66 protein-coding genes (2 of these 66 only partly in view) are annotated in these 53,256 nt (G+C 69.0%); 34 read left to right on the top strand and 32 right to left on the bottom strand.

All coding sequences use genetic code 11. The features are described from left to right. Both AC1RRF_RS10940 and AC1RRF_RS10945 read right to left on the bottom strand, forming a co-directional pair. On the bottom strand, positions 1-85 hold the start of the coding sequence (locus AC1RRF_RS10940; protein WP_492834467.1) for a DUF4287 domain-containing protein. It extends 134 nt beyond the left edge of the window; 85 of the gene's 219 nt are visible here — the first part of the coding sequence; its start codon is at positions 83-85; its stop codon lies off the left edge, out of view. Between the two features lies 1 nt (position 86). Next, complete coding sequence (locus tag AC1RRF_RS10945; protein ID WP_291832927.1) at positions 87-437, bottom strand: hypothetical protein; 351 nt, start codon at positions 435-437, stop codon at positions 87-89. A gap of 107 nt (positions 438-544) precedes the next feature. Between AC1RRF_RS10945 and AC1RRF_RS10950 the strand changes: the two genes are divergently transcribed. The 9 genes from AC1RRF_RS10950 (at position 545) to AC1RRF_RS10990 (ending at position 7,628) form a co-directional block, all read left to right on the top strand. After that, entirely contained in the window at positions 545-1,309 is a 765-nt protein-coding gene (locus AC1RRF_RS10950) for an electron transfer flavoprotein subunit beta/FixA family protein (protein WP_492311964.1), read from the top strand. Beyond that, positions 1,309-2,238, top strand: coding sequence for an electron transfer flavoprotein subunit alpha/FixB family protein (locus AC1RRF_RS10955; RefSeq protein WP_492834468.1), 930 nt, complete (start codon positions 1,309-1,311; stop codon positions 2,236-2,238). Before AC1RRF_RS10950 ends, AC1RRF_RS10955 begins: the two co-directional genes overlap by 1 nt. A 128-nt stretch (positions 2,239-2,366) precedes the next feature. Further along, positions 2,367-2,747: a hypothetical protein gene (locus AC1RRF_RS10960; RefSeq protein WP_492834469.1), complete on the top strand. Its 381-nt coding sequence runs from the start codon at positions 2,367-2,369 to the stop codon at positions 2,745-2,747. Then, positions 2,726-3,022: a DUF167 family protein gene (locus tag AC1RRF_RS10965; protein WP_492834470.1), complete on the top strand. Its 297-nt coding sequence runs from the start codon at positions 2,726-2,728 to the stop codon at positions 3,020-3,022. The genes AC1RRF_RS10960 and AC1RRF_RS10965 overlap by 22 nt, the downstream gene beginning before the upstream one ends. A 96-nt stretch (positions 3,023-3,118) precedes the next feature. After that, positions 3,119-4,600 carry an amidohydrolase gene (locus tag AC1RRF_RS10970; protein WP_492834471.1) on the top strand — a complete coding sequence of 494 codons (1,482 nt, stop codon included), beginning with the start codon at positions 3,119-3,121 and terminating at the stop codon, positions 4,598-4,600. Beyond that, on the top strand, positions 4,600-5,952 hold the full coding sequence (locus AC1RRF_RS10975) for an amidohydrolase family protein (RefSeq protein WP_492834472.1): 1,353 nt from the start codon (positions 4,600-4,602) through the stop codon (positions 5,950-5,952). The genes AC1RRF_RS10970 and AC1RRF_RS10975 overlap by 1 nt, the downstream gene beginning before the upstream one ends. A gap of 161 nt (positions 5,953-6,113) precedes the next feature. Then, complete coding sequence (locus AC1RRF_RS10980; RefSeq protein WP_492834473.1) at positions 6,114-6,578, top strand: YaiI/YqxD family protein; 465 nt, start codon at positions 6,114-6,116, stop codon at positions 6,576-6,578. Further along, entirely contained in the window at positions 6,575-6,982 is a 408-nt protein-coding gene (gene arfB, locus AC1RRF_RS10985) for an alternative ribosome rescue aminoacyl-tRNA hydrolase ArfB (protein WP_291836427.1), read from the top strand. The genes AC1RRF_RS10980 and arfB overlap by 4 nt, the downstream gene beginning before the upstream one ends. Before the next feature lie 88 nt (positions 6,983-7,070). Beyond that, positions 7,071-7,628 carry a hypothetical protein gene (locus AC1RRF_RS10990; RefSeq protein ID WP_492834474.1) on the top strand — a complete coding sequence of 186 codons (558 nt, stop codon included), beginning with the start codon at positions 7,071-7,073 and terminating at the stop codon, positions 7,626-7,628. Between the two features lie 19 nt (positions 7,629-7,647). On the opposite strand, the gene AC1RRF_RS10995 is transcribed toward AC1RRF_RS10990, so the two are convergent. The 5 genes from AC1RRF_RS10995 to AC1RRF_RS11015 form a co-directional block, all read right to left on the bottom strand. Continuing rightward, positions 7,648-8,376 (bottom strand): hypothetical protein, encoded by a 729-nt coding sequence (locus AC1RRF_RS10995; RefSeq protein WP_492834475.1) that lies wholly within the window; start codon positions 8,374-8,376, stop codon positions 7,648-7,650. Positions 8,377-8,401: 25 nt separating this feature from the next. Next, the gene (locus AC1RRF_RS11000) at positions 8,402-8,839 is read right to left on the bottom strand and encodes a hypothetical protein (RefSeq protein WP_492834476.1); all 438 of its coding nucleotides are present in this window, start codon (positions 8,837-8,839) and stop codon (positions 8,402-8,404) included. Positions 8,840-8,861: 22 nt separating this feature from the next. Further along, positions 8,862-10,463: a 2-polyprenylphenol 6-hydroxylase gene (gene ubiB / locus AC1RRF_RS11005; RefSeq protein ID WP_492834477.1), complete on the bottom strand. Its 1,602-nt coding sequence runs from the start codon at positions 10,461-10,463 to the stop codon at positions 8,862-8,864. Next, positions 10,451-11,230: a class I SAM-dependent methyltransferase gene (locus AC1RRF_RS11010; protein ID WP_492834478.1), complete on the bottom strand. Its 780-nt coding sequence runs from the start codon at positions 11,228-11,230 to the stop codon at positions 10,451-10,453. Before AC1RRF_RS11010 ends, ubiB begins: the two co-directional genes overlap by 13 nt. 62 nt (positions 11,231-11,292) lie before the next feature. Continuing rightward, positions 11,293-12,039: a Crp/Fnr family transcriptional regulator gene (locus AC1RRF_RS11015; RefSeq protein ID WP_492834479.1), complete on the bottom strand. Its 747-nt coding sequence runs from the start codon at positions 12,037-12,039 to the stop codon at positions 11,293-11,295. Positions 12,040-12,117: 78 nt separating this feature from the next. On the opposite strand from AC1RRF_RS11015, the gene AC1RRF_RS11020 reads away from it, so the two are divergent. Further along, positions 12,118-12,417, top strand: a complete 300-nt coding sequence (locus tag AC1RRF_RS11020; RefSeq protein ID WP_492834480.1) for a 4a-hydroxytetrahydrobiopterin dehydratase — start codon at positions 12,118-12,120, stop codon at positions 12,415-12,417. After that, positions 12,417-13,199, top strand: a complete 783-nt coding sequence (locus AC1RRF_RS11025) for an SDR family oxidoreductase (RefSeq protein WP_492834481.1) — start codon at positions 12,417-12,419, stop codon at positions 13,197-13,199. The genes AC1RRF_RS11020 and AC1RRF_RS11025 overlap by 1 nt, the downstream gene beginning before the upstream one ends. Before the next feature lie 8 nt (positions 13,200-13,207). Here the strand turns inward: AC1RRF_RS11025 and greA are convergent, their stop codons facing one another. The 4 genes from greA to AC1RRF_RS11045 form a co-directional block, all read right to left on the bottom strand. Next, positions 13,208-13,684 carry a transcription elongation factor GreA gene (gene greA, locus AC1RRF_RS11030; RefSeq protein WP_492834482.1) on the bottom strand — a complete coding sequence of 159 codons (477 nt, stop codon included), beginning with the start codon at positions 13,682-13,684 and terminating at the stop codon, positions 13,208-13,210. Between the two features lie 103 nt (positions 13,685-13,787). Then, positions 13,788-13,952 (bottom strand): DUF1328 family protein, encoded by a 165-nt coding sequence (locus AC1RRF_RS11035; RefSeq protein ID WP_492834483.1) that lies wholly within the window; start codon positions 13,950-13,952, stop codon positions 13,788-13,790. Between the two features lie 89 nt (positions 13,953-14,041). Further along, positions 14,042-14,416 (bottom strand): hypothetical protein, encoded by a 375-nt coding sequence (locus tag AC1RRF_RS11040; protein ID WP_492834484.1) that lies wholly within the window; start codon positions 14,414-14,416, stop codon positions 14,042-14,044. A 29-nt stretch (positions 14,417-14,445) separates the two neighbouring features. Then, complete coding sequence (locus tag AC1RRF_RS11045) at positions 14,446-14,826, bottom strand: glycine zipper domain-containing protein (protein WP_492834485.1); 381 nt, start codon at positions 14,824-14,826, stop codon at positions 14,446-14,448. Between the two features lie 137 nt (positions 14,827-14,963). Between AC1RRF_RS11045 and AC1RRF_RS11050 the strand changes: the two genes are divergently transcribed. Together AC1RRF_RS11050 and maiA are read left to right on the top strand one after the other, a co-directional pair. Then, positions 14,964-15,614, top strand: a complete 651-nt coding sequence (locus AC1RRF_RS11050; RefSeq protein ID WP_492834486.1) for a fumarylacetoacetate hydrolase family protein — start codon at positions 14,964-14,966, stop codon at positions 15,612-15,614. Further along, a complete protein-coding gene (gene maiA / locus AC1RRF_RS11055) occupies positions 15,611-16,255 on the top strand; it encodes a maleylacetoacetate isomerase (protein WP_492834487.1) in 645 nt (214 codons plus the stop codon). Before AC1RRF_RS11050 ends, maiA begins: the two co-directional genes overlap by 4 nt. Before the next feature lie 71 nt (positions 16,256-16,326). Here the strand turns inward: maiA and AC1RRF_RS11060 are convergent, their stop codons facing one another. The 3 genes from AC1RRF_RS11060 to AC1RRF_RS11070 all read right to left on the bottom strand — a co-directional run bounded on the left by AC1RRF_RS11060 (position 16,327) and on the right by AC1RRF_RS11070 (position 18,949). Next, a complete protein-coding gene (locus AC1RRF_RS11060) occupies positions 16,327-16,527 on the bottom strand; it encodes a hypothetical protein (protein WP_492834488.1) in 201 nt (66 codons plus the stop codon). Between the two features lie 84 nt (positions 16,528-16,611). Further along, the gene (locus AC1RRF_RS11065) at positions 16,612-17,502 is read right to left on the bottom strand and encodes an alpha/beta fold hydrolase (protein WP_492834489.1); all 891 of its coding nucleotides are present in this window, start codon (positions 17,500-17,502) and stop codon (positions 16,612-16,614) included. A gap of 94 nt (positions 17,503-17,596) precedes the next feature. Next, positions 17,597-18,949, bottom strand: coding sequence for a M23 family metallopeptidase (locus AC1RRF_RS11070; RefSeq protein ID WP_492834490.1), 1,353 nt, complete (start codon positions 18,947-18,949; stop codon positions 17,597-17,599). A gap of 408 nt (positions 18,950-19,357) precedes the next feature. Here AC1RRF_RS11070 and AC1RRF_RS11075 point away from each other — a divergent pair, with 408 nt between their 5' ends. The 6 genes from AC1RRF_RS11075 (at position 19,358) to AC1RRF_RS11100 (ending at position 24,923) form a co-directional block, all read left to right on the top strand. Then, positions 19,358-22,576, top strand: coding sequence for an intermembrane phospholipid transport protein YdbH family protein (locus AC1RRF_RS11075; protein ID WP_492834491.1), 3,219 nt, complete (start codon positions 19,358-19,360; stop codon positions 22,574-22,576). A 76-nt stretch (positions 22,577-22,652) separates the two neighbouring features. Then, on the top strand, positions 22,653-22,850 hold the full coding sequence (locus tag AC1RRF_RS11080; protein ID WP_291834103.1) for a YnbE family lipoprotein: 198 nt from the start codon (positions 22,653-22,655) through the stop codon (positions 22,848-22,850). Between the two features lie 17 nt (positions 22,851-22,867). Continuing rightward, positions 22,868-23,236: a DUF1318 domain-containing protein gene (locus tag AC1RRF_RS11085; protein ID WP_492834492.1), complete on the top strand. Its 369-nt coding sequence runs from the start codon at positions 22,868-22,870 to the stop codon at positions 23,234-23,236. A 14-nt stretch (positions 23,237-23,250) separates the two neighbouring features. After that, positions 23,251-23,499: a hypothetical protein gene (locus AC1RRF_RS11090; RefSeq protein WP_492834493.1), complete on the top strand. Its 249-nt coding sequence runs from the start codon at positions 23,251-23,253 to the stop codon at positions 23,497-23,499. 31 nt (positions 23,500-23,530) lie between these two features. After that, the gene (locus tag AC1RRF_RS11095; RefSeq protein WP_492834494.1) at positions 23,531-24,349 is read left to right on the top strand and encodes a tryptophan 2,3-dioxygenase; all 819 of its coding nucleotides are present in this window, start codon (positions 23,531-23,533) and stop codon (positions 24,347-24,349) included. Between the two features lie 88 nt (positions 24,350-24,437). Beyond that, positions 24,438-24,923 (top strand): PA2169 family four-helix-bundle protein, encoded by a 486-nt coding sequence (locus tag AC1RRF_RS11100; protein ID WP_492834495.1) that lies wholly within the window; start codon positions 24,438-24,440, stop codon positions 24,921-24,923. A 243-nt stretch (positions 24,924-25,166) separates the two neighbouring features. On the opposite strand, the gene rplS is transcribed toward AC1RRF_RS11100, so the two are convergent. The 9 genes from rplS to polA all read right to left on the bottom strand — a co-directional run bounded on the left by rplS (position 25,167) and on the right by polA (position 34,553). Beyond that, positions 25,167-25,589, bottom strand: coding sequence for a 50S ribosomal protein L19 (gene rplS, locus AC1RRF_RS11105; RefSeq protein ID WP_291834086.1), 423 nt, complete (start codon positions 25,587-25,589; stop codon positions 25,167-25,169). A 65-nt stretch (positions 25,590-25,654) separates the two neighbouring features. Continuing rightward, positions 25,655-26,362 (bottom strand): tRNA (guanosine(37)-N1)-methyltransferase TrmD, encoded by a 708-nt coding sequence (gene trmD / locus AC1RRF_RS11110; RefSeq protein ID WP_492311983.1) that lies wholly within the window; start codon positions 26,360-26,362, stop codon positions 25,655-25,657. Between the two features lie 160 nt (positions 26,363-26,522). Continuing rightward, positions 26,523-27,746 carry a BaiN/RdsA family NAD(P)/FAD-dependent oxidoreductase gene (locus AC1RRF_RS11115; protein ID WP_492834496.1) on the bottom strand — a complete coding sequence of 408 codons (1,224 nt, stop codon included), beginning with the start codon at positions 27,744-27,746 and terminating at the stop codon, positions 26,523-26,525. Positions 27,747-27,766: 20 nt separating this feature from the next. Then, on the bottom strand, positions 27,767-28,372 hold the full coding sequence (locus tag AC1RRF_RS11120) for a hypothetical protein (protein ID WP_492834497.1): 606 nt from the start codon (positions 28,370-28,372) through the stop codon (positions 27,767-27,769). Beyond that, complete coding sequence (locus AC1RRF_RS11125; protein WP_492834498.1) at positions 28,372-28,908, bottom strand: hypothetical protein; 537 nt, start codon at positions 28,906-28,908, stop codon at positions 28,372-28,374. Before AC1RRF_RS11125 ends, AC1RRF_RS11120 begins: the two co-directional genes overlap by 1 nt. A 131-nt stretch (positions 28,909-29,039) precedes the next feature. Beyond that, entirely contained in the window at positions 29,040-30,119 is a 1,080-nt protein-coding gene (locus AC1RRF_RS11130) for a helix-turn-helix domain-containing protein (protein WP_492834803.1), read from the bottom strand. An 8-nt stretch (positions 30,120-30,127) separates the two neighbouring features. Further along, complete coding sequence (locus tag AC1RRF_RS11135; RefSeq protein WP_492834499.1) at positions 30,128-30,748, bottom strand: hypothetical protein; 621 nt, start codon at positions 30,746-30,748, stop codon at positions 30,128-30,130. Between the two features lie 123 nt (positions 30,749-30,871). Then, on the bottom strand, positions 30,872-31,576 hold the full coding sequence (locus AC1RRF_RS11140; protein WP_492834500.1) for a TIR domain-containing protein: 705 nt from the start codon (positions 31,574-31,576) through the stop codon (positions 30,872-30,874). A gap of 67 nt (positions 31,577-31,643) precedes the next feature. Further along, a complete protein-coding gene (gene polA / locus AC1RRF_RS11145) occupies positions 31,644-34,553 on the bottom strand; it encodes a DNA polymerase I (protein WP_492834501.1) in 2,910 nt (969 codons plus the stop codon). Between the two features lie 106 nt (positions 34,554-34,659). Between polA and AC1RRF_RS11150 the strand changes: the two genes are divergently transcribed. Beyond that, entirely contained in the window at positions 34,660-35,301 is a 642-nt protein-coding gene (locus AC1RRF_RS11150) for a hypothetical protein (RefSeq protein WP_492834502.1), read from the top strand. Here AC1RRF_RS11150 and AC1RRF_RS11155 read toward each other — a convergent pair whose 3' ends face one another. Then, positions 35,302-35,754 carry a hypothetical protein gene (locus AC1RRF_RS11155; RefSeq protein WP_492834503.1) on the bottom strand — a complete coding sequence of 151 codons (453 nt, stop codon included), beginning with the start codon at positions 35,752-35,754 and terminating at the stop codon, positions 35,302-35,304. A gap of 11 nt (positions 35,755-35,765) precedes the next feature. Further along, positions 35,766-37,424, bottom strand: coding sequence for a thiamine pyrophosphate-binding protein (locus tag AC1RRF_RS11160; protein WP_492834504.1), 1,659 nt, complete (start codon positions 37,422-37,424; stop codon positions 35,766-35,768). A gap of 98 nt (positions 37,425-37,522) precedes the next feature. Between AC1RRF_RS11160 and AC1RRF_RS11165 the strand changes: the two genes are divergently transcribed. Together AC1RRF_RS11165 and AC1RRF_RS11170 are read left to right on the top strand one after the other, a co-directional pair. Further along, entirely contained in the window at positions 37,523-37,660 is a 138-nt protein-coding gene (locus tag AC1RRF_RS11165; RefSeq protein ID WP_492834505.1) for an entericidin A/B family lipoprotein, read from the top strand. A 124-nt stretch (positions 37,661-37,784) separates the two neighbouring features. Beyond that, a complete protein-coding gene (locus AC1RRF_RS11170; RefSeq protein WP_492311995.1) occupies positions 37,785-38,177 on the top strand; it encodes a YidB family protein in 393 nt (130 codons plus the stop codon). 45 nt (positions 38,178-38,222) lie between these two features. Here AC1RRF_RS11170 and truA read toward each other — a convergent pair whose 3' ends face one another. From truA to AC1RRF_RS11205, 7 genes are all read right to left on the bottom strand, one after another. Then, complete coding sequence (gene truA, locus AC1RRF_RS11175) at positions 38,223-38,960, bottom strand: tRNA pseudouridine(38-40) synthase TruA (RefSeq protein ID WP_492311996.1); 738 nt, start codon at positions 38,958-38,960, stop codon at positions 38,223-38,225. After that, a complete protein-coding gene (fmt, locus tag AC1RRF_RS11180) occupies positions 38,960-39,889 on the bottom strand; it encodes a methionyl-tRNA formyltransferase (RefSeq protein ID WP_492834506.1) in 930 nt (309 codons plus the stop codon). Before fmt ends, truA begins: the two co-directional genes overlap by 1 nt. Before the next feature lie 80 nt (positions 39,890-39,969). After that, on the bottom strand, positions 39,970-40,197 hold the full coding sequence (locus AC1RRF_RS11185) for a hypothetical protein (protein ID WP_492834507.1): 228 nt from the start codon (positions 40,195-40,197) through the stop codon (positions 39,970-39,972). Continuing rightward, positions 40,197-40,787 carry a peptide deformylase gene (gene def / locus AC1RRF_RS11190; RefSeq protein ID WP_492834508.1) on the bottom strand — a complete coding sequence of 197 codons (591 nt, stop codon included), beginning with the start codon at positions 40,785-40,787 and terminating at the stop codon, positions 40,197-40,199. The genes AC1RRF_RS11185 and def overlap by 1 nt, the downstream gene beginning before the upstream one ends. A 57-nt stretch (positions 40,788-40,844) precedes the next feature. Continuing rightward, entirely contained in the window at positions 40,845-41,201 is a 357-nt protein-coding gene (locus AC1RRF_RS11195) for an acyl-CoA thioesterase (protein WP_492834805.1), read from the bottom strand. A gap of 121 nt (positions 41,202-41,322) precedes the next feature. Then, on the bottom strand, positions 41,323-41,949 hold the full coding sequence (locus AC1RRF_RS11200) for a response regulator transcription factor (RefSeq protein ID WP_492834509.1): 627 nt from the start codon (positions 41,947-41,949) through the stop codon (positions 41,323-41,325). Next, positions 41,946-43,487, bottom strand: coding sequence for a sensor histidine kinase (locus tag AC1RRF_RS11205; protein WP_492834510.1), 1,542 nt, complete (start codon positions 43,485-43,487; stop codon positions 41,946-41,948). The genes AC1RRF_RS11200 and AC1RRF_RS11205 overlap by 4 nt, the downstream gene beginning before the upstream one ends. Positions 43,488-43,791: 304 nt before the next feature. On the opposite strand from AC1RRF_RS11205, the gene AC1RRF_RS11210 reads away from it, so the two are divergent. The 12 genes in view from AC1RRF_RS11210 to AC1RRF_RS11265 are tightly spaced (at most 47 nt apart) and all read left to right on the top strand, a layout consistent with a single transcriptional unit that may run on beyond the window. Beyond that, on the top strand, positions 43,792-44,499 hold the full coding sequence (locus AC1RRF_RS11210; protein ID WP_492834511.1) for a TorF family putative porin: 708 nt from the start codon (positions 43,792-43,794) through the stop codon (positions 44,497-44,499). Between the two features lie 47 nt (positions 44,500-44,546). After that, entirely contained in the window at positions 44,547-46,448 is a 1,902-nt protein-coding gene (locus AC1RRF_RS11215) for a methyl-accepting chemotaxis protein (RefSeq protein WP_492834807.1), read from the top strand. Then, on the top strand, positions 46,448-46,744 hold the full coding sequence (locus AC1RRF_RS11220; protein ID WP_492834512.1) for an STAS domain-containing protein: 297 nt from the start codon (positions 46,448-46,450) through the stop codon (positions 46,742-46,744). Before AC1RRF_RS11215 ends, AC1RRF_RS11220 begins: the two co-directional genes overlap by 1 nt. After that, complete coding sequence (locus tag AC1RRF_RS11225; protein ID WP_492834513.1) at positions 46,741-47,106, top strand: response regulator; 366 nt, start codon at positions 46,741-46,743, stop codon at positions 47,104-47,106. The genes AC1RRF_RS11220 and AC1RRF_RS11225 overlap by 4 nt, the downstream gene beginning before the upstream one ends. 13 nt (positions 47,107-47,119) lie before the next feature. Further along, a complete protein-coding gene (locus AC1RRF_RS11230) occupies positions 47,120-49,348 on the top strand; it encodes a chemotaxis protein CheA (protein WP_492834514.1) in 2,229 nt (742 codons plus the stop codon). Positions 49,349-49,351: 3 nt separating this feature from the next. Next, complete coding sequence (locus tag AC1RRF_RS11235; RefSeq protein WP_492834515.1) at positions 49,352-49,813, top strand: chemotaxis protein CheW; 462 nt, start codon at positions 49,352-49,354, stop codon at positions 49,811-49,813. Beyond that, entirely contained in the window at positions 49,810-50,673 is an 864-nt protein-coding gene (locus AC1RRF_RS11240; RefSeq protein WP_492834516.1) for a CheR family methyltransferase, read from the top strand. Before AC1RRF_RS11235 ends, AC1RRF_RS11240 begins: the two co-directional genes overlap by 4 nt. Continuing rightward, on the top strand, positions 50,670-51,722 hold the full coding sequence (locus AC1RRF_RS11245; RefSeq protein WP_492834517.1) for a protein-glutamate methylesterase/protein-glutamine glutaminase: 1,053 nt from the start codon (positions 50,670-50,672) through the stop codon (positions 51,720-51,722). Before AC1RRF_RS11240 ends, AC1RRF_RS11245 begins: the two co-directional genes overlap by 4 nt. A 10-nt stretch (positions 51,723-51,732) precedes the next feature. After that, on the top strand, positions 51,733-52,122 hold the full coding sequence (locus AC1RRF_RS11250) for a response regulator (RefSeq protein ID WP_291836802.1): 390 nt from the start codon (positions 51,733-51,735) through the stop codon (positions 52,120-52,122). After that, the gene (locus tag AC1RRF_RS11255; RefSeq protein WP_492834518.1) at positions 52,119-52,670 is read left to right on the top strand and encodes a chemotaxis protein CheD; all 552 of its coding nucleotides are present in this window, start codon (positions 52,119-52,121) and stop codon (positions 52,668-52,670) included. Before AC1RRF_RS11250 ends, AC1RRF_RS11255 begins: the two co-directional genes overlap by 4 nt. Then, on the top strand, positions 52,670-53,020 hold the full coding sequence (locus tag AC1RRF_RS11260; protein ID WP_492834519.1) for a DUF8776 family protein: 351 nt from the start codon (positions 52,670-52,672) through the stop codon (positions 53,018-53,020). Before AC1RRF_RS11255 ends, AC1RRF_RS11260 begins: the two co-directional genes overlap by 1 nt. Positions 53,021-53,024: 4 nt before the next feature. Continuing rightward, positions 53,025-53,256: the 5' portion of a response regulator gene (locus AC1RRF_RS11265; protein WP_492834520.1), read on the top strand. 380 nt of this gene lie beyond the right edge of the window; the window shows 232 of its 612 coding nt (coding positions 1-232); it begins with the start codon at positions 53,025-53,027; its stop codon lies beyond the right edge, outside the window.

Genomic DNA, 53,256 nt, shown 5'->3' on the forward strand with positions numbered 1-53,256 from the left:
CGGCGGTCTGCGCCAGCGCCTTCAGCTCATCCGGCGACTTGCCGGTCTTGGTCTGGACGTTGTCCAGATAGGCCTGGAACGACATCTCAGTTGCCGCGCGCAGCGGCCAGGGCGACCCGTTGACGCTCGGCGTCGGCGTCGCGGGCGGCCTGCTGGGCGACCAGCTGATCCTCGATGGCGACCAGTTCGCGGTTCTTGCGGTCCGAAGCCTGGGCCCGGGTCTCGCCGGGCAGGCGGCCGGTGATCCCCTCGATTTCCGCGATCGACATCGGGCGGGCGCAGACGCGCTGGTCGGGATCCCACCACCCGCCGTCGGTCACGCAGCGCTCGCCCGGCGCCTTGACCAGCGCCTGCCAGGCGAAGGTCGCGCCCAGCAGCACGGCGAAGGTGCACAGGAACAGCACGCTGAGCCGCTTCATGGTCAGGAGACGGTGCATGGGAGGCGTTCCGTGATCTGGCGTGTTGACGCCGCGTTACGTTGACAGGTCGGGTCCGGCGTACCTATTGCCTGACCCAACATTCCGGCGACTTTGTGGATAGCGCAATGAAGGTTCTCGTCCCCGTCAAACGGGTGATCGACTCCAACGTCAAGGCCCGCGTCAAAGCGGACCAGACCGGCGTCGACCTCGCCAACGTCAAAATGAGCATGAACCCCTTCGACGAAATCGCCGTCGAAGAGGCCGTGCGCATGAAGGAAGGCAAGGAACACCACGCCGCCGGCACGGCCGACGAGATCGTGGTCGTCTCCATCGGCGTCACCCAGGCGCAGGAGACCATCCGCACGGCCCTGGCCATGGGCGCCGACCGCGGCCTGCTGATCCAGTCCGACACGGACCTGGAGCCGCTGGCGATCGCCAAGCTGCTCAAGGCGGTGGTCGACGAGGAGAAGCCGGACCTGGTCCTGCTGGGCAAGCAGTCGATCGACGGCGACAACAACGCCGTCGGCCAGATGCTGGCGGCCCTGCTCGACTGGCCCCAGGCCACCTTCGCCGGCAAGATCGTCATCGAGGGCGGCAAGGCGACCGTCACCCGCGAGGTCGACGGCGGCCTGCAGACCGTGTCGGCGGCCCTGCCGGCGGTGGTCTCGGTGGACCTGCGCCTCAACACCCCGCGCTACGCCTCCCTGCCCAACATCATGAAGGCCAAGAAGAAGGAGATCGCGGTCAAGGCGGTCGCCGACTACGGCGTCGACACGGCGCCGCGCCTCAAGGTGCTCAAGGTCGCCGAGCCGCCCAAGCGCTCGGCCGGCGTGAAGGTGGCTGACGCCGCCGAACTGGTGTCCAAGCTCAAGTCCGCGGGGGTCCTGTAATGGCCGTTCTCGTCATCGCCGATCACGACGGCAAGGCCGTTCGCGACACCACCAACAAGACCGTCACCGCCGCCCTGGCCATCTCGGGCGACGTGGACGTGCTGGTCCTGGGTCAGGGCGCCCAGGGCGTCGCCGACGCCGCCGCCAAGATCACGGGCGTCCGCAAGGTCCTGCTGGCCGAGAGCGCCGGCCTGGGCAAGATGCTGGCCGAGGCCGTCGAGGCCACGGTCCTGCCGCTGGCCGCCGGCTACGACGCCGTGCTGACCCCGGCCAACACCGACGGCAAGAATTTCGCCCCGCGCATCGCCGCCAAGCTCGACACCGCGCCGATCTCGGACATCGTCGAGGTCGTCTCGGCCGATACCTTCGTGCGCCCGATCTATGCGGGCAACGCGCTGGAGACCGTCCAGTCGTCGGACGCCAAGAAGGTCATCACCGTGCGCCCGACCGCCTTCGCCGCCGCCGCCGACGGCGGCTCGGCCAAGGTCGAGACCGTCGCCGGCGCCGACGCCTCCAAGACGACCTTCGTCAGTGAGGAAATGGTCAAGTCGGACCGTCCGGAACTGGGCGCCGCCAAGATCGTCGTCTCGGGCGGCCGCGCCCTCGGCTCGGCCGAAGAGTTCCACGCCGTCATGGACCCGCTGGCCGACAAGCTCGGCGCCGCCGTCGGCGCTTCCCGCGCCGCCGTGGACGCCGGCTACGCGCCCAACGACTACCAGGTCGGCCAGACCGGCAAGGTCGTCGCCCCGGCCCTCTACATCGCCATCGGCATCTCGGGCGCCATCCAGCACCTGGCCGGCATGAAGGACTCCAAGGTCATCGTCGCCATCAACAAGGACGCCGACGCCCCGATCTTCCAGATCGCCGATTACGGCCTGGTGCAAGACTACAAGGTCGCTGTGCCGGAGCTGATGAAGGCGCTCGGCTGAGGGCTGTCACAGTCTGATTGAAGAGGGCGCGGCGCCGAAGGGGGCCGCGCCCTTTTTCGTTGTCCAGCAAGCTTGGCCTTGGCAGAAAGAGCGGCCGGTCAAGAGGCTGGCGCCGGAGCAGGCGTTTGATGACCCCCCAGAAAGCTGTCAGCCACGGTCACTGGACCGTCAATGGCGGCGTCATGCTCGTCATGCTTGGGATCCCATTGGTGGTCTGGCTGATCGCGGCGTCTCTAGGGTTCCGTGGCGATTGGTGCATGATCGCGGCGGCGGCGAGCCTGCTGGTCAGCTGGCCAGCTTCCTGGCTGACGTGGTCCTTCCTTGTGACCCGTTGGAGAATCTGGGCCTACGAACGGGTGGAAAACCTCGACGAACTCAAGGCCATGGCGGTGGAGGTCCAGCTGCTTTGGCCGGAAGGTCACGCCAAGGAACGCACAGAGATTCGTACGCCCGCCCAGCAGCAACGCATCAGTGAACTGGAAGCGGCTTGGGCTCGGAAGCGCGGCTGACCACCCTCCCCATCCGTCTCACCCCCGGCGCCGCCTCCGACCGCATCGACGGCTGGGCCGCGGACGCCGAGGGCCGCCCCGTCCTCAAGGTCCGCGTCCGCGCCCGGCCCATCGAGGGCGAGGCCAACGCGGCCCTGCTGGCGCTCATGGCCAAGACGCTCGGCCTGCCCAAATCCGCCGTGACGCTTGAGCGCGGCGGCCAGTCGCGGACCAAACGGCTCTCCATTGAAGGACTGTCCGAACCCGACCTGAAAGCCCGCCTTACGGACTTGTAATGTTTAGGGCCTTGTCGCGGCGGCCCGCAGCCTCTTGTAATCCGCCCCGAGTTCGCGCCGCCATTTTTCGGGACGGGCGCACTGGGGAGCTTTTTCATGAGACTTCGCCGCCTGGCAGGCCCCGGCCTTGCCGCCCTCGCCGTGCTCGCCCTCGGGGCCTGCGCCACCACTGGAACCACCCCGACGCCCGCCGCCGACGGATCGTCGGGCGCCAAGACCCGCCAGCCGCTGGCGGCCGGTCTGGACGCCGCGACCATCCCGGACCCCTATCCCTCGACCTATCGCGGCCTGCCGCGCGAGAATTTCGCCATCGTCGGCGGCACGGTGCTGGACGGCGCCGGACGCAAGATCGAGAACGGCGTGGTCGTGATCACCGATGGCCGCGTGGCCGCCGTCGGCGACGCCTCGACCGCCATCCCGGCCGGCTACCGCACGGTGCAGGCCAACGGCCGCTTCGTCACCCCGGGCATCATCGACGTCCACTCCCACCTCGGCGTCTATCCCTCGCCGGGCGTCAGCGGCATGAGCGACGGCAATGAGGCCACCAGCCCCAACACCGCCCAGGTCTGGGCCGAGCACAGCCTGTGGCCGCAGGATCCCGGCTTCAACGCCGCCCGCGCCGGCGGCGTGACCACGCTCCAGATCCTGCCCGGCTCCGCCAACCTGTTCGGCGGCCGCGGCGTGACGGTGCGCAACATCCCGTCGGTGACCATGCAGGGCATGAAGATGCCCGGCGCCCCCTACGGCCTGAAGATGGCCTGCGGCGAGAACCCGTCGCGCGTCTACGGCGGCCGCAACCAGAGCCCGGCCACGGGCATGGGCAATATGGCCGGCTACCGCGCCGCCTTCATCGCCGCTCAGGACTATCGCGCCAAATGGGACAAGTGGCGCGCGGACGGCGAGGGCTCGCCCCCGACCCGCAACCTGCAGAACGAGACCATCGCCGGGGTGCTGGACGGTTCGATCCTGGTGCAGAACCACTGCTACCGGGCCGACGAGATGGCCATGATGATCGACCTGTCCAGGGAGTTCGGTTTCAAGATCACCGCCTTCCACCACGCTATCGAGGCCTACAAGGTCGCGCCGCTGCTGGCCCGCGAGGGCATCTGCGCCGACATGTGGACCGGCTGGTGGGGCTTCAAGATGGAAGCGCTCGACGCGGTGGAGGCCAACGCCGCCCTCGTCGACGCCCAGCCCGGCTCGTGCGCCGTCATCCACTCCGATGACGCCGAACTGACCCAGCGCCTGAACCAGGAAGCCGCCGCGGCCCTCGCCGCCGGCCGCCGCATCGGCATGAACATCCCGGAGGAACGGGCGATCAGCTGGATCACCCTGAACGCGGCCCGGTCGCTCGGCATCGCCGACCAGACCGGTTCGCTGGAAGCCGGCAAGCGCGCCGACGTCGTGATCTGGAGCGCCGATCCCTTCTCGGTCTACGCCCGCGCCGACCAGGTCTTCGTCGACGGCGGCCTGGCCTTCGACCGCATGAACCCGGCCTTCCAGCCGGTTTCCGATTTCGAGCTCGGCCAACCGGGCTTCGGCCTCACCGCCGCCAACGTCCCGCAGGGAGCCCGCTGATGCGCCTCAAGAGCCTCATCCTCGGCGCCGTCTGTGCGGCCGCGCTGTCCACGCCCGCCTTCGCCCAGCAACTGACCGCCATCACCGGCGGCCGGGTGCTGACCGGCTCGTCGGTCATCGAGAACGGGACCGTCGTGATCCAGAACGGCCGCGTCGTCTCGGTCGGGACCGGCGCGGCCCCCTCCGGCGCCCGCGTCATCGACGCGCGCGGCAAGGTGGTCGCCCCCGGCTTCGTCGCGGTCGATTCCGGCCTCGGCGGTTCGGAGATCTCCTCGGTCAACGGCTCGGACGACCTCAGCAACGGCGCCAACACCATCAGCGCCGCCTTCGACGTCTCCTACGGCCTGGACCCGTGGTCCTTCACCCTGCCGGTCGCCCGTCTGGGCGGCATCACCCGCGCCATCGTCGTGCCGAACCATCCGGGCGGCTCGGGCGGGCATGAGCATCAGGACGACAGCGACTTCGCCGGCGTCGGCGCGGCCGGCCTCCAGTCGCCCAGCCTGTTCGCCGGCCAGGCGGCCATCATCCATCTGGCCGCGGGCAACGACATCCTGGTCAAGCCGCGCGTGGCCCAGGTCGCGCCCTTCGGCGAGGCGGGAGCCGGCGTCGCCGGCGGCGCGCGCGGGGCCGAGTTCACCCAGTTCCGCGAAACCCTGGCCGAGGTGCGGCTCTACGCCCGTAACCGCGCCGCCTATGACCGGGGCACCATGCGCGACCTCAGCCTGTCGCGCGCGGATCTCGAGGCCCTGATTCCGGTCGCCGACGGGACCATGCCGCTGATCGTCACCGTGCGCCGCGCGGCCGACATCCAGCAGGTCCTGCGTCTGGCCCGGGAAGAGAGGATCAAGATCATCCTCGACGGGGCGGAAGAGGGCTGGATGGTCGCCGACCAGATCGCGGCGGCGGGCGTGCCCGTGCTGCTGAATCCGATCTCCAACCTGCCGGGCAATCTGGAGACGCGCGGTTCGCGGATGCAGAACGCCGCGGCCCTGGACGCCGCCGGGGTGGTCATCGCCATCAAGGGCAACGAGGGCTCGATCCACCGCGCCCGCGAGACTCGCTACAACGCGGGCAACGCCGTCTCGCACGGCCTGCCTTACGACGCGGCGATCGAGGCGATCACGGTCAACCCGGCCAAGATCTTCGGCATGGCCGGCCAGTTCGGGGAGCTGCGCGCCGGCGCCGCCGCCGACGTGGTCGTCTGGTCCGGCGATCCGCTGGAGCCGCTCAGCATCGCCGAGACCATCTTCGTCAACGGCCAGGAACAGGCGCCCACCAGCCGCCAGTTCCTCCTGCGCGACCGCTACCGCACGGGCGGCGAGGGCGCGATGCCGCCGGCGTACAGCCGCTGACCTGACGGTTCTCCCTCCCCTCATGGGGAGGGTGGCCGAGCGAAGCGAGGACGGGTGGGGAACGGCTGCACGAACGCGCAGCCGCACAGTTCCCCACCCTGTCGTCGCTGGCGCGCCGACATCCCTCCCCACAAGGGGGAGGGAGAGCTACTGTACGGCCCATGACTGCTTCGCCCCGCATCTTCATCGACGCCGACGCCTGCCCGGTGAAGGACGAGGTCTACCGCGTGGCCGAGCGCTACGGGCTGAAGGTGTTCGTGGTCTCGAACGGCTGGATCAACACCCGCCGCGATCCGTGGATCGAGCAGGTCGTGGTCGACGCCGGGCCCGACATCGCCGACGACTGGATCGCCGAGCGCGCGGGCAAGGGCGACATCGTCGTCACCCAGGACATCCCCCTGGCCGACCGCTGTCTTCAGGCCGGCGCCCAGGCGATCAAGTCCAACGGCACGCCCTTCACCGCCGACTCCATCGGCTCGGCCCTGGCCGGGCGGATGGTGGGCGAGCATCTGCGCTCCATGGGCGTGGCCACCTCCGGCCCGCCGCCGTTCGGGCCCAAGGACCGGTCTGCCTTCCTGCAGGCCCTGGACCGGGCCGTGGTCGTCGCCAAACGGGCCCTGGCATGACCGTCATTCCCGAGGACGAGCTGGAGTTCCGCTTCTTCCGCTCCGGCGGTCCCGGCGGGCAGAACGTCAACAAGGTCTCGACCAGCGTCCAGCTGCGCTTCGACGCCCGCAACTCGCCGTCCCTGACCGATGCGGTGCGCGAGCGGTTGATCAAGCTGGCGGGCAGCCGGGCCACCCTGAACGGCGAGATCCTGATCACCGCCGTCCGCTTCCGCACCCAGGAGCGCAACCGCGCCGACGCCTTGGAGCGACTGCAGGGACTGGTGGACGAGGCCTCGATCAAGCCGGTCTACCGCGTGCCGACCCGCCCCACCCGGGCCTCGAAGGAACGGCGCCTGGACGGCAAGGCGAAGCGGTCCTCGATCAAGAGCGGCCGCGGCCGGCCCAGGTCGGACGACGGCTGACGGAACCGGAGGTCGGCCTTCCCCGTTATGGCGCAGCTTGGGTCGATCGACCGGCCTGCTGTCTCCAGTTCAAGAAGGGCGCTCCCGCATGAAATTCGCCTCCCTCCCCCTGATCGCCGCAACGGCCGCCGTATTCGCCCTGGCGGCGTGTCAGAGTCCCGAAGAGAAGGCCGCCGCCGCCGCCGAACGCCCGGCGACGGATGGTACGAGCGCCGCGGAGATCGCGGCCCGCGCGACGACGCCCCAGGCGTCCATGACGCCGGACGAGCGCGCCGCGCTGCGCGCCGAGCAGATCTCGCTGCTGGACCAGGTCGGCGCCGAGCGCGCGAAGGGCCACGTCCGCGTGCCGGGCGTCGAGGATCAGGTGGTCACCCTGCAGCCGCTTCAGTCCCACAACTTCACGGTTCCGATGACGCAGGGCGTGCCGTACCTGCTCTTCGCCTCCTGCGACGGCGACTGCACGGTCGTGGACCTGGCGCTGCTGGACGCCTCCGGCGCGGTGATCAAGACCGACACGGACAGCGGAGACTTCCCCGTCCTGGACTTCACGCCCACGACGACCGGAACCTATACGGCCAAGATCACCATGACCGAGTGCAAGCTGGCGCCCTGCTACGCCTCGGCGCGGGTCTACCAGAAGCCCTGAATCTGCGGCGCCGGGCGCCCTATCGGCGCTCGGCCCGCACCTGCAGGGGCGTCCGGGGCAGGGTGGCCAGGGTCAGCTTGCCGTCGCGGTCGGTATCCAGCGAATAGAACCAGCGCTGCGTCGCCGCCGCCCATTCCTCGCTCGTGACCCGCTGGTCGATGTTGACGTCAGCCGACTTCACCGGCTGCGGCAGGTTGAAGAAGCCCGCCTCGGCGATCACGCCGTAGCCCGCCAGGCGGCCGCGCGGCGAGGATCGGCGGGGGCCGCCGTTCTGGGGCGCGAGCCCCAGAGTCGATGTGTCCAGAGTCGATGTGCCCAGGGTCGAGTCGGTCAGGCCCAGGCGCGGTCCGCCCGGCCGCATGCCGCCGGCTCCGCCCGGACGTCCGCCCATGCTGAAGCCGCGCAGGCTCTGCTCGTAGGCCGCCAGCTCCGCCTGGTTCAGCCGGCCGTCCCTGTCGGTGTCCAGGGTCGCGAAGAACCGCCGGCCGTCCGCCTCGAACTCCTCGAAGGTCACCGCGCCGTCCAGATTATCGTCCGCGCCGGTGAACCAGTCGGACGACGGCCAGGGCTGGCCGGGCTCGCCCACGAACGCCTCGCCGAACGGACTGATGAACAGCACCGGGCTGGGCGGAGGCGGCGGACCGAAGGGACTGGCCCCGCCCGGCTTCCCCCCATCGCTGGCGCAGGCGCCCAGCAAGGCGGTGAGAGACAGGACGAGCGCGGTCGTCCCTACGTGGATCGCACGCATGGGCAGGTCTCCGAAGGATCAGGGTCTATTGGGCGGGCCGGAACAGCAGGGCGGCGACCTTGTCGTCCTGGAAACCGATCACCCACTGGGTCGCGGCGTTGGCGAACGTCACCGCGAACAGGTCCGCGCCGTCCTGGCTGCCGACGAAATCGACCGCCTGCACCGCGCCGAAGCCGCGGATGAGGGGAAGCACCTGCGCCTCCTGCTCGCGCACCTTGGAGGCCAGGTCGTCGGTCATCAGCGAATAGTCGATCGCGCCGGTCTGGGCGCCGGCGATGATGGCCCGCAGGGTTTCCTCGGCCTTGGGGTTCGCGGGCGCGGTGACCGGGGGGATGGACGTCGGCGCGCGCGGGGGGGTCTGGGCGGACCCGTCGAAGGTGTTGGGCACGCTGCCCGCGGCCACCTGGGCCTGGGCGGCGACGGGAGAGAGACCGATCAGGGCGGCCAGAACCAGCAACTTCATGGGGTCGTCTCCGAAGATCAACTCAGACGATGGCGGGCCAAAGCGACAGAACAAGGGCGGCGACCGAGGCGCAGATTGCAACGGTGACACAGACGATCATCCAGGTCGGCGTCCGGGTTTCCCGGATGACCACAGTCTGCGCCTGCGGCGGGTTCTGCGCCAGCCTGGCCAGCGCCTTCAGGGTCGCGCGCAACTCCTCGACGGCGTCGCGGATCTGGGCCTGCGGACCCAGCTCGCGGCGGATCCAGCGCTCGACCACCGGCTGGGCCGCGGCCCACAGGTCGTGATCGGGGTTCAGCCGCCGGGCCACGCCCTCGACCGAGACCATGGTCTTCTGCAGCAGGATCAGTTCGGGCCGCAGGTGCATGTCGAACAGGGCGGTGATCTCGAACAGCTGGCCCAGCAGGCGGCCCATGGAGACCTTGGACGCCTGCTTGCCGATCACCGGCTCTCCGACGGCGCGCAGGGCCTGGGCGAAGGCCTCGACCGAATGCTCCTTGGGCACATAGCCGGCCTCGAAATGGACCCGGGCGATGCGGTCGTAGTCGCGGCTGATGAAGCCCCACAGGATCTCGGCCAGATAGCGCCGCTCGGACGGACCCAGCCGGCCGACGATGCCGAAGTCGATGGCCGTCAGCTCCGCCGGCGCGTGACAGAACAGATTGCCCTCGTGCAGGTCGGCGTGGAACGCCCCGTGGTCCAGCGCCTGGCTCAGGAACGACCGCACGACGTTGTCGGCCAGCGCATTGACGTCCAGTCCGGGCTGAAGGGCGGCGTTCGGATCGGTCAGCGGCAGGCCGGTGGCCCACTCCAGCGTCAGCACCCGCTTGCCGACCCCGTCCCAGATCACGCCCGGCGCCGACATGTGGCCGGTCAGACCCTGCGGATCCGGCTTGGCCATGATCTCCTTCAACTCGGAGGCGGCGGCGGCTTCCAGCCGCATGTCCAGCTCCAGCGTCAGGGCGCGGGCGATCGTCTCGACGAAGGCCGAGGGCTCCAGCCGTCGGGCCAGCGGCACGAATTTCACCGCCAGCCGCGCCGCCAGCCGCATGGAATCTAGCCCATGCGCCACGCGCCGCTCGACGCCGGGGCGCAGGATCTTGACCGCCACCTTGCGTCCGTCGGCCAGCCAGGCCGGATGCGCCTGCGCCAGCGAGGCGGCGGCGACGGCGGGTCCGAAATCGGTGAACAGCGCCTCGACCGGACGGCCCAGCGAACGCTCGACCTCGCGTCGGGCCTGATCCTGCGGGAAGGGCGGCAAGGCGTCCTTCAGCCGGCCCAGGTCGCGGGCGAACTCGACGCCGAAGATATCGGCGCGGGTGGCCAGCACCTGCCCCAGCTTGATGGCCACCGGCCCCAGATGCTCGAACGCCTTGCCCAGCCGCTGGCCGGGGCGGCCGTCGCGGCCCTCGCGCCCGGCGAACAGGTGCAGCAGATGGGCGATCCAGCGCGCCCAGACCGGCAGCAGCGGCGTGATCTCGCGCGGCGCCAGGGCGTCGTGGCGGATCAGCACGCCCAGCCAGCCCAGCAGCCTCAGGGACGCGCCCAGCGGATCGCGCACCGGCACGGTGGCCGGCGGCGGCGGAGGCGTGCCGGGGTCGATCTTCTGGCTCAGATCGCCCACCCGTAATGGATGGCCGCGACGCCGCCCGACAGATTGGTCACCGTCACGCGGCTGAAGCCCGCGGCCTCGATCATGCCCTTGAAGGTCGTCTGGTCGGGGAAGCGGCGAATGCTCTCGACCAGGTACTGATAGCTGTCGCGGTCCTTGGCCACCCAGCCGCCGATGCGCGGAATGGCGTGGAAGGACCAGGCGTCATAGGCCTTGCGGATGGGCCCTGCGGTCGGGCGTGAGAACTCCAGGCACAGGAAGCGGCCGCCGGGCTTCAGCACCCGGCGCGCCTCTCGCAGGGCCTGGGACACGTCGGCCACGTTGCGGATGCCGAAGCTGATCGAATAGGCGTCCACCGAGGCGTCCGGCAGGGGCAGGGCCATGGCGTCGCCGACGGTCCAGCTCATCTCAGGCTCGCCGCCCTTGTGGACCCCGGCCATGATCATCTCGGCGTTGTAATCCAGCACGATGACCGAGGCGTCCTCGCCCCCCATCCGCATCTGCGCCGCCCGCGCCATCTTCGAATAGCGGCGCGACATGTCGCCGGTGCCGCCCGCGACGTCCAGAATGGTCTCGCCCGGACGGGGGTTCAGCTTGGCCGCCGCCGCGTCCTTCCAGAGCCGGTGCACGCCCGCGCTCATCAGGTCGTTCATCAGGTCGTAGTTCGACGCCACGGAGTCGAACACGCCGCGCACCATGCGGACCTTTTCCTTGGCGTCCACGTCGCGGAAGCCGAACGAGGAGGTCTTGCCGGACGGAGTTTCGGAAGCGTCGGTCATGGCAGCGGTCTAGCGCCTGAACGGGGCCGCGTCATCCGTCCGTGTGGCCGCAGGATGCGTCTTCAGTGCGCCGCGTTCGGCCTCGGCACGCCGAGGTCCTTCATCACTCCGGAGATCAGGCCGTAGCAGCCGCAGGACGCCTTCTCGAGGCCTGGGCGGTCCAGCACCTCGACCCAGCCCCGGCCGCGCCGGATCAGGCCCTTGTCCTGGATCTCGCCGCCGACTTCCGACACCGTGGCGCGGCGCACGCCCAGCATGCCGGCGATGTCGGCCTGGGTCAGATGGAAGCGGTCGCCCTCGGCCCGGTCGTGCAGGGTCAGCAGCCAGCGCGCCAGCCGTTCGTCCAGCCGGTGCTGGGCGTTGCAGGCGGCGGTCTGCTGCACCTGGGCGAACAGGCTTTCGGTGAAACGCGACAGGGCTCCGCGCATCTCCTCGCTTCGGCTCAGGGCGTCGGAGAAGACGTCCGCCGGACAGCAGGCGGCCGAGCCCTCCAGCTGGGCGATGGCGCGGCTGGAGGCGCGGGCGTTCAACGGTCCGCAGGTGACGCCGACCAGCCCCTCGCGGCCGATGGCGGCGGTCTCGACCATCCGGTCGTCTTCCAGAACCGTCATCAGGGAGACGACGCCGGTCAGCGGGAACCACACTTCTCCCAAGGCCTCGCCGGCGTCGTACAGCATCTGGCCCTGCGCGAACGGGCGTTCGGTCAGGTGCGGTTCGATGCGTTTGCGGTCGGCCGCGGGCAGGGCCGTGATCCAGAGATTGTCCATGATGTTCTCGGCCTCGGAATAGTGACGCTCGGTAACGCCCACGCTTACCGCCTCGTTCCTGCCTTCCGCCGCTTGTGGCGCGGCGCCGGGCGCGATACGCCGGAGAAAACGGAGGGAACGATGCCGGAACAGATTGACGTGGCGGAAGCTCTGGAGGGCCTGCCCCTCTGGCGGAAGGCGCAGGACACGCGGCCCGCTATCGCCCGGTCCTTGGCTTTCGCGGACTTCAACGCCGCCTTCGGCTTCATGACCCGTGTCGCCCTGCTGGCGGACAAGGTCGACCACCATCCGGAATGGTCCAACGTCTACAATCGGGTCGAGGTTCTGCTGACCACCCACGACGCCGGCGGCGTGACCGAGCGCGACATGAACATGGCCCGCTTCATCGACGAAGCCGCCGCCGCGATGGGAGTTCAGTGATGGCGGGACGCGTCTCGGACAAGAAGATCCTGATCACCGGCGCCGCGGGCGGGCTGGGCACGGCCATGGCCCACATGCTGGCCCGCGAGGGGGCCAGGGTCGCCCTGACCGACGTCAATCTCGACGGCGTTCAGGCCCTGGCCGACGCCGTGAACGCCGAAACGCCCGGCAGCGCCTTCGCCTTCGCCCACGATGTGACCCGCGAAGACCAGTGGATCTCGGTCATCGACGCCGCCGCCTCGGCCATGGGCGGCCTGTCGGTGCTGGTCAACAACGCCGGCATCGGCGGCCCGCTGGCCTTCGTCGAGCAGGACACGGTCGAGAACTGGCAGCGTCAGTACGAGATCAACCTGCGCTCCATCATGCTGGGCACGAAGCATGCGATGCCGCTGCTGCGCGACAACGCTCCGGCCTCGATCATCAACATCTCGTCGGTGGCCGGCCTCGCCGCCGCGCCGGGCATGGGCGCCTACAACGCCACCAAGGCGGGCGTCTGGATGTATTCCAAGACCATCGCGCTGGAAGCGGCCAAGATGGACTGGAACGTCCGCTGCAACTCGGTCCACCCGGTCTTCATCAAGACCCCGATCCTCGATCCCTTCGTGGCCATGGCCGGCGGCGACGAGGGCAAGGCGCACGAGCGTCTGGCCCGCGGAATCCCGCTCAAGCGCATCGGCGAGCCGGACGACGTGGCCTATTGCGTCGTCTACCTGGCCTCGAACGAGTCGAAATTCATCACCGGGACCGAGTTCGTCATCGACGGCGGCATGCTGGCCCAGTAGGGCGCGCCTCAGTCGACGGCGGTCACCTCGACCGACTGGCCGGCCACCATGGCCTCGTCGCCGACCCGCTTGCCGACCAGGGCGCGGGCCAGCGGCGAGACGTGGCTGACCGAGCCCGCGGCCGGGTCCGCCTCATCCTCGCCGGTGATGCGCCAGGTCTGTTTGCGCCCGTCCTCGCGCTCGATCGTCACCGACCCGCCGAAGCGGACCCGCCCGTCGGCCTCGGTCTCCACCAGCTGGGCCGTGGCGCGGCGCGCCGACCAGTAGCGCAGGTCCCGCGCCGCCCGCGCCATCGGCGTGCGGTCGGTTTCGATCGTGCCGCTGGCCTGCGCCGCCGCATAGGCCGCGCGCGCCTCGGCCAGGGCGGCCTCGATCCGCGCCAGCCCTTCGGGCGTGACGAGATTGGGGTGGGCGGAGATGGGGCGGTCGGGAAGATCGGCGGCCGTGGCCTCCAGGTCTTCCTCGCGGGTGAAGGCGACGCTCATGGGGCGTCAGCGTATGGCCGGTCCGCCCGTTCCGGTCCACCGGTCATGAAAAAGGCCGTGGTCGGATGACCACGGCCCTTTCGATGTTCGGCGGTCGAGACCGCTAGACGGGTCGTCCCTTGCCGGTGATGAAGTGCACGATCAGCAGGATGATGAAGACCACGAACAGCACATAGGCGATGTTCATCGAAAGACCCGCGACGCCGCCGGCCCCAAGGGCGCCGGCGACCAGGGCGAGCACGAGAAAGATCAGGGCCCAGCGAAGCATGAGCGGTTCCTTCCAGAGCGGTTTTTCAAGGCGGAACGGCTCCAGGCCGCACCAGTCTGATCAACGTTCCGGAAGCCCCGCCGTTCCGCTCAACGGCGACGGCGGGTGTGCGATTTCTCGGTGAAAGCCGCCGCGACGATGCTGGCAAGTGCAGGATTTCGCAGGAAAATCCAGCCGCCCGCCAAGGCCGCGACCGTGCCGAGGATCGGCCGTTCGCGGAACAGCATGAAGGCGCGTTCGCCGATCCCGGAGGGCTCTTCCTCCTCCTCTTCGTCATCGCCTTCGCCGCGCAGGAACAGCACGGCGATCAGGGCGGCGATGAAGGCGAACAGCAGGAAGGTGATCGCCGCCGCCGCCAGCGGCGGGGCGATGATGCACAGGGCGTAGAAGATCGCCACGCCCAGAAACAGCACGGCCACCAGCGCGGCGCCGGCCGCCGCGGCGGCCGCGACGGCCTTCTTCACCAGACCCCTGGCCAGCCCCCCGCCGAACATCAGCGGCGGCGACCGGCGAGCAGCAGGCCGAGCACGACGCCCACGCCCAGAGCGATGGCGGTCGACTGGATCGGACGCTCTTGCACCCGTTCGGTCAGATAGCGCTGGGCCTCGTCGAAGCGCTCCGAGGCGTCGTCGTAATATTCGCGGCCCTTCACGCGGGCCTCGTCGTAATAGCCGCGGGCGCGTTCGCGCAGCACGTCGGCCTGTTCGCGCAGGCGGGCTTCGGCCTCGGCGGCCTTGGCGCGGACGCGGGCGTCGGCGGCCGACGCCTTCTCGCGCAGGGCGGCCTTTTCTTCGGACCCGAGGGTCTTCAGATCGTCCTTGAGCGTGTTCAGATCGTTCTTAACTGCGGCGCGGGCCGCCTTGGTCGTCGCCATGATGCGCGCTCCGTGTGGTCAAGCTTGACGGTTAAATAGAGAACCCTGAGCCGGAACGCCACTGTCCGGTGACGGTTCCCGCAATGCAGCATGGCGCCCCGCTGGCGAATGGCCACGGGGCGGCTTAGAAAACCGCCATGACACACTGGTTGTTCCCGCCCGCCGCCGCCCCCTCCTTGCCGATCCAGGGCCGCGCCGAGCGCTTCCCGGTCCGCCGCATCCTCTGCGTGGGTCAGAACTATGCGGCCCACGCCCGCGAGATGGGTCATGAGCGCGCCGAGCCCTTCTTCTTCTCCAAGCCCGCCGACGCCGTGGTCACGGACGGCGCCGATCCGGTCTTCCCGACCGCGACCGCCAACCTGCACCACGAGGTCGAACTGGTCTGCGCGATCGGTCCGGACGGGATCGTCGGCTGGGCGGTCGGCTGCGACCTGACCCGCCGCGACCTGCAGGCCGCCGCCAAGGAGAAAGGTCGTCCCTGGGACGCCGCCAAGGGCTTCGACCAGTCCGCCCCCTGCGCCGCCCTGGTGCTCGGCGCCCTGCCGGACCCCGCCGCCGCCATCGAACTTCGCGTCAACGGCGAGACGCGCCAGTCGGGCCGGCTGGACGACATGGTCTGGAACCCGGACGAGATCCTCGCCAAGGCGCGCACGCTCTGGGACGTCCGCGCCGGCGACCTGATCTTCACCGGCACGCCCGAGGGCGTCGGCCCGCTCAACCCCGGCGACCGGGTCGAGGCGACCATCGGCGGCCTGCCTTCGCTCACCTTCACCCTGGCGGCACGATGATCCTGCACGGCTACTGGCGCTCGGGCGCCGCCTACCGCACCCGCATCGCCCTGGCGCTCAAGGGGTTGGCCTACGAACAGGCGGGCCACGACCTGCGCACCGGCGCCCAGAAGGACCCGGCCTATGTCGCGCTGAACCCGCAGGGCATGGTCCCGGCCCTCGAGGTCACTTCAGAATCCGGGAGCGCGGTCCTGACTCAGAGCCCCGCCATCCTCGAATGGCTGGAGGAGACGCATCCGAACCCGCCCTTGCTGCCGTTCGACGCCCTCGGCCGCGCCCACGTCCGGGCCATGGCCGCCCTGATCGGCTGCGACATCCATCCGCTGAACAATCTCCGCGTCGGCAAGGCCCTGCGCGAAAGCTTCGGCGCCGACCAGGCCGCCGTCGACGCCTGGGCCGCCCGCTGGATCGTGCCCGGCTTCGAGGCGCTGGAAGCTCTCGTCGCCCGTCACGGCGCCGGCTGGTGCTTCGGCGACGCCCCGACCCTGGCCGACTGCTACCTGATCCCGCAGATCTATTCGGCCGCCCGCTTCAACGTCCCGCTGGGCGCCTTCCCGCGTCTACTGGCCATCGACGCGGCGGCCAAGGCGCATCCCGCGTTCGTCGCCGCCCATCCGGACAATCAGCCGGACGCGGACTGAGGCGAGAAGACCGCCCGAAGCGGACTCAGCGAATGTCTGCGATCGGTGGTAAGAGGACGGCCTACGCGATCTCAGTCGCTTGCGCCGCCCCCTGACCTCTCTCGTTCTTGCCGCGCAACAAGCGCGTCGATGACGAAAGAGACGGCGATGATGACGAGAAAGCCGGCGACAACGACCTTTGCATCGACCTGGATCAGGTTGAAAAACCATAGGAGCGCGACGGCGGCATAGACGAAGCAGACGATGCCGAAGACTCTTCGGAAGCTTCCCATTTCTTCAATCCGATTCAGGCTCCGGGACGGCCGAAGCCTACGCCCTGGATTGAGCTTCCGCTATGGGTCGAAGCAGACCCGCCTTCACCCCAGAAACCGATCCACCGCCGCCAGGAACCGCGTCGGGCGATCGATCATCACCATGTGTTCGGCGCCCTCGATCCGTTCGAAGGTCGCCGGCGCGCGCAGCCCGGCGTAGGCGCCGCGGAACAGGCTGTCGGTGTGGCTGCGCGGCGAGTTCTGGTCCGCGCTCCAGCCATAGACCACGGTCACCGGCGCGGTGATCCGGGGCAGGCGGGGGCGCAGGTCCACGGTCATCACCTCGTACAGGGACTGGGCCAGCACCTGCCGGTCGCCGCCCTGCCAGCCGATGGTCCCGAACAGGGCGTCGGTCGCCCCGCCCAGCTCCACCCCCATCTCACGGCCGCGCGTCCGCAGGGCTTCGTCGCCGAGGAACTGGATCGCCTGATAGGCCAGCTGGGCGATGGGCTGCACGTCGCGCACCGTCGCCTCGGGGCTGATCAGGGCGGCGAAGAAGGGCGAGGAATCCACCGTCATCAGCCGCCCGACCGCCCAGGGCCAGTCCGAGGCCAGCCTCAGGCCGATCTGGCCGCCCATCGAGTGGCCGATGATCGCCGGCTGGCTCAACCGGCTCTCGGTGATGTAGCGCAGCACCTCGCCGGCCGCCGGACCGAGAATGGCCCCCTCGGCATTGGCCTGCGGGGCCAGGTCGCCGAACCCGCGCACGGAAACCAGATGCAGCCGGTATCGTCCCGCCAGCCGGTCGGCGGTCGAACGCCATACGGCGGCGGTCGAGGCCAGGCCGGGGATCAGGATCAGGTCCGGCCCCTCTCCGCGCGTCTCGACCGTGATCCGGCGCGAGGCGAACGTCGCCTGCGCCCACGCGGACGGGGCCGCCCCTGCCAGGACCACGGCGCCGGTCGCGCCGATCAGGAATTCGCGTCTCGCCTGCATGACCCCGTTCTTCCGGGCGATTGCGGCGCCATCATGAAAAAGGCCCGGATGCGCGAACATCCGGGCCTCGATCGGGTCGTCGGTGCGGAAAGGCTCAGCCCACGGCGGGGCGCAGGCCACCGGCCATGGTCGGCGCGCCGGAGCGGCGCTCGCCGCCCGAGGCGATGATGCGGTCGATGCGGGCCTTCTCGGCGCGGAAGGCGGCCAGGTCGGCGCCCGCCAGGACGGTGCCTTCGGTGGTGCGCACGCCGGCCGGATTGATCCGCTGGCCGCCGCGCCAGATTTCATAGTGCAGGTGCGGGCCGGTCGAGGCGCCGGTCGAGCCGACATAGGCGACGACCTGGCCCTGGCTCACGCGCTGGCCGGCGCGGACGCCCGAGGCGTAGCGCGACAGGTGGCCGTAGCCGGTCTCCAGGCCATTGGGGTGGCGGATGCGCAGCCAGTTGCCGTAGCCGCCCCAGCGGCGGGCTTCGACGATCACGCCGTCGGCCGGGGCCACGACCGGCGTGCCCATGCCCGCGGCGAAGTCGATGCCTTGGTGCATCTTGCGATAGCCGGCGATCGGGTGGCGGCGGAAGCCGAACGAGGAGGAGACGCGGAAGCCCCGCTCCAGCGGCGTACGCATGAAGGCCGAGCGCGTGTTCTTGCCCGTGCCGTCGAAATACTGCGCCTCGCGGGCGCCGGCGGGCTGGAACCGGTAGAAGGTCACGCCCTTCAGCGAGGCGTACATCAGGTCGCCGGAATCGATGGTGCGGCCGTTCTCGGTGACGGTGCGGGCGAAGACATAGGTGAACTCGTCGTCCGACTTGACGTCCCGGTCCATGTCGAACTTGTGCGAGAACAGGCGGCCGGCGACGCGGGCGATCGCCGCCGGGGCTCCCTCGCGGCGGGCGGTGCGCGACAGCGAGCCCTCGACCTTGCCGGTCAGGACCACCGTCTCGTGGGTCACCTTCTCTTCCAGCGCGCGCAGGCGCAGGGCGCCGTCGAAGCTGCGCGACACGGTCAGCTGGCTGGCCGGGCCGGTGCGCATGGTCAGGCCGATCAGGCGGGCGTCGCCGCGGCCGCCGCGCGGATGGGCGATGGCGGTCTCGAACTTCTGCCCGGCGCGCATCGAGCTGACGTCCATGGCGTTCGACAGGGTCGCGGCCACGGCCGAGGCTTCCTCGGGGGCGATGCCCGTGCGGGTCACGGCCTGTTCGAAGGTCTCGCCCTTGCGGATCTGCACCGGAATGGCTTCCGGCGCGGTCAGGCCGGCGGGCATGCCGCCGGCGGCGAACGCCTGGGCTTCCAGGGCGGCGATCTGAATTTGAGAGAGAGGCGGAGCCTCTTCCGCTTTCGCGGGTTGGTATACGCGTCCGGCAAGCAGCGCCACCGAGATCGCCGCCACCGCCGTCAGGGCGTGAGGGGCGATGCGCATCGGCTGGCGACGTGGATCGAACTGAGCCATCGGTCCCCGACAAACGACGACGCCGGCCGGCGCCAAAGCTACTAAAAGCAAGGATCGCGCCGGGCTGCCCCCCAAGGAACCGCCAAACGCGAGACGCGCCGTATAGCCCGTCCGTCCCATGATGGGAAGGCAGATCGTTACAAGCCGTTAACCGGAGCCGTAGTTGCGGGTAAAGACTGCGTGACCGCCGAGGTGATCAGAGGTCAGCGCGGCAGTATTCGTACAGCATCTGAAGGCTATTCACACAGATGTGAGGGCGGTGTTCGCCGCCGACTCTCCCTGCATTCAAAGTGTCTCTCGCGCCACTATGCTGTTGCGGGCATGACACGCATTTATTGCTCAACGGTCGTGCGAGTTTGCTCATCGCCCTTTCCGCCACGCCGCCTGTGCCGCTAAAGGACGAAGGGCATGAGCGACACGGCCTCCCCCGTCCCCGCACCCCCTTCCGGATCGCCCCCGCGTCCGGCCGCCCGCCGCGCCGGCGGGATCCTTCGCCGCCTTCTGATGGTCGCGGGCGTGATCCTGTGCGTGTTGGCGATCCTCGCCGCCCTGACCTGGCTGAACCGCCGCGCCGTCACCCGCCAGGTCCTCGTCGGCTGGCTGGAGCGCGAAGGCGTTCCGGCGGACGTGGATATCGAGCGGATCGAAATGGACGGCGTCGTCGCCCGCGTCCGCATCGGCGATCCCCGCAACCCGGACGTGACCATTGAACGGGTCGAGGTCGACTACGCCGTCGGCTCGCCCTGGTCGAAACAGGGCCTCGGCGTGACCCCGACCCGCATCCGCCTGGTCCGGCCCGTGGCGCGCGTCAGCCTGCGCGGGGGAAAGCTCTCCCTGGGCTCGCTCGATCCGCTCGTGAAAAAGTTCACCGGTCGCCCGCCCCAGCCCGACAGTCGCTCGCCGCTGGTGCTGGTCGAGCGCGCGCGTGTCCGGGTCGACACCGACTACGGCCCCGCCAACATCCTCGGCGACGCCCGGGTCGAGGACGGCAAGCTGATGCGGCTGGTCGCGCGCATGCCCGCCACGGCCCTGCGCAGCGGCGACCGGCTCGAGGCCCGGGATCTCGGCGCCACGGTCGATCTGACCACCACCGGCGACCGGGTCGCCCTGCGCCTCACCGCCTCCGCCGCCTCCGCCGCCGTGCCGGGCGCGCAGGGGCAGGGCGTGGCTTTGACCCTGACCGGCGACCTGCCCTATCCGGACCTCAAGACCCGCCGGGGCGACGGCCGCGCCCGTCTCGACCTCGCCCTGACCGCCGATCGGCTCGCCACGGGCGACAGCGCCGCCCGCGGCCTTGACGCCGCCCTGACCTTCGACGGCGCCACCACCGGCTGGATCGAGGCCTTCCGCATCGACGGCCGCACCACCGCCGATCTTCGCGCCGCCAGGCTGGAAGGGGCCGTGGCCGGGCAGGGGGCGCGCCTGCGCCTGACCGACGCCGCCACCCTGCTGAACCGCGACGGCCAGGGCTTCGGCTGGCGCATCGAAGGTCCGGCCGATGTCGCCGCGGCGCGGATCGCCGGCGCGGGTCTTCAGGGCGCGGGCGTGCGCCTGACCGCCCCCCGTCTTCTCGTCGGCGGCCGCGGCGCGGCGATGGAGGCGCAGGGGGCGCTGGCTCTCGCCGCCGACCGCCTGGCCATGGACGACCTGTCCCTGACCGACGCGCGCGGCTCGGTGCAGCTGGACATGATCGCCGACGGCGCGGTGCGGATCGACGCCCGCGGCGGCGTGCGGGCCGCGCGCGGCGCCTGGCCCCTGTTCGGCGCCCCGGCGGGCGACGACATCGCGGAACTGGGCGAGATGAAGCGCGCCCTGGCCGCCTTCGCCGTCGACATTCCCGCCTTCAGCCTGACGACCGGAGACAGCGGCACGCGTCTGACGCTCGACCGTCCCGCGACGCTGACCCCCGCCAACGGCGGCGTCCTGACCCTGCGTCCGGCCGCCACGCCCCTGTTCAGCGCCGGGCGGGGCCAGCAGGGCGGCGGCGCCCTGTCCCTGACCGCCACGCGCGGCAAGGGTCTGCCCGAGGCCGCCTTCGACATTCCCCGCTGGAGCCTGACCCCGTCCGGCTTCACCGCCACGCTGGATGGCCGCGCCGCCCTCGACTTCGACCTCGCCCGGGGCGTCGCCCTGCAGACCCGGGGCGAGCTGACCTCAGCCGGCGGCCGTCTGACCTATGTCGCCGCCGACTGCATCCCCCTGACCATCGAGCGGCTGGAGCTGGATGAAAGCGACATCACCGATGTCTCCGGTCGCTTCTGCCCCTCGGATCGCCCCCTGTTCGCGGTGACCGACGGCGCCTGGCGCGCCGACGGCCTCCTGCGCGAGGTCAAGGCGTCGGCGCCCTTCCTCGCCCTGCAGTTCAATGACGCCGAGGGGACGCTGGCCGCCACCGGCGGGCCGCGCGGGGTCGGCATGGCGGTGCAGGTCGCCCGCGCCACGGTGGTCGACGCCACCACGCCCGCCCGCTTCAATCCGATCACCGCCGCCGGCTCGGCCCGCCTGGAAAATGAAAATTGGACCGGCGCCTTCGATCTGGCCCACGGCGAAACGACGCTGGGTCGCCTGACACTGGCCCACGACGGCAAGGCGGGCGTCGGCGGGCTGACCATCGACGCCCCGTCGCTCACCTTCGCCGAAGGCGGGCTCCAACCCGCCGACCTCAGCCCGCTGGCCGGCGATATCGTCGGCTCGCCCGCGGTCGGCTCCGTCGGCTTCAGCGGCCGCGTCGACTGGCGCGCCGACACGGAAGGGACCAGCTCCGGCCGCCTGACCATCCCGGGTCTCGACTTCACCAGTCCGGCCGGGCCGGTGAAGGGTCTGCGCGGGACCCTGGACTTCACCAGCCTGACGCCGCTGACCGCCACGCCGGGCCAGGCCCTGCACGCGGATCTGCTGGAGTCGGTCGCGCCCCTGACCGACATCGATCTGGTCTTCGGCCTCGACAAGGCGGCCCTGACCATCGAGGGCGGGGATCTCAGCATCGCCGGCGGCACGGTGCGCATCGAACCCCTGTCCGTCCCGCTGGACATCAACCAGGGCTTCACCGGCGTGGTCGTGCTGGAGACCGTCCAGCTGGGCCAGATCGTCAGCGACGCCGGGTTCGGCGACAAGGTCAGCCTCGACGCCGTCGTCTCCGGCCGCCTGCCGTTCAGCTGGAACCCCACCGACGGCGTCCGCATCGTCGGCGGCAGCCTGGAGGCGATCCAGCCCGGCCGTCTGTCCATTCCCCGCTCGTCCCTGACGGGGCTGGAGGCCCAGGGCGGCGGCGAGGCCCTGCCGCCCAACACCGTGCAGGACCTGGCCTATCAGGCCATGGAGAACCTGGCCTTCGACATCCTGTCCGCCCAGGTGAACAGCCTGGACCGGGGCCGTCTCGGCGTCCTGTTCCGCATCCGGGGCCGTCACGACCCGCCCCAGCGGCAGGAGCTGCGCATTCCCATGGCCGAGTTCATCAGCCGCGAATTCCTGAATCACGAGCTGCCCCTGCCGTCCAACACCGGCATCGACCTGACGCTCGAAACCTCGGTGAACCTGAACGAACTGGTCAGCGATCTCATGAAACTGGACCGCGCCCGCAACGGCCAGGTCGACGAAGACGAGCCGGAGGAACAGCCTAGGCCTTGATCGAGCCGCCTTCGCCGTTCAGAACCCATTCACCCTCGGTCGCGTTAGATCGCCGCGGATCAATCGGAGAGTCCTCATGACCCGGACGAAGTCGCGCAGAACCGTCGCCTTGCTCGGCTTGGCCGCCATGGCCGTGGGCGCGGCCGCCTGCACCCCGACCGTCCGCCTGCAGGTCGATCCGATCACGATCAACGCCAAGCTGGATGCGGATATCCGCGTCCGCCTCGACCGGGAGCTTCAGAACCTCCTGGCCGAAAACCCGAACCTGTTCTGATGGGAAGGTCCGTTCAGATGTCATTCCGCAAAGTCTTCGTCATGGTCGCCGCCGTCGCGGCCCTCGGCGTCGCCGCGGGCGCGGCGTTCGCCCAGACCTCGCAGCAGAAGTCGATGATCGACGCCGCCAAGTCCGCCGGCACGGTGGGCGAGCAGGCTGACGGCTTCGTCGGCTTCCGCGTCCCGTCGTCCGACGCCGCCCTGACCGCCGCGGTCCAGGCCACCAACGCCGGCCGTCGTCAGGCCTATGCCGCCTCGGCCGCCCAGGCCGGCGGCGGCGCCACCGCCGCCGACGCCGGGACCCGCATGTTCGAGACCCAGCTCCTGCCGCGCATCAGCTCGGGCCAGTGGTACCGCAACGCCCAGGGCCAGTGGGTCCAGCGCTGACCTGAAGGCGGACCATGCTCCGCCTTCTCCGTAACCTGCTGATCGCCATCGTTCTGACCGCCGTCTCCGTTTACGGGGTGGCGGTCAGTTGGCGTCTGATCGGCGGCGGCGACCTGTCGGTGCACGGCTGGATCGCCCTGTTCATCGGCGTCTTCGGGACCGTCGCCCTCGCCTGGGGTCTGATGGCTCTGGCCTTCCGTTCGGATCGCGAGGGCTGGGACGACCGGGTCGGTGACACATCGGACGATCCCGACAAGCCTTGAGCCGGCCGCCGCGTCGGGCGATACGACGCTCATGACCGAAGCCGCCCCCCCGTCGTCTGTCCCTTCCTCCATCACCTATTCCGGCTATCTGGCCCTCGACGACCTGCTGGCGGCCCAGCATCCGCTGTCGGACCAGCATGACGAGATGCTGTTCGTCATCATCCACCAGACCAAGGAACTGTGGCTCAAGCAGATCTTGCACGAGGTCGCCCTGGCCCAGTCGCTGGTCCGCGTTGGCGACCTCGTCCCGGCCTACAAGAGCCTGGCTCGCGTCAGCCGCATCCAGTCGGTCATGACCATGAGCTGGGATATCCTGGCCACCATGACCCCCGCCGACTATCTGCGCTTCCGCGGCGTGCTCGGCTCCTCCTCGGGCTTCCAGAGCGACCAGTTCCGCCGCTTCGAGGCCATGCTGGGCCTCAAGGACGACCGCTTCCTGCGCTTCCATGAGGACCGGCCCGACGCCCACGCCGCGCTCAAGGCCGCGCTCGACGCGCCCAGCCTCTATGACGACGCCCTGTCCCAGCTCGCCGTCGCCGGCCTGCCGGTCCCGGTCGAGGTCCTGAACCGCGACGTGTCCAGGCCCTATGAGCCGTCCGAGGCGGTCGAGGCCGCCTGGCTGGAGGTTTATCGCGACACCGAGCGCTGGTGGCCCTTCTACCAGCTGGCCGAAAAGCTGGTGGACCTGGACGACGCCCTGCTGACCTGGCGGCACAAGCACGTCGTCACGGTCGAGCGGATCATCGGCCGTCGCCGCGGCACCGGCGGCACCGATGGCGTCGGCTACCTGACCGAAACCCTGCAGCGCCGCTGCTTCCCCGAGCTCTGGTCGTTGCGCACCAAGCTGTGATCGGGCTCTGACGATCCCGTGTAAACGGCGTTAGGCGGAAACCTTCGCCGCAGGCGCACGCTTTACAGGTCTCTCCCCGGAGGACCGCATGAGCAACGCCAACCGCCACGACATCCAGGTTCTCAACGGCCTGATCCGCGTCGTCATCGACAGCGCCGACGGCTACCACGACGCCCTGGACAACACCGCCGACGCTGGCCACCGCGACCTGTTCGCCCGTCGCGAGGCCGAACGGCGCGCCGTCGCCGACGCCCTGTCCTCCGACGTCCGCGCCCTGGGCGGCGAGCCCGACGCCGACGGCTCCATCCTCGCCAAGGCCCAGCGCGCCTTCACCGATATCAAACACGCCCTGCTGCGCGACGAACTGACCGTGGTCGGCGCCGTCGAAGGCGCCGAGGACCATGTCCGCTCGCAGTTCGAAAAGGCGCTCGCGGACTCCCACATCTCTGCCACCACCCGCGAGACCATCCGCCGCGCCTGGGACCAGGTCCGCGCCGGCCACGACGAGATCAGCGGCCTCAAGCACAGCCTCGAAGGCCAGCGCGACGCCAACAGCCGGCTGTTCCCGCAGTAACGGCCGTGGGGCGGCGCGGGCCCTTGGTCGAGGCTAGGGGCTGAAAGTGATTAGTGGTTAGGGATTAGTGGGTGGCCTCGACCACGGTCGGTGCAGAGCGAGACCCGCCCGTTCTCCCGCGAACCACTAATCACTAATCACTTTCCGGCAGACCGCCCGCCCCACCGAGCTCCGTCCGTCCGGCATGAAAAAGGCCCCGGCGTTTCCACCGGGGCCTTCGTCATTCTGTTCTCGTGGAGACGCTTATGCGTCTTCGCCCGGGGTCTCGGCCTTGCCGGTTTCCGGAACGGCGACCTTGGGGGCGCGCACGGTTTGCTTCTCGGCGATACGGGCCGACTTACCGCGACGGTCGCGCAGGTAGTACAGCTTGGCGCGCCGAACGACGCCGCGGCGCTTCACTTCGATCGACTCGATGTTCGGCGACAGGATCGGGAAGACGCGCTCGACGCCCTCGCCGAAGGAAATCTTGCGGACGGTGAAGTTCTCGTTCACGCCGCCGCCGGCGCGGGCGATGCAGACGCCTTCGAAGGCCTGGACGCGCTCGCGCTCGCCTTCCTTGATCTTCACGTTGACGCGCAGGGTGTCGCCCGGCTGGAAGTCGGGGATCGCGCGGGTTTCGATCAGACGGGCCTTCTCTTCGGCCGCCAGGGTCTGAAGGATGTTCATTCTATTCTCCTCGAGCTTTTGCGCTCTTTAGCTGTGAATTGGCGGGGCGAACCCCGCGGGTAACCTCAGTCCTTCGCGGTGTGGGCGGCCCAAAGGTCGGGTCGCCGTTCCCGCGTCGTGATCTCCCGCTGCTCCTGACGCCACTGAGCGACCTTTTTATGGTCGCCCGACACCAGGACCTCCGGGATCTCCAGCCCCTCGAACGTCCGCGGTCGCGTGTACTGCGGATGCTCCAGAAGCCCGTCCTCGAAGCTCTCGGAACTCAGGCTTTCGGCCTGGCCCAGAACGCCGGGGATCAGTCTTACGCACGCCTCGATCGCGACCATCGCCGCCGCCTCGCCACCGGCGAGAACCGCGTCTCCGACCGAGACCTCCTCGAACCCGCGCGCGTCCAGCACGCGCTGATCCACCCCCTCGAAACGACCGCAAAGCACGACGATTCCGTCCGCCTTGGCCCATTCCTTGACGCGCGCCTGGGTCAGGGGCCGACCCCGGGCGCTCATGTACAAAAGCGGCCGCTGCGGTCCGGAAAGGCTATCGACAGCCCGGGCCACCACGTCCGCTTTGAGCACGGCTCCCGGGCCGCCACCCGCGGGGGTGTCGTCCAGGAAGCCGCGCCTATCGTCGGAGAACGCCCGAATGTCAAGCGTTTCCAGGCTCCACAGCCCCCGCTCGCGCCACGCCGTCCCGATCAGCGACACGCCGAGCGGCCCCGGAAACGCTTCCGGAAACATGGTCAGGACGGTGGCGGTGAAGGGCGGGCGGGCGGTCATGGCGGCGCCCTATACCTCATCCGCGCTCAAGCAGCGAGCGGCCGCGCCGCGAGCGCTAGCGCCCAAAACCGCGCTCAAGCAGCGAGCGACCGCGCCGCGAGCGCTAGCGCCCCAAGACGCGCTCAAGCAGCGAGGCGCCGCGCGCCGAGCGTTAGCGCACTCAACAATGTTGCCCGGCCGCCCACCCCGACGACCACGCCCACTGGAAATTATATCCGCCCAGCCAGCCTGTCACATCCGCCGCCTCGCCGATGACGAACAGGCCGGGGACCGCCTTGGCCTCCATCGTCTGCTGGTCCAACCCCTCCGTCGCCACCCCGCCCAGCGTCACCTCGGCGGTGCGATAGCCCTCCGAGCCCACCGGCTTCACCGTCCAGCCGTTCACCGCCTCGTCCAGCCGGCGCAGCACCTTGTCGCCGACCTCGGCCAGCTTGCCCTTCACCCCCTCGCGCTCGCACACGCTCTCGGCCAGGCGGCGCGGCACGATGTGGCCCAGGGCCGTGTGCACCATCTGCTTGCCGTTCTCCTCCTTCGCCGCCTTCAGCTGCGCATAGACGTCCACGTCCGGCGCCATCCGCGCCGTGATCGCCTCCCCCTCGCGCCAGTAGCTCGAGATCTGCAGGATCGACGGCCCTGACAGCCCCCGGTGCGTGAACAGCAGGCCTTCCGCGAACCGCGTCTCCCCCGTTGGCCGCCCCGGCGCCCCGCCGTCCGCCGGCGTGCGGTGCGACACCACCGCCTCGACCGACAGCCCCGCAAGCGGCGCCAGCTTCTCCAGCAGCCCCGGCTCGAACGTCAGCGGAACCAGCGCCGGCCGGGTCTCCGTCACCCTCAGGCCGAACGCCCGCGCCGTGTCATAGGCCCAGCCCGTCGCCCCCATCTTGGGGATCGACTTGCCGCCGGTGGCCAGCACCAGCGACCGGCTGCGCACCACCGATCCGTCCGACAGCGCCGCCTCGAACCCGTCGCCCGACCGCGCCACCCGGTCCACGCCCAGCCCCATCGACAGCACCGCGCCCGCCGCCCGCATGTCGTCCGTCAGCATACGGATGATCTGTTTGGCGCTGTCGTCGCAGAACAGTTGCCCCAGCGTCTTCTCGTGCCAGCCGATGCCCGCCTTATCGACGCGCTTGATGAAGTCGTGCTGCGTGAACCGCTTCAGCGCCGAGGTCGCGAAGCGCGGGTTCTCGCCCAGGAAGTTGGCCGGCCCGGTCCCCAGGTTGGTGAAGTTGCAGCGCCCCCCGCCCGAGATGCGGATCTTCTCGCCCGGCGCCCGCGCATGGTCGATCACGCGCACGGACCGCCCCCGCCGCCCGGCCTCGATGGCGCACATCATCCCGGCCGCGCCGGCGCCGACGATCAGGACGTCAACCGTGTCAGTCATGCCCCCGCCCCTAGCACACATCAGTGTCCCAGCACCCGCCGCCGCAGGGCGAAATACGACCGCATCTCCATCCACAACCGCAGCAGCGCCGTCGCATCGGCCAGCCGCCCCTCATCCATGGCCCGTTCGACCGTCTGCGCCAGCGAGGCGCGCGTCGCCTCCGGATCGTTCCGGTGAAAGGTGAAGGCCATCTCCGCCCGGGGCGCGCACCCGTGCGGTCCGCGCGGCCGATAAACCGCGTCCGCCCGGTCGCATTTGCGCCGCCGCTGCGCCTTCGCCCGCGCCGCCAGCGAGGCGGGATGAAAGCCGTACGCCTCACCCAGCGCCGCGGCGTCCTCGCCCGCCGCATAGCGGTCCAGCGCCTGATCCCAGCGCTCCGGCGTCATCCCGCTCCGGCTCTGGACGAAGACATGCCCGGCCGGCCACCCGCCCTCGGGCCGCCGCCGCCGGTCCACGACCCCCTCCGCCGCCAGCCCTTTCAGCCGTCCCCGCCGGCGCGCCTGCCAGGCGATGGTCCCGACCGCCACCCCATAGGCCTTCGCCAGCCGCCCGCGCGGCTCCCCGGCCGCGTCCCGCGCGAACAGCGCTTCCCACTGGGCTTCGGTGAGCTTGCTGCGGCGGGGCATCAGCGTTCCTCCCCATCGCCCCACGATGGGGAGGGGGACCGCCCGGCCATCGGCCGGGGGGTGGAGGGGGCGGCGCTGTCGGTGGTGATCATCGTCTCCTCCCCCTCATGGGGGAGGGGGACCGCCGAAGGCGGTGGAGGGGGCTGTCCGCCCCGCTCTCGTCTTGCCCGCAGCCGCTCCACCGCCCGCCCGATCCGCACGAAATCCAGCATCCGCCCCTCGGCGGCCGCCCGCCTCGCCTGGGCCTCGGCCCGCGCGATCGACCCATCCAGGTCTTCGAGGTCATAGTCGAAGCCGCATCTCTCCGCCGTGTCCGCCAGCGGCGTGACCGGCGGCGCCTGCCGCCAGCGATAGACGGCGTCCGGCCGGTCCATCTTCCGATACCCCCGGTTCCGCGCCTGCCACGCGACCGCCTCGACGCTCACCCCGTACTCGTGCGCCAGCCCCGCCGCGGTCTCACCGCGGACGTAGCGTTCCAGCAGCGCGACCCAGGTCGGATCGTCGAGTTTCGGTTTTCCAGGGCGTCCGGTGTGCATGCCGGTATTCTACGGCGGGCGCGAACTAGGGCGGGTTCGGGGCGCTGGCGGAGGATTAAATCTGAATCACATCAAAGGCTTAGCGGGTCTGAACGTGATGCTTCAGGTTTTATCTGCGGCACCCCTGGCGGTCAGCCTGACGTCGTCACGAGTTGAAGTTGCCCAAAGTCGTCGGACGAGGGTGCACGGAGCGGCTGGCTTTGGAACAAAAGTCCCGACAACTCTTCGCTCGGTAGAGCAAGGGTGTCGGCGATGTGGTCTCGTGTAATTCGATCTACCCACAATGCGGTTAGGATTTGCGGCCAAACAGTAGACCCTTCAGGAGAGAGTCCGTTTGGTTCGTTTCTCCTGTAACCACGAGACGATATTTCAATGTTAAAAGTTCTATTCTGCCAGTCACTGATTACGCCCATCTTGTGCAGACGATAATTCAGCGCGGCGACAGAAACTCCCCACCGACGTTTGGCGTGAATTAGTTCATCCAGGGCCGTCACATAACGAATGCGGCTGGAAATATCGTCATTTGGCATCAAAAAATGCGAGGCAAATTGATCCGCTTCGGATTCAGCCTGTCTGCTATCCTGAGGCGTACCGTGTCGGTGCATAACTAAATGCCCCAGCTCATGTGCCGCATCAAAACGGCTCCGTTCAGTCGACTTGAACGTGTTCAGGAATACATAAGGCTGATTACTTCTCCAGCATGAAAACGCATCGACGTTGTGCGTGTCTTCGCTGAGGGAAAAGACGCGCACACCCTTTGACTCCAGCAGTCGCACCATACTGCTAATGGGTTGCTGTCCGAGCCCCCAATGTGATCGGACAAAGTACGCGGCTGCTTCGGGAGAAGCATCGGCGCCTAGAACCGGAACGTCCGCTTCTGGCAGGTTGAAGCGGTCTACGATCCAATCCGAAAAAAGATACGCGATTGAACCTGCCGCCAAAGCGGCGTCTCGTTCCCTAGCAGTCATGGAGCTCAAACTGCGAAAGCTGGCTGCCTGTGCTGGCAGATCGTCTATGTCCGCACCAGAAAAGAACGCTAGGGGGTAGTTTAGGGCCTGGGCCAGCGCATTAAGTGTCGCAGGTTCTGGCTCGTTTGCGCCATTTTCCAACCGAGAGATCGTAATCGGTGACACACCTACAGCCTCAGCCAAAGCACGGGCCGTCATTTTCCGCCGCTTCCGGGCGAGCAGTAGGCGTCGATTGTTGAACATATAGGCCGTCAAGTTTTCCGCGAAACGGGCACCTCAAACTCCATCGGGGGAACATCGTCAACCAGCGGGTCGGGTACGTCCCAATCGCCGCGCTGCAGAAGCAAAATGCGCTCGTGAAACCCGTCGAACTGCTCGTCAACGATGGCCCGAGGACAAGAGAACTCCGCCCGGACATCGTCACCGTCGGCGTACACGAAAAGGCACCAGGTTGGGGCGTTAATCTCAGCGATCTCTCGTTCTCTGATCATCGGGAACAGTTCGTACTGTCCCGACTCCACAGCTCTGGCCGAGCCCGCCCCTTTTTTCGAAGCCGCCACCGGGTCCGCTACGGGATCTCCCGCATGGTCGGCATTCTGGAAGATGACCTTGATCTTGGCAGATGGATTAAAAATCGACTCGATATTCTCGCGGCGGCAGATCTCCCAGCCCTGCGGCACGAAGACGCGCCGCAGGTGTGCAGTTCCTGCGATCCAAGAGAGTAGCCCACCAGCACTGGCCGGATGGAAGCCTGTGGCAGTTCGCCGGGCGCCAACTGCGGTGCGAACCACGTCGAGTAATTCGGTCCTCGAAAGACCAAGTTCCTCAAGTCGATTACCGACCTGGGCTTCTTCGGAAAGCACAACCATCATCGAATCTCGTGTTAATTTTTATCGCCTCATACGAGGCTAATTTTCTTAACACGTCAAGCGGTGGAGGAATGCCTGTTTGGCCAGCCGCTGAGGATGCTGTGGAGCATTCCAAACGGTGCCTTGCTATGCCGACGCGGCGGCGATCATCGCTCCGCCTATGTCGAACCCAGCAGCTTGCAGCCGTTGAACGAGTTTCGGCACAGCCTCGCGAACATGGCCATTGAACTCGATCCGAAGGATTCCGTCCGTGTCAGACGGTCGTTCAAGAGCACCCTTCTGCAGGATGGCCATTTTATCCCGCCCCAGCGCTGCCATAACCATTCCCATTTCTAGGAGTACGTTTTGTCTCGCGCGGGGCTTTCGGTCGGCTTCTGTCTCGTTCTGGGAGTAACCATAGTCGTCAGGAGTAAGCAGCACGATACCGAATGCTGCCTCTTGGTAGATGTTTTTCTCCAAGGCTTCGATAATCGTGTTTCCTCCACCATCGTTGTTCTGGAGGATAAAAGGATCCAGGCCGAGCCGATGAAGAACAAGCTCCAGCTGATCACGGGCGTCACGGTCGTGTCCATGGACAACAAAGATTCTGCCGTTCGGCGTATTCTCTGGCATCACGACTCCGCCAACCAAGATGGTGTCGACGGCGGCCTGAAACTCCTCCGGCTTCGTGCCTTGGTACAGCATGGTGCCTTTACCGGGCCACCAGTTCACCACTTCGCCCGACTTTGAACGGAAGCTGTGTCCATTCGGAATGTCGCGCCATTCACCGGTCCGTCCGGTCGCATCGACGGCGGCTTTTAGCTCTTCGAATGAGCCGTGAAATTTCGGCATGTTCAACCTCTAAGCCAGTTTGGCCCTGACGAGTACGCTACTCGCAGAGCAGTCTGACGCAGCGCCCCTAATGCGCCTCGTCCCAGTTCCCCGCCGCCCGCGCATCCACCACCAGCGGCACGCTCAGCGCCACCGCCGGCAGGGCCGCCCCCTCCATCACCCGCTTGATCTCCACGATCGCCCGATCAGCGAGCTCCGACGGCGCCTCGAACACCAGTTCGTCGTGGACCTGCAGCAGCATCTTCACCTGTGACAGGCCGGCCGCCTCCAGGGCCGCGGGCATGCGCATCATGGCGCGGCGGATGATGTCGGCCGCGGCGCCCTGGATGGGGGCGTTGATGGCGGCGCGTTCGCCGAACTGGCGCTCGGCGCCCGACTTGGAATGGATGGCCGGGATGTGGATGCGGCGGCCGAAGACGGTCGAGACCATGCCCGTCTCGCGCACCTGGGCCTTCGTCGCGTCCATGTAGGCGCGGATGCCGGGGAAGCGCTCGAAATAGGTCTTGATGTAGGCGCCGGCCTCGCCCTGGTCGATGCCCAGCTGGGCGGCCAGGCCGAAGGCCGAAATGCCGTAGACGATGCCGAAATTGATCGCCTTGGCGCGGCGGCGGGTCTCGGGGTCCATCTGGTCCAGCGGCACGTTGAACATCTCGCTGGCCGTGGCCGCGTGGATGTCGAGGCCCGCCTTGAAGGCGCGCTTCAGCTCGGGGATGTCGCCGATATGGGCCAGCAGGCGCAGTTCGATCTGGCTGTAGTCGGCGCTGATCAGCACATTGCCCGGGCCGGCGATGAAGGCCTGGCGGATCTGGCGGCCGGTGGCCGTGCGGATCGGGATGTTCTGCAGATTGGGGTCGCTGGAGGCCAGGCGGCCGGTGGTGGCGGCGGCCAGCTGGTACGATGTGTGGACGCGGTCGGTCGTGTCGTCGGCGGCCTCGATCAGGGCGTCGGTGTAGGTGCCCTTCAGCTTGCTGAGCTGGCGCCAGTCCAGCAGGACGCGGGGCAGTTCGTGGGTGAGGGCGAGGGTTTCGAGGGTGGCGGCGCCGGTCTCCCACTGGCCGCTGGCGGTCTTCTTGCCGCCGGGCAGTTGCATGTCGCCGAACAGGATGTCGCCGATCTGGCGCGGGCTGCCGACGTTGAACGGGCGGCCGGCCAAGTCATGGGCCTTGGTCTCCAGCTCGGCCATGCGCATGCCGAACTCGCTCGAGAGCGAGCGCAGGCGGACCGGGTCGACGCGCACGCCCTCGCGCTCCATGCCCGCCAGGGTCTCGGGCATGCCGCGTTCCAGGGTCTCATAGACGGTGACCAGGCCCTGTTCCGCCAGCCGCGGCTTGAGGATGCGCCACAGGCGCAGCGTCACGTCGGCGTCCTCGGCGGCGTAGCCGGTGGCCGGTTTCAACTCGACATGCTTGAACGACTTCTGGCTCTTGCCCGTGCCCGCCACGGTCTTGAACGGGATCGGGTCGTGCCCCAGATGCAGGCGGGACAGCTCGTCCATGCCGTGGCCGTGCAGTCCGCCTTCGAGGACGTAGGAGATCAGCATGGTGTCGTCATAGGGGGCCACGCGGACGCCGCGCTGGGCCATGACGGCGAGATCGTATTTGATGTTCTGGCCGACTTTGAGAACCGCCGGGTTCTCCAGCAAAGCTTTCAAACGGCTCAGCGCCGTCGGCTTGTCGATCTGTTTCAGGGGCTCGCGGGCGTCGCCGCCGTCGCCGAAGTCCAGCCCGCCGCCGCCCGCCTGGGGCTCATGTTCATGGGTCAGGGGCACATAGCAGGCGTCGTTGGGCCCGATGGCCAGGGAGACGCCGCACAGGCCGGCGTGGGTGGCGCTCAGGGCGTCGGTCTCGGTGTCGAAGCCGACGAGGCCGGCCTGTTCGGCCCGCGCGATCCAGGCGTCCAGCTCTTCGATCGTCTGTACACAGACATAGGCGTCGTGATCGAAGGTCTGGACCGCCACGTCGGTCGAGACCGCCTGCGGGGCGTAGCGCGGCGAGATGACCGGAGCGGTCAGCGGCTTGGGCCGAGCGGCGAAGGCCGAGCCCTCCTTGGCGGCCGCCTTGCCGTCGCCGACGCGATTGCGAAGCGAGCGGAACTCCATCTTGTCCAGGAACTCGGCCAGCATGACCGGATCGGGGTCGCGGACGGCGAAGTCGTCGATCGGCTCGGGCGCCGGGGCGTCGCAGGTCAGCTTGACCAGTTCGCGGCTGAGCCGGATCTGGTCGGCGAAATTGATCAGGGTCTCGCGCCGCTTGGGCTGCTTGATCTCGCCGGCGCGGGCCAGCAGGGTGTCCAGGTCGCCGTACTCGTCCAGCAGCTGGGCCGCCGTCTTGGGGCCGATGCCCGGCGCGCCCGGAACGTTGTCGACGCTGTCCCCGATCAGGGCCTGCAGGTCGATCATCTTCTCCGGGCCGACGCCGAACTTCTCGAACACCTCCGGCTCGGCCAGCCGGCGGTCCTTCATCGGGTCCCACATGACCACGGACGGGCCGATCAGCTGCATCAGGTCCTTGTCGGATGACACGATAACCGCCTCGCCCCCCGCATCCCGCGCCCGGCAGGCGTAGGTGGCGATGAGGTCGTCGGCCTCATAGCCGGGCAGCTCGACGCAGTGCACGCCGAACGCCGCCGTGGCCTCGCGCACCAGCGGGAACTGCGGGACCAGATCCTCGGGCGCCGGCGGCCGGTGGGCCTTGTACTGGTCGTACAGGGTGTTGCGGAACGTCTTCTCCGAATGGTCGAAGATGGCCACCAGATGGGTCGGACCGTCCGCGCCCTTCATGTCCTGCAGCAGCTTCCACAGCATGTTGCAGTAGCCCTGCACCGCCCCGACGGGCAGGCCGTCCGACTTGCGGGTCAGGGGCGGCAGGGCGTGATAGGCGCGGAAGATGTAGGCCGAGGCGTCGATCATCCAGAGGCGCAGCGGCGGGCCGTCCTGGGTCAGGGGGCGGGGGGCGGTCTCGGGCGTGGCGTCGGTCATGGCGCGAACATAGGCAAGGCGGGTTCTGACGTCACCTGACGAACGGCCCTGTCGTGTTGACCATGGGACCGACGAGCGTCCAACCTCGCACACCGGAGGTCGCCCGATGTTCCCTTCCAGCCTTCTTCTGTCCCTCGTCCTTTCGACGCAGGCCGCGCCGCAGGACCAGCTCTATCCGCTGGTGCGACTGGACAATCACCTGCCGCCCATCACCGACGACAGCCGGTCGTATGAGCAGGCGCGCGACTTCGTCCAGCGGGGCGGGCAGGATGATCTGTCCTGGACGCCGCCCCAGATCGAGATGACGGCGCACGAGGACATGTCGCGCACGTCGCTCTCCCTCGCGTTCAACTGGATCCATCTGGACTCGGGCGACGGCCGGCGGCCGGTCTGGTTCGCGCGGCTCCGGGCGATGAGTTACGCGGGGACGATCGAGCGCTTCGCCGATTCCCGGACCTGCCCGGGGGTGGAGGACTCGCTTCGACAGCTCGACGCCCTGGCGGCGATCGAGCCGCGCGTGCCGCCCCTGCCCGCGCCGTCAGGGTCAGACGATGTGGTGGATTCGCTAGGCGGCTATCTGCATGACAACACCTACGGAATCCGCCTGAGGGGCCTGTTCAGTGGCGCCCGCTACAGCGATCGGCTGCAGGTCACCGGCGGTTCGACGGCCCCGTTCGCGCCCATCATCGTGGACAGCCTTGACCGGCTGCTGCCGTGCTGGACTGAAACACCGCCGCCGCGCGCCTGATCAGGAGATCCAGGTGTCTTCGCAGGACACCACCGTCCAGCCGGCGAAGCCGGAGAGGACGCGGCAGACCCCGCCGCGCCCGTTCAGCGGGCCGTGCAGGACGCCGGTTTCGACCAGGGCGCCCTCCCCGCTGTAGGCGGGGCGCTTGAACGAGACCCACTGGACGCGATCGCCGGGCCCGCGGGGCGTGTTCGGATCGAAGGTCGAGGGGAAGCTGACGCCGTACTGGCTCCAGTCGCAGCGCGGGGCCCAGTCCGATCCTTCCGCGTCCAGCCAAACGGGCGGCGGGCGGTTGTCGGTGGCGTTGAAGCGATAGTGCTCCTTGGCCACCGCCGCGATGACGGCGCAGTCGTTCTGGTTCGTCGCCTGCCCTGGGCCGTTGGGAACGGACGTCGCCGGCGCAGCGCAGGCCGTCAGGGCGAAGGCGGCGATCAGGACGGCGGCGGCGCGCATGGCGGCTCCTGTTAAGAACGCAGGCCGGTGATCGTGCGGTTGGGCGCGATGTCCTCGGCCGAGGTGATCAGGTGAACGACGGCGGGGCGGCCCGCGTTCCGGGCGGCCTCCAGCGCGGCGGGGAAGTCCTCGGTCGTCTCGCAACGGACGCCGAAGGCGCCGAAGGCCTCGGCGTACTTCACGAAGTCGGGGTTCTTCAGGTCGGTGGCGATGACCCGCTGGGCGCCCGGATAGTGGGTTTCCTGGTGCATGCGGATGGTGCCGTAGGTGCCGTTGTCGACGATCACGACCACGGCGTTGATGCCGTACTGGACCGCCGTGGCGATCTCCTGCCCGGTCATCAGATAGTCGCCGTCGCCGGCGATGCAGATGACGTCCGTGTCCGGATGGACGCTCTTGGCCGCCAGCGCCGCGGGATAGCCGTAGCCCATGGCGCCCGAGGTCGGGGCCAGCTGGGTGCGGCAGGCGCGGTGGCGATAGAAGCGGTGCAGCCAGGCGGCGAAATTCCCAGCCCCGTTGGTGACGATGGCGTCTGGCGGCAGGACCTCGCCCAGGTGCGCCATGCACTCGCTCATGTTGACCGCGCCGCCGACGGGCACGGGCGTGGAGAAGGCCTGATAGTCGGCGTGGGCGGTCTCGGCCTCCGCGGTCCAGGTCCGGCCCGGATCGATGGAGGACAGGGCCAGCGCGGCCAGCGAGTTGTCGGCCGTGGCGCTGAGCAGCGGCGTCCAGACGCGGCCCAGCTCCTCTGCGCCCGGATGGATGTGGATCAGGGTGTCCGCCGTCCGGGCGCGGTCCAGCAGGGTGTAGCCCTGGGTCGGGTTCTCGCCGAGCCGGGCGCCGACGGCGATGATCAAGTCCGCCCCCTTGGCGCGGGCGGTCAGCTTCGGATTGCAGCCCAGTCCCAGGTCGCCCGCGTAATTGGTCCGGTCATTGGACAGGATGTCCTTGCGGCGGAACGACAGGGCGACCGGCAGGCCGATCCGCTCGGCCCAGTCGCCGATGGCGGCGGCGGCCTCGGTGGTCCAGCCGGAGCCGCCCAGCACCAGCAGGGGCCGTTCGGCCTTGGCCAGACGGGCGCGGACCTGTTCGACGAAGGCCGGATCCAGCGCCGCCTTGGCGGGCGTCACGGCGCGGGCGGGGGCGGGGCCGCCGTCCTCATGCAGGATGTCCTCGGGCAGGGCGATGACCACCGGCCCCATCCGGCCCTGCAGGGCGGTGGCGAAGGCGCGCTCGACCACCTCGACGGTGCGTTGCGGGCTCTCGATTTCGGTCGCCCATTTGGCCAGTCCGCCGAACACCTCGCGGTAGTCGACCTCCTGGAAGGCGCCGCGGCCGCGGTCAGTCAGGGCGATCTGGCCGACGAACAGGATCATCGGGGTGGAGTCCTGATGCGCCGTGTGCACCCCGATCGAGGCGTGGGTCGCGCCCGGCCCGCGCGTGACCATGCAGACGCCCGGCTTGCCGGTCAGCTTGCCGTAGGCCTCGGCCATGTTGGCGGCGCCCGCCTCGTGGCGGCAGGCGATGACCTGGATCCGATCGCGCACGTCGGCCAGCGCGTCCAGCACCGCCAGATAGCTTTCGCCCGGCACGCAGAAGACGCGGTCCACTCCGTTCACAACCAGGGTTTCGACGAGGCGGCGGGCGGCGGTGTTCGCGGGCTGGGTCATGGTCTGCGACCTAGCAGATCAACCCGGACCTTGGCCATGCAACCCCACGGCCACGCTTGCGTTCACTGTAAAGGTTCAATGTCACCGGGGATCACCCAATGAAGAAGATCATCACCCTCACCCTCGTCGCCGCGGCCCTGGCCGTGTCGGCCTGCAACACCATCTCGGGCGTCGGCCGCGATGTTCAGGCCGCCGGCAACGCCGTCACCTCGGGCGCCGAGCAGGCCAAGAACTAGAGCCTTCGCTCTCGAAGATATGAAGGGCCCGCCGGTCGATCCGGCGGGCCTTTTCATTGCCCGCTCCCCGCTTCTGTGGCCTGACTTGGCCGTCGCACTTCAGCGGACGCACGGAGGCAGGACCATGGGACTTCTCGATGACGTGGCGGGCGGACTGGGCAAGGACGCGGGCGGCGGGCTGGCCGATCTGCTGAAGGGACAGGGCGGGGTCGCGGGACTGGCCGAGAAGTTCGGCCAGAACGGCCTGGGCGACGTGGTCGGATCGTGGATCGGCAAGAGCGCCAACGCCGGCATCTCGCCGGAACAGATCGCCGGCGTTCTGGGATCGGGGCCCATCGGCGATTTCGCCGCCAAACTGGGCATTTCGCCGGAACAGGCCAGCGAGACCCTGGCGGGCCTGCTGCCCGAGGCCATCGACCGGTTGACGCCGGGCGGCTCCGTCGATGGAGCGGGCGACCTGCTAGACAAGCTGCCCGGCGGCCTCGGCGACATGATCGGCGGCTTCCTGAAGCGCTAGACTGAAGCGGAGTTGAGCGGGACGCGGTCCGGCTCAACCCGGATTTCAGTAGACCACGCCGGTCAGATACAGGCCTTCGGACGGCGCCACCGGCCCGCAGGCGTTGCGGTCGCGCGCCTCAAGCGCCTTGGCCACGTCCTCGACCGCCCAGCGGCCCAGGCCGACCTCGGCCAGGGTCCCGGTCATCGACCGCACCTGCCGGTGCAGGAAACTGCGCGCCTCGAACACCAGATGCACCTCTTCGCCCACGCGGGTGACGCGGGCCACGTCCAGGGTCTTCTCCGGCGACTTCGACTGGCAGTTCACGTCCCGGAAGGTGGTGAAGTCGTGCAGGCCGACCAGCGCCTGCGCCGCCGCGTGCATGGCCTCGGCGTCCAGCGGCTTCTTCATGTGCCAGACCCGCCCCAGATCCAGCGCCGGCCGGCCCGGCCGGTTCAGGATGCGATACAGGTAGCGCCGCCCGGTGGCCGAGAAGCGGGCGTGCCAGTCGTCGTCCACCCCGACGCAGTCCAGCACCGACACCTCTTCCTCGATCAGGTGGGCGTTCATGGCGTTCATGACCGTGTGCTCGGGCCAGGCCTTGTCCAGGTCGAAGCTGACCACCTGGCCGGTCGCATGCACGCCGGTGTCCGTCCGGCCGGCGGCGGCGAGGCGCAGCGTCTGGCCCGAGAAGGCCTTGATCGCGGCCTCCAGCGCGCCCTGCACGGTCGGCTGGCCGGGCTGGGCCTGGAAGCCGTTGTAGCCCGAGCCGTCGTATTCGACCGTGAGCCGGTAGCGGGGCATCAGGCGAGGACGCTTCCGGCGGGCAGGTTGAAGCCGCGCAGCATCTCATCGGCCGCCTGCGCCGCCTTGCCTTCGCGCTGGACCCGGATCAGCCGCACCGCGCCCTCGCCGCAGGCCACGTTCAGGCCCTCGCCGTCCAGCACCTCGCCGGGGGCCGCCCCGCCCCGCGGGCTGACGGTCGAGAGCAGGGCCTTGATCCGCACCGGGCCGTCGGCGCCCGGGGCCTCGAACCAGGCGCCGGGGAAGGGCGACAGGCCGCGGATATGGGCGTCCACCTCGGCGGCGGGACGCGACCAGTCGATGCGGGCCTCCGCGGGGGTGATCTTGCGGGCGTAGGTCGGTTCTCCGGCCTGTTCGGTCCCGGCCGCGCCGCCGCGTTCGATGGCCGCCAGGGCGCGGGGCCACAGGCTGGCGCCGGTGTGGGACATGCGTTCCGACAGGGTGGCGGCGGTGTCGTCGGCGCGGATGTCGAGGATTTCGGACAGCAGGATCGCGCCCTCGTCCAGACCCTCGGACATGCGCATGATCTGGACGCCGGTCTGCTTGTCTCCGGCCATAATGGCGCGCTGGATCGGCGCCGCGCCGCGCCAGCGGGGCAGCAGCGAGCCGTGCAGGTTGAAGCAGCCCAGACGCGGCGCCTCCAGCACCTCGGTCTTCAGGATCTGGCCGTAGGCGACGACGCAGGCGGCGTCGATGTCCAGGCTGACGAAGTCGGCGATAGCCTCGGGCGCCTTCATCGAGGCGGGAGTGAAGACCGGCAGCCCCATGGTCTCGGCGAAGGCATGGACCGGGGAGGGGGTCAGCTTCTGGCCGCGCCCGCGCGGCTTGGGCGGCTGGGAATAGACGGCCACGACCTCATGGCCGCTGGCGATCAGCTCGGCCAGCGACGGCACGGCGAAGTCGGGGGTGCCCATGAAGGCGAGGCGCATGGCGACCGATCCAGTCAGTAGAAGCGGCGGCTCTAGCAGAAACCGTGCTCAAGGCGCGAGCGATAGGACGACCTGGGACTTCAGTCCCAGCGCGTGAACACCCCGCCGCCCTCGTCCCACTCGCCGCCCGCGTCCAGCGCGTCGTCGAAGTCGAGCAGACGGTCCAGCAGGACGCCCGCGATCACGCCCACGGCGGCGACGCCGATCAGGGTGACGACCGAGGCCACGCCGACCTTCTCGTTGCGGGTCAGGCGGCGACGGCCGCGCGGGTCGATGATGCGGTCGCGGTTGCGCTTGATACGGGCCATCAGGCGGCGAGCCTCGCGGCCTTCTTCACCTTGGCGACGGCGCGCTCGCGCTTCAGCCGCGACAGGTGATCGATGAACAGGACGCCCTCGAGGTGGTCCATCTCGTGCTGGATGCAGACGGCGAACAGGCCCTCGGCCTCTTCCTCGACCGTCTCGCCAGCGTAGTTCAGATAGGTCAGGCGCACGCGGGCGGGGCGTTCGACGGCGTCGTAATACTCCGGCACCGACAGGCAGCCCTCCTCATAGGTGAACAGCTCTTCCGACGACCAGGTGATCTCGGGGTTCACGAAGTAGCGGGGATTGCGGCGCTCGGCCTCCCACGTCTCACGCTCTTCCTGGCTCATCGTCGCCGGATCGACGTCGTCGGCGTCGCCGCCCTTGTCGTTCAGGTCCATGACGATGACGCGGCGGGTGTCGCCGATCTGCACGGCGGCCAGGCCGATGCCCGGCGCGGCGTACATGGTGTCCAGCATGTCGTCCATCAGGCCGCGCAGCTCATCCGTCACCGGTCCTTCGACCGGCGTGGAGATTTGCTTCAGCACCGACAGGTCGGCGGGGTTGTCGATGGTCAGGATGCGACGGACGGCCATGCCCGCGAGGTAGGCGCGCAGGGCCGAAAGGTCAAGATTTCCGACGGTTTCGAAGGGTTATCCGGCCGCGTTGTCGGCCACTGGCAGGGGGCGCGGCTTCCGGTCCTGGTCGATGGCGACATAGGTGAAGACGCCTTCGGTCACGCGCATGGACTCGGCGTGGGCGTGGTTGCGCGGGCGCTTCCAGGCCTCGACATGGACTCGGATCGACGTTCGACCTGTCTTGACCACCCGGGCGTAGATCGAAACCTCGTCGCCGACCGAGACCGGCTGGTGGAAGACCATGCCGTCGATGGCGATGGTGGCGCAGCGGCCTTGCGCCAGTTCGAACGCGGGCGTGGCGCCGGCCAGGTCCATCTGGGCCAGCAGCCAGCCGCCGAAGATGTCGCCTTCCGGATTGGTGTCGGCGGGCATGGCGATCACCCGGCCGACGGGCTGGCCGGTGGGACGGGTCGGCAGATCAGGGTGGCTCAAGGTTCGGCTCCGGGCCTCAGGGCAGGCTCATATCCGCCGCCCGCCGGGGAACCGCAAGCGGTCAGGCGCCGGTGGAGGGCGACGCCGACAGGCCCATGCGGACCAGGGCCGAAAGACTGGCGGCCTGCATCTTGTCCATGACCTTGGAGCGGAAGATTTCCACGGTGCGCGGGCTGATCGACAGCAGCAGGGCGATCTCCTTGTTCGACTGGCCCACGATCAGGGCGTCGAACACCTGGTGCTCGCGCGGGGTCAGGGTGGCCAGCTTGCGGTCGACCTCCAGCCGCTGCTCCTGCCGGGCCGAGATGTGATCCAGCTGGTCCAGCGCGCCCTTGACCGTCTCGATCATGCGGGTCGGATCGAAGGGCTTTTCGATGAAGTCGATGACTCCGGCCTTCATCAGATGCACCGCCATCGGCACGTCGGCGTGGCCGGTGAAGACGATGACCGGCCAGATGCGGTCGGTCATCTCGCCGAGGCGGCGGACCACCTCGCCGCCGTCCATGCCCGGCATGCGGATGTCGGTGATCACGCAGGCCGAGCGGTCTTCCGGCAGGTTGGCGAAGAAGTCGGCGCCGCTGGCGAAACCCCGGGCCCGCACGCCTTCGGCGCGCAGCAGGTGCAGCAGGGAATCGCGGACCGCCGCGTCATCGTCGATCACGAACACCGAATGCCGGATGTTGCTCATGCCTCTTCAGTCTCCTGCGGCAGCTCGATCGAGAACGCGGCGCCGCCCAGATCGCTGCGGCCGACGGCCAGGGCGCCGCCGTGGCTTTCGACGATGGTGCGGGTGACGGACAGGCCCAGGCCCATGCCTGACGACTTGGTCGTGGTCATCGGACGGAAGACGTTCTCGATATCGTCCCCGGGGATGCCGGGCCCGCTGTCTTCAACCGTCAACCGATATCCTCCGTCGTCCAAGGACTGGCCGCGGATCACCACAACGGGTTGCGCCTGATCCGCCACCGCCTCTGCGGCGTTGCGGACCAGGTTGATCATGGCCTGTTGAAACTGGATACGCTCGGCCCGCACGATATCGTCAAAATCACTGACGTCTGTGCGAATCTCGACCCCTCTATCGCGAGCAATAAGGGCAAAAGCTGGGCCCAGATCCTCGATCATGGAAGAAATTCTCTCGCTCTGCAGCCGGCGGGTGCCGGTGATCAGCATATCCCGCATGCGTCGGATAATGCTCCCGGCCCGGAGCACCTGTCCCTTGGCCAGATCCAGGGTGCGCGCGGCGCTCTGGCCGATCAGTCCGGCCCGCTCGATGTCGCGTTGGCTGGCCTGCATGTAGGTGGTGGCGGCGCTCAGCGGTTGATTGAGCTCATGCGCGAGGGTGGCGGCCATTTCGCCCAGCGAGTTCAGGCGCCAGACGCGGTTCAGTTGGATGTCCAGGTCGCGGGCCCGCTCGGTGGCCATTTCCGCCTCAGTCAGGTCGGTGATGCAGACGGCGGCGTAGTCCTCTTCCGAGGCCATGGGCATGACGCCCATCTGCAGGCTCAGGATCAGGGGGCGACCGTCGGGACGACGGCCGATCCAGTGGCCGGTCGGCGCTTCCAGCGGACCGTTGGAGGCCTTGCCGTCCAGCCGTTGCAGGTCGAAGCCGTGCACCAGTTCCCCGAACGACCGGTCGGCGGTCTCGACGCTGTCGATCCCGAACAGGCTGGCGGCGGCCGGGGTCAGGCGGCGAATCTGACCCTCGCGACCCAGGATGACCACCGGCACGGTGGCCAGCACCGTATCCAACACGGCGTTGCGGCCCGCCAGCGTGCGGGTCAGCTCCATGGAGCGGCGGTGCATGCGGCGCTGGGCCCAGCAGATCTCGGCCACCAGCCAGCCCACGACCACGAACAGGACGGCGTTGACCAGGGTGTCGATCAGGCTCTCGCGGTTCACCACCAGAACGTTGCCTGCGATCGACAGGGCTATAGCCAGGGCGGTCGGCGCGCGGCGCGCCAGCATGGCGGTGACGACCACCGCCGGCACCAGCGGCAGATAGTAGAAATGGCCGAAGAGCTCGAGCACGGCTCTCAGGGCGAAACAGGCCAGCACGGCCCCGATCGCCAGCAGATAGGCTCGCCATCCCCGGTAGGACCGGGTGGTCGCCATGGAGAACAGAATCTCCGACGCCGAGCGCTTGCCTGTCACATCGTGCAGATCGAGTCCGGTGATCGGATCGATCCCTCCCTCTGCCGGAACCTCTGTTCCGCTGGAGTCAGGCATAACAACAATCCGTATAGGGGAAAATACGTATATGGCCCGCTTCCGTGCGAAAGCGGACGCCTGTGGCGTTCGGGGAAACCCTCGGATGGATTTTTGGGCGCCGAACGGCGCAGCCGCCGCGGGACAGACCTTTCTTTGAAGGGTCCGCGCGGTCTCGGCAAGCAATTCTCAAGTCGGTTAAGGATCAATCAAAGTAAACAGGGGCTACGTAATCCTACGTATTCGTACGGTTTTGTACGTACTCTTGAGTTTACGAAGAATATTAGCGTTACCCGGATTATGCCCCAAACAAACCGGGGTAAGAATGTCCTCCTTCGATCTTCAAGTTGTGCGCCGGACCGGCGCCTTCTTCACAGCGGCTTTCGCGGCTGTCCTGTTCGTCGCCGGCCCCGCCGCGGCCGATCCTGAATTCAGCGGCCAGGTCGGCGTGGCCAGCGAATACATCGGCAAGGGCCTCGGAAAGAGCAACGGCGAGATCGCCTGGTCGGGCGAGTTCGAGGTCGCCCAGGGCGCCTTCCACGCCAGTGTATTCGCCTCGACCGCCGAGCTGTCGCAGGGGTCCGACGCCGAAGTCATCACGACTGTGGGTTGGGCGCCGGAAGCTCTCGGTTTCGAGTTCGACTTCGCCGTCCTTAACCGTGACCTGCCCGGAACGGCGGCGAACGTGGATTCCAACTACTGGGAATATCAGGCGGATGTGTCGCGCAGCATCGGTCCGGTCAGCGGCCGTTTTCGCGTGAACTACACCCCGGACGGCTTCGCCGGCACCAAGGAAGCCTGGTGGGTCGAAACCCAGGCCGCCTACAAGATCGCCTCCAAGACCAAGGCCTCGGCCGCCGTCGCCACCCGCCGCGCCCACGGCGGCGCCGACTACACCGCCTGGAACGTCGGCGTGAAGCAGAAGCTGACCGACGCCGTCTCGGCCGACCTCCGTTGGTACGACACCGATGAGCATGACCTGGGCGAGCCCTACGAGGGCCGACTGGTCGGCGCTCTCACCTTCGCATTCTGATTTCACTCCGAACGTTCGAGGCTTATCCAGTGAATTTCCTGAACAACATGCCCGTCGGCCGGAAACTGTTCCTGGCCTTCGCCTGCGTTCTGACGGCGATCGCCGTCATGGGCGCGGTCGTCTTCCTGCAAATGATGACTTTGACCAAGGCCCAGGTCGAGCGGTCTGAAGCGAACGCCATGATCCGCGCCACCGCCGCCGCCGAATACTATATGGGGCGTCAGGAAAACAGTTTCCGCGGCTTCCTGATCACGAATGACGAATACTATATCCAACGCGCCGAAGCTCACCGCAATTCGTTCAAGACGAAGCTGGCGGAGATGCGCGAGAACGCCGCGGGGGCCAGCGTGGCCGACATCGACGCGGCCGAACGCACGGCCGACACTTGGTACGAACATGTCGTCGCCGGCGGCCGCTCCCTGGCGGCCAATCCGGCCACGCGCCCGCAGGCGCTGGCCATGGTCGGCCGTGACGGTTCGGCGGACAAGGTCATGGAGCCCGTCGAACAGGCGCTGGACGCTATCAAGACGACCAATGACGCGGATCTCGCCCGCCTCCGCAAGCAATATGACAACGCCATGTTGACGGCCGAGTGGACCTTGGCCATCGGCATCGCCGCCGCCATCGTCCTGTCGCTGCTGGTCGGGATGGCCCTGACGCGCGGCATCGGCGGCCCGGTCATGAAGATGGTCGAGCACATGAAGCGCCTGATGGGCGGCGACACGGCGCTGCAAGTGCCGGAAGCGGACCGCAAGGACGAGTTCGGCGCCATGGCCCAGGCCATCATCGCCTTCCGCGACGCCGCCATCGACAAGATCCGTGTCGAGGCCGAAGCCGCCGACGCCCGTGAAAAGGCCGAGGCCGAGCGTCGCCGCAACCTGACGGCCTCCGAGGCCGCGGCCGAGGAACAGGCCGCCGTCGTTACGGCCCTGGCCGAAGGCCTGGAGAAGCTCAGCGCCGGCGACCTGACCTATCGCCTGACCCAGACCTTCCCCACCGACTATGTGAAGCTGCAGTCGGACTTCAACGCGGCCATGGCCCAGCTGAAGGACGCCATGTCGGTGGTCGTCTCCAACGTCTCGGCCATCCGGTCGGGCTCGGGCGAGATCAGCCATGCCGCCGACGACCTGTCGCGCCGCACCGAACAGCAGGCCGCCTCGCTTGAGGAGACCGCCGCTGCGCTGGATCAGATCACCGCCACCGTCAACAAGACCGCCTCGGGCGCCCGTCAGGCCTCCAGCGTGGTCCAGGGCGCGCGCGGCGACGCCGAGACCTCGGGCATCGTGGTTCGCGACGCCGTCGAGGCCATGAGCGCCATCGAACGCTCGGCCCAGCAGATCAGCCAGATCATCGGCGTGATCGACGAAATCGCCTTCCAGACCAACCTGCTGGCTCTGAACGCGGGCGTTGAAGCCGCCCGCGCCGGCGACGCCGGCCGCGGCTTCGCGGTCGTGGCCTCCGAGGTCCGGGCCCTGGCCCAGCGCTCGGCGGAAGCGGCCAAGGAGATCAAGACCCTGATCTCGGCCTCGACCAACCAGGTGGCGTCGGGCGTGCAACTGGTCGGCCAGACCGGCGAAGCCCTGCAACGGATCGTCGGCCGCGTCGCCGAGATCGACAGCCTGGTCTCCGAAATCGCCGCTTCGGCGCAGGAGCAGGCCACCGGCCTCCAGCAGGTCAACACCGCCGTCAACCAGATGGACCAGGTGACCCAGCAGAACGCCGCGATGGTCGAGCAGTCGACCGCCGCCAGCCACTCGCTGTCCCAGGAGGCCGAAAGCCTGGCCTCCTCGGTGTCGCGCTTCCGCATCGGCGACGGCAGCGTCCAGACGCGCGCGCCGGCTCCGGCGCCGCGCCACGCCCACGCTCCGGTCCCGCAGATGCGGGCCATGGGACGCGGCGGCGCCGCCCTCAAGCCGCAGGCCGTCGAGGACGGCTGGGAGGAGTTCTGATGAGCGCCGTCGCCGGTCATTCCCTCGTCCTTCCCGCGGTGCTCGACATCCGTGCGGCGGGGCCCCTGCAGGCCGAGCTCCTGGCCTTGCGGGGGCGTCCCCTGACCCTCGACGCCTCGGCGGTCGAACGTCTGGGGGGTCTGTGCCTTCAGGTGCTGCTGTCGGCCCGCGCCCTGTGGGCGGCTGACGGCCAGGTCCTGACCGTGACGACCGGCGACGGCGCCGTCTTCTCCGACCAGTGGGCCGCGTTCGGCGCGGCCGCTTTCGACACCGTTCCTCTGGGAGCTTCCGCGTGACCAAGACTGTTCTGACCGTCGACGATTCCCGCACCATGCGCGACATGCTGCTGATGGCTCTGGAAGAGGCGGGCTACCGCGTCATCCAGGCCGTCGACGGCGTTGACGGCCTGGAGGTGCTCGCCGCGAACGGCGCCGATGTGGTGATCACCGACATCAACATGCCCCGGATGGACGGCTTCGGCGTCATCGAGGGCGTGCGCGCCGATCCGAACCATCGCCACACCCCGGTGCTGGTGCTGACCACCGAGAGCGACGCCGAGAAGAAGGCCCGCGCCCGCGCCGCCGGCGCGACGGGCTGGATCGTCAAACCCTTCGACCCGGTGAAGCTGGTGGACGCCGTCCGCCGCGTCGCCGCCTGAGGCAGAGGTAAACGTGGACGCGTTCGAAGCGATCAAGGCGACCTTCTTCCAGGAATGCGACGAGCTGCTCGCGGACCTGGAGGCCAAGCTGCTGATGCTCGAGTCGGGTCAGACCGACAACGAGACCATCAACGCCGTCTTCCGGGCCGTTCACTCGGTCAAGGGCGGCGCCGGGGCCTTCGGGCTCGAGGCCCTGGTCCGGTTCGCCCACGTCTTCGAGACGCTGATGGATGAGTTGCGCGCGGGCCGGAAGGTCTGCGACGAGATCACCGTCCGCACCCTGCTGCGCGCCTCCGACGTCCTGGCTGACCACGTCGCGGCCGCGCAAGGCCGCGTCCCCGAGGTCGATGAAGCCCGCTCCGCCGGCCTGGTCGCCGAGATGGAAGTCCTGACCCACGGCGAGGCCTCGGCTCCCGGCGCCGGCGCCGAGGATGAGGATGACGACTTCGGCTTCGTTCCCCTGACCGTCGGCCTGCCTTCACTGGATCTGCCGTCTCTGGACCTGCCGCCGCTGGCCGCGCCGGCCCCCGCCGCCTCCGGTTGGCGCGTGGTCTTCCGGCCGCACGGCGCCATGTACGCCAACGCCAACGAGACTGGTCTGCTGTTGCGCGAACTGGGCCGTCTGGGACCCATCTCGGTCTCGCTGGACGACAGCGCCGTCCCTGCCCTCGACGTGCTGATCGCTGAAGAGAACCACCTGATCTGGACCATCGACCTGACTGCCGCTGTCGAGGAGGCTGCCGTGCGAGAGGTGTTTGATTTCGTCGAGAGCGATTGCGACCTCAGCATCGCCCCGCTGGGCGAGGCCCCGGTCGTGGACGACCTGCCCGATCTGCCGGCCCTGCCGGAGCTGCCTGAATTGGCCGCTCCGGCTCCCGCCGACCTGGATATCGCCGCCCTGCTGGCTCGCGCCGCCGATCCCGCGCCCGCGCCGGTGATCGAGGCCGCTCCCGTCGCGCCTCCCGCAGCCGCAGCCGTGGTCGCAGCCGCCGCCCCGGCGCCGGTCGCCGCCAACGCGCCGGCCGCGCCGCCGGCGGTGGCCCCCGTCACTATCCGCGTCGACCTGGACCGCGTCGACCGCCTGATCAACGTCGTCGGCGAGCTGGTCATCCAGCAGGCCATGCTGGCCCAGCGCGTCGCCGAAAGCGGCGTGACCCGCTCGTCCGGCGTGCTCATGGGTCTGGAAGACCTGGAACTGCTGACCCGCGAGATCCAGGACAGCGTCATGGCCATCCGGGCCCAGCCGGTGAAGTCGGTGTTCCAGCGCATGCCGCGCCTGGTTCGCGAGGTCGCCGACATGACCGGCAAGCGCGTCAAGCTGGTCACCGCCGGCGAGGACACCGAGGTCGACAAGACCGTGGTCGAGCGCCTCGCCGAGCCGATCACCCACATGCTGCGCAACGCCATCGATCACGGGCTGGAGACGCCCGCCGATCGCGAGGCGTCGGGCAAGAGCCCCGAGGGCACGGTCCATCTGGCCGCCCTGCACCGCTCGGGCCGCATCGTGATCGAGATTTCGGACGACGGTCGCGGCATCAACCGCGAACGGGTCAAGGGCATCGCCATTTCGCGCGGCCTGATCGCCGAGGACGCGGTCCTGACCGATGAGGAGGTCGACAATCTGATCTTCCTGCCCGGCTTCTCGACCGCCGAGACCGTCACGGACGTCTCCGGCCGGGGCGTGGGCATGGACGTGGTCAAGCGCTCGATCCAGGCGCTGGGCGGCCGCATCTCGATCAGCTCGATCCCGGGCAAGGGCTCGACCTTCACCCTCAGCCTGCCGCTGACACTGGCGGTGCTGGACGGCATGGTCGTCGGCGCCGCTGAACAGACCCTGGTCGCGCCCCTGACCAATATCGTCGAAAGCCTGACCCCTCGCGCCGAGGACATCCACTACGTCGGGGGCCACGACGCGGTCATCCGCTTCCGCGACAGCTATGTGCCCCTGGTCGACGTGGCCCAGGTCATGGGCTTCCGCGACACTCCGGTGCCCTCCGGCCAGGGCGTGGCGGTGGTCGTCGAAACCGAATCCGGCGCCCGCGCCGCCCTGATGGTCGACGCCATCCAGGGCCAGCGACAGGTCGTCATCAAGAGCCTGGAGACCAACTACCAGCAGGTCCCCGGGGTCGCCGCCGCCACCATCCTCGGCGACGGCCGCGTCGCCCTGATCCTCGATGTGGACGCCATCGTCGCCAACGCCCGTCGCCGTACGTCGGGTCCCGAACTCAAGCTCGCGAGCTGATCCATGACCGAAGTGCAAACCAACGCCGCTGTCCGTGAACTGATCGCCTTCCGTATCGGCGAGCAGGAATTCTGCGTCGACATCATGTCGGTGCGCGAGATCCGCGGCTGGACCCCCGCCACCCCGCTGCCGCGTTCGCCCGGCTACATGAAGGGCGTCATCAACCTGCGCGGCGCCGTGCTGCCGATCGTCGATCTGGGCGCCCGTTTCGGCCTGCGCACCTCCGACCCGACGGCGCGCCACGTCATCATGGTGGCCCACATCGGCGGCCGCACCGTGGGCCTGCTGGTCGACGCCGTCTCGGACATCATCCAGCTGACCGAGGGCACGGTGCAACCGACGCCCGACGTGGCCAGCGACGATGTGCGCACCTTCGTGAAGGGCATCTTCGCGCTCGAAGGCCGCATGATCAGCCTGATCGAGCTGGATATGATCCTGCCGGAAACGGAAGCCGAAGCCGCATGACGTCAGCCACCGGGGCGTCGTCGATGGTCGAGGGCGAGTTCGTCCTCACGCCGGAAGACTTCCGCCACATCGCTCACACCCTGCATTCCTACGCCGGCATCGCGCTGGGCGAGGGCAAGGCCGCGCTGGTCTATTCGCGCCTGGCCAAGCGCCTGCGCGTGCTCGGCCTGCGCAGTTTCCGCGAGTACTGCGCCCTGATCGAAGGCGCCGAGGGCGTCGACGAGCGCCAGCTGATGACCGCGGCCCTGACCACAAACGTCACCCGCTTCTATCGCGAGCCCCACCATTTCGATCACCTCAGGGACAAGGTGATGCCCCGCCTGGCCGAGCGCGCGCGCGCCGGCGGCCGGGTGCGCCTGTGGTCGGCCGCCTGCTCGAACGGGCAGGAGCCCTATTCGATGGCCCTGACCATCCTGTCCGTCCTGCCCGAGGCGGCGGACCTGGACGTGAAGATCCTCGCCACCGACATCGACCCCAACATGGTCGCCCAGGGCCACGACGGGACCTATTCCGAAGAGGCCCTGGAGCCGGCTCCGGTCACCCTGTGGCGCAAGTATTTCGACCGCGCCGACCGTGGAAACTGGACCGCCGGAGCCCAGCTGAAGCGCCTGGTGTCGTTCAAGGAGCTGAACCTGATCGGCGACTGGCCGATGAAGGGTCGGTTCGACGTCATCTTCTGCCGCAACGTGGTCATCTATTTCGACGACGCCACGCAGGAGAAGGTCTGGAACCGGTTCACCCCGCTGATGAACCCGGGCGCCACCCTCTACATCGGTCACTCCGAGCGTGTCGCGGGCGCGGCGATGTCCCGCCTGCAGACCAGCGGCCTGACCACCTACCAGCTCGGGACCGCCGCATGAGCCGTCCGGTCACCGTCCTGGTCGTCGACGACAGCCCCACCATGCGGGGGCTGCTGACGGCCGCCCTGCGCCGCGATCCCGAGATCGAGGTCGTCGGCTCGGCCGCCGATCCGCTCGAGGCCCGCGAGGCGATCAAGCGGCTGAACCCCGACGTCATCACCCTCGACGTCGAGATGCCCAACATGAACGGGCTGGAATTCCTCGAGAAGATCATGCGCCTGCGGCCGATGCCGGTGGTCATGGTCTCGACCCTGACCCAGGCCGGAGCGGAGACGACCGTCGCGGCGCTGGAAATGGGCGCGGTCGACGCGATCGGGAAGCCCATGGACGGCACCCCCGCCGCCACCGCCTTCGCCGAGCTGGCGACCAAGGTGAAGACCGCCGGCCGCTCGCGTGTCCGCGCCCGGGGCGACGCGCCGCCCGCCCCGCCGCCGGTCGCGACGGACTATCGTCCGGACCCGAACCACGTGCTCGCCATCGGCGCGTCCACCGGCGGCGTCGAGGCTCTGCTGACCATCCTGCAGGGCTTCCCCGCCGACTGCCCGGCCACGGTCATCACCCAGCACATGCCGGCGACCTTCACCAAGAGCTTCGCCGCCCGTCTGGACAAGGTCTGCGCCCCGACCGTCACCGAGGCCGAGGACGGCGCGCCGGTGAAGCCCGGCCACGTCTACATCGCTCCCGGCGGCGAGGCCCATCTGGAAGTCTCGGGCGCCTCCCCGCGCTGCCGCCTGGTGCGCAGCGAGACCGTCAACGGCCACCGCCCGTCGGTCGATGTCCTGTTCCACTCGGTCGCCCGCCTGGGCCGTCCCATGACCGGCGTCATCCTGACCGGCATGGGCAAGGACGGGGCCCAGGGCCTGCTGGCGATGCGCGCCGCCGGAGCCCGGACGCTGGGCCAGGACGAGAATTCCTCGGTCGTCTACGGCATGCCGCGCGCCGCCCATGAAATCGACGCCGTCGAGCGCCAGCTCCCGCTCCATCGTCTCCGTCCCGCCATCCTCGATCTCTGCGCCGCGTCCCCCCGCGCCGTAACGCCTGCCGCCTGAAGGATTCCGCATGCCCTCCGCCGCCGCCCTGAATGTCCTTGTGGTTGATGATCAGCTGACCATGCGGTCGCTGGTCCGCAACAGCCTGCAGCAGCTCGGCGTGCGCGAAATCCGTGAAGCCGCGGACGGCGAGATCGCCCTGCGCGAAGTCGTGACCAAGCCGGTCCATCTGGTGATCTCGGACTTCAACATGCCGAACCTGGACGGCCTGGGCCTGCTGCGCGCCATCCGCGCCCACCCGCCGATCCAGACGACGGCCTTCATCATGCTGACCGGCCGCGCCGACCGCGAACTGGTCCAGCGCGCGGTCCAATTCGGGGTCAACAACTACCTGGTCAAACCCTTCACCGTCGCCCAGCTGAAAGAGAAGCTGGAAGGCGTGTTCGGACCCCTGACATGACCCCCGCCCAATCTTCTGATCGGGGCGAGATTCGCATCCATGTCGGCCAGGGCGAGCACCATGTGACGGCCGATCCGGCGGTGATGCTGACCACGGTGCTGGGCTCCTGCGTCGCCGCCTGCCTGACCGACCCCCTGGCCGGCGTCGGCGGCATGAACCACTTCCTGCTGCCGGACGGCGCGGGCGCCGGCACGGACGCGGGCCGCCGCTACGGCGCCTATGCGATGGAGCTGCTGATCAACGAACTGATCAAGGCGGGCGCTCGTCGCGAGCGGCTGGAGGCCAAGCTGTTCGGCGGCGGCCGCATGTTCGACAGCCTGCGCGACGTGGGCGTGGCCAACGCCGACTTCGCCGAACGCTTCCTGCGCGATGAAGGCATCCGCGTCATCGGCGGCAGCCTGCGCGGCGCCGGCGGACGCCGCCTGCACTATTGGCCCGTCAGCGGCCGCGCCCTGCAGCGCGGCGTGACCGACGCCGCCACCGTCTCGACGCGTCCCGTGCCCGTTCCTCCGCCGGTCGTCGCCGGCGGCGAACTGGAGCTGTTCTGATGCCCGCGGACGCGCCCGCCCTGCTCGCGGCCCTTGCCGCCGAGATCGGCGACGTCCGCGCGGGCGTGGACCGCATGTCCACTCTTGTTTCCGACCTGGTGCGTCGCCTGCCCGTCGAGGACCGGGCCGAGGCCCTGACCGACGCCCAGGCGCTCGACGCGCTGATCCAGCGCCTCGACGCCGTGGCGGGCGTTCTGCACGGCCTGTCCGACGGCCAGACCTCGGCCGACGCCGTCTCCACCGTCCTGCTGGCCGACGTGGCTGTCCGCCTGAAGGGCGAGACGCCCGCATCGCCGCCCGCCGCCGCCCACCCGCCGCCCGCCTCGGGCGATGTCCTGCTGTTCGACTGATCCCATGTCCGCCGCTTCCTCCCCGTCCGCCGCCAACACCCGGGTCAACCTCGAGCACTCGACGGTCCTGCTGATCGACGACAATCCCAAGTCGCTGGATATGCTCAGCTCGATCTTCCACGGCTTCGGCGTGAAGGAGCAGATCAAGTGCGAGAGCGCGGCCGAGGCGGCCGAGATCGTCAAACGCCGCGCCGTGGACCTGATCCTGGTCGACTGCTCGATGCCCGAGATGGACG

Source organism: Brevundimonas sp. GW821-FHT12C05, assembly GCF_058807475.1.

Coding starts and splice junctions, on each gene's coding strand:
- AC1RRF_RS10945 (WP_291832927.1), bottom strand. CDS start 437: ATGCACCGTCTCCTGACCATGAAGCGGCTCAGCGTGCTGTTCCTGTGC.
- AC1RRF_RS10950 (WP_492311964.1), top strand. CDS start 545: ATGAAGGTTCTCGTCCCCGTCAAACGGGTGATCGACTCCAACGTCAAG.
- AC1RRF_RS10955 (WP_492834468.1), top strand. CDS start 1,309: ATGGCCGTTCTCGTCATCGCCGATCACGACGGCAAGGCCGTTCGCGAC.
- AC1RRF_RS10960 (WP_492834469.1), top strand. CDS start 2,367: ATGACCCCCCAGAAAGCTGTCAGCCACGGTCACTGGACCGTCAATGGC.
- AC1RRF_RS10970 (WP_492834471.1), top strand. CDS start 3,119: ATGAGACTTCGCCGCCTGGCAGGCCCCGGCCTTGCCGCCCTCGCCGTG.
- AC1RRF_RS10975 (WP_492834472.1), top strand. CDS start 4,600: ATGCGCCTCAAGAGCCTCATCCTCGGCGCCGTCTGTGCGGCCGCGCTG.
- AC1RRF_RS10980 (WP_492834473.1), top strand. CDS start 6,114: ATGACTGCTTCGCCCCGCATCTTCATCGACGCCGACGCCTGCCCGGTG.
- arfB (WP_291836427.1), top strand. CDS start 6,575: ATGACCGTCATTCCCGAGGACGAGCTGGAGTTCCGCTTCTTCCGCTCC.
- AC1RRF_RS10990 (WP_492834474.1), top strand. CDS start 7,071: ATGAAATTCGCCTCCCTCCCCCTGATCGCCGCAACGGCCGCCGTATTC.
- AC1RRF_RS10995 (WP_492834475.1), bottom strand. CDS start 8,376: ATGCGTGCGATCCACGTAGGGACGACCGCGCTCGTCCTGTCTCTCACC.
- AC1RRF_RS11000 (WP_492834476.1), bottom strand. CDS start 8,839: ATGAAGTTGCTGGTTCTGGCCGCCCTGATCGGTCTCTCTCCCGTCGCC.
- AC1RRF_RS11010 (WP_492834478.1), bottom strand. CDS start 11,230: ATGACCGACGCTTCCGAAACTCCGTCCGGCAAGACCTCCTCGTTCGGC.
- AC1RRF_RS11020 (WP_492834480.1), top strand. CDS start 12,118: ATGCCGGAACAGATTGACGTGGCGGAAGCTCTGGAGGGCCTGCCCCTC.
- AC1RRF_RS11025 (WP_492834481.1), top strand. CDS start 12,417: ATGGCGGGACGCGTCTCGGACAAGAAGATCCTGATCACCGGCGCCGCG.
- greA (WP_492834482.1), bottom strand. CDS start 13,684: ATGAGCGTCGCCTTCACCCGCGAGGAAGACCTGGAGGCCACGGCCGCC.
- AC1RRF_RS11035 (WP_492834483.1), bottom strand. CDS start 13,952: ATGCTTCGCTGGGCCCTGATCTTTCTCGTGCTCGCCCTGGTCGCCGGC.
- AC1RRF_RS11045 (WP_492834485.1), bottom strand. CDS start 14,826: ATGGCGACGACCAAGGCGGCCCGCGCCGCAGTTAAGAACGATCTGAAC.
- AC1RRF_RS11050 (WP_492834486.1), top strand. CDS start 14,964: ATGACACACTGGTTGTTCCCGCCCGCCGCCGCCCCCTCCTTGCCGATC.
- maiA (WP_492834487.1), top strand. CDS start 15,611: ATGATCCTGCACGGCTACTGGCGCTCGGGCGCCGCCTACCGCACCCGC.
- AC1RRF_RS11060 (WP_492834488.1), bottom strand. CDS start 16,527: ATGGGAAGCTTCCGAAGAGTCTTCGGCATCGTCTGCTTCGTCTATGCC.
- AC1RRF_RS11065 (WP_492834489.1), bottom strand. CDS start 17,502: ATGCAGGCGAGACGCGAATTCCTGATCGGCGCGACCGGCGCCGTGGTC.
- AC1RRF_RS11070 (WP_492834490.1), bottom strand. CDS start 18,949: ATGGCTCAGTTCGATCCACGTCGCCAGCCGATGCGCATCGCCCCTCAC.
- AC1RRF_RS11075 (WP_492834491.1), top strand. CDS start 19,358: ATGAGCGACACGGCCTCCCCCGTCCCCGCACCCCCTTCCGGATCGCCC.
- AC1RRF_RS11080 (WP_291834103.1), top strand. CDS start 22,653: ATGACCCGGACGAAGTCGCGCAGAACCGTCGCCTTGCTCGGCTTGGCC.
- AC1RRF_RS11085 (WP_492834492.1), top strand. CDS start 22,868: ATGTCATTCCGCAAAGTCTTCGTCATGGTCGCCGCCGTCGCGGCCCTC.
- AC1RRF_RS11090 (WP_492834493.1), top strand. CDS start 23,251: ATGCTCCGCCTTCTCCGTAACCTGCTGATCGCCATCGTTCTGACCGCC.
- AC1RRF_RS11095 (WP_492834494.1), top strand. CDS start 23,531: ATGACCGAAGCCGCCCCCCCGTCGTCTGTCCCTTCCTCCATCACCTAT.
- AC1RRF_RS11100 (WP_492834495.1), top strand. CDS start 24,438: ATGAGCAACGCCAACCGCCACGACATCCAGGTTCTCAACGGCCTGATC.
- rplS (WP_291834086.1), bottom strand. CDS start 25,589: ATGAACATCCTTCAGACCCTGGCGGCCGAAGAGAAGGCCCGTCTGATC.
- trmD (WP_492311983.1), bottom strand. CDS start 26,362: ATGACCGCCCGCCCGCCCTTCACCGCCACCGTCCTGACCATGTTTCCG.
- AC1RRF_RS11115 (WP_492834496.1), bottom strand. CDS start 27,746: ATGACTGACACGGTTGACGTCCTGATCGTCGGCGCCGGCGCGGCCGGG.
- AC1RRF_RS11120 (WP_492834497.1), bottom strand. CDS start 28,372: ATGCCCCGCCGCAGCAAGCTCACCGAAGCCCAGTGGGAAGCGCTGTTC.
- AC1RRF_RS11125 (WP_492834498.1), bottom strand. CDS start 28,908: ATGCACACCGGACGCCCTGGAAAACCGAAACTCGACGATCCGACCTGG.
- AC1RRF_RS11130 (WP_492834803.1), bottom strand. CDS start 30,119: ATGTTCAACAATCGACGCCTACTGCTCGCCCGGAAGCGGCGGAAAATG.
- AC1RRF_RS11135 (WP_492834499.1), bottom strand. CDS start 30,748: ATGATGGTTGTGCTTTCCGAAGAAGCCCAGGTCGGTAATCGACTTGAG.
- AC1RRF_RS11140 (WP_492834500.1), bottom strand. CDS start 31,576: ATGCCGAAATTTCACGGCTCATTCGAAGAGCTAAAAGCCGCCGTCGAT.
- polA (WP_492834501.1), bottom strand. CDS start 34,553: ATGACCGACGCCACGCCCGAGACCGCCCCCCGCCCCCTGACCCAGGAC.
- AC1RRF_RS11150 (WP_492834502.1), top strand. CDS start 34,660: ATGTTCCCTTCCAGCCTTCTTCTGTCCCTCGTCCTTTCGACGCAGGCC.
- AC1RRF_RS11155 (WP_492834503.1), bottom strand. CDS start 35,754: ATGCGCGCCGCCGCCGTCCTGATCGCCGCCTTCGCCCTGACGGCCTGC.
- AC1RRF_RS11160 (WP_492834504.1), bottom strand. CDS start 37,424: ATGACCCAGCCCGCGAACACCGCCGCCCGCCGCCTCGTCGAAACCCTG.
- AC1RRF_RS11165 (WP_492834505.1), top strand. CDS start 37,523: ATGAAGAAGATCATCACCCTCACCCTCGTCGCCGCGGCCCTGGCCGTG.
- AC1RRF_RS11170 (WP_492311995.1), top strand. CDS start 37,785: ATGGGACTTCTCGATGACGTGGCGGGCGGACTGGGCAAGGACGCGGGC.
- truA (WP_492311996.1), bottom strand. CDS start 38,960: ATGCCCCGCTACCGGCTCACGGTCGAATACGACGGCTCGGGCTACAAC.
- fmt (WP_492834506.1), bottom strand. CDS start 39,889: ATGCGCCTCGCCTTCATGGGCACCCCCGACTTCGCCGTGCCGTCGCTG.
- AC1RRF_RS11185 (WP_492834507.1), bottom strand. CDS start 40,197: ATGGCCCGTATCAAGCGCAACCGCGACCGCATCATCGACCCGCGCGGC.
- def (WP_492834508.1), bottom strand. CDS start 40,787: ATGGCCGTCCGTCGCATCCTGACCATCGACAACCCCGCCGACCTGTCG.
- AC1RRF_RS11195 (WP_492834805.1), bottom strand. CDS start 41,201: ATGCCCGCCGACACCAATCCGGAAGGCGACATCTTCGGCGGCTGGCTG.
- AC1RRF_RS11200 (WP_492834509.1), bottom strand. CDS start 41,949: ATGAGCAACATCCGGCATTCGGTGTTCGTGATCGACGATGACGCGGCG.
- AC1RRF_RS11205 (WP_492834510.1), bottom strand. CDS start 43,487: ATGCCTGACTCCAGCGGAACAGAGGTTCCGGCAGAGGGAGGGATCGAT.
- AC1RRF_RS11210 (WP_492834511.1), top strand. CDS start 43,792: ATGTCCTCCTTCGATCTTCAAGTTGTGCGCCGGACCGGCGCCTTCTTC.
- AC1RRF_RS11215 (WP_492834807.1), top strand. CDS start 44,547: ATGCCCGTCGGCCGGAAACTGTTCCTGGCCTTCGCCTGCGTTCTGACG.
- AC1RRF_RS11220 (WP_492834512.1), top strand. CDS start 46,448: ATGAGCGCCGTCGCCGGTCATTCCCTCGTCCTTCCCGCGGTGCTCGAC.
- AC1RRF_RS11235 (WP_492834515.1), top strand. CDS start 49,352: ATGACCGAAGTGCAAACCAACGCCGCTGTCCGTGAACTGATCGCCTTC.
- AC1RRF_RS11240 (WP_492834516.1), top strand. CDS start 49,810: ATGACGTCAGCCACCGGGGCGTCGTCGATGGTCGAGGGCGAGTTCGTC.
- AC1RRF_RS11245 (WP_492834517.1), top strand. CDS start 50,670: ATGAGCCGTCCGGTCACCGTCCTGGTCGTCGACGACAGCCCCACCATG.
- AC1RRF_RS11250 (WP_291836802.1), top strand. CDS start 51,733: ATGCCCTCCGCCGCCGCCCTGAATGTCCTTGTGGTTGATGATCAGCTG.
- AC1RRF_RS11255 (WP_492834518.1), top strand. CDS start 52,119: ATGACCCCCGCCCAATCTTCTGATCGGGGCGAGATTCGCATCCATGTC.
- AC1RRF_RS11260 (WP_492834519.1), top strand. CDS start 52,670: ATGCCCGCGGACGCGCCCGCCCTGCTCGCGGCCCTTGCCGCCGAGATC.